We start from the raw sequence: 44,358 nt of genomic DNA, 5'->3' as shown, positions 1-44,358 counted from the left end.
ACGCTGTTGAGTTCTCAAGGAACGGTCGCTTCCTTTGTACTCACCCTCTCGGGCTTTCCTCCGGGCTTCCCTTCGGTGTTTCCGACTCTATCAGACCCTTTCGGTGTCCGATTCCCGGTCGGCGGGATTGCCTCGGGGCTTTCGGCTTTCGCCGTCCGCCCTTTCGACATTCACTACGTTAGCTCATTCTCTCGGCGACTCATAATCGAGTCTCGCGAGTTCGAATTCCGACGCGCGGGCGCGCCACAATCGACCCCGCTGAGGGGTTGTAGCTAGATAGTGGGTTGGCCGCTCCGGCTGCAGGTGATCACCGTACCCGGTTCAGCGGCTCGGGATACATTACGCATCTTCGCGAGTCGCGTCAACTTCGTCGTCGCCTCGGCACATGGGCCCGGTAGGGGCTCACGGTGGGGTCGCCGGCCACCCAGTAGCGCCAGGGGTGGACGTCCCCGTTGCCACCCTCGCCGGCCACCCCGGTGCGCGGGCCGTTCCGTACCTGGTCAGGCGTGATGGGAGTGCCGGTCAGCATCCGCAGCGGGGTTTCGCCCGAGGTGCAGGCGTCCGTGCCGTCGAGGGCGCGGTCGACCTCCAGCGCCGTGGCCAGACGGGCCGGACCCTTGGCCAGTTCCTTGTCATTGCGGGCCGAAACCCGTCGTTTGCGGGCCAGCTCGACGCCCTCCACCACCTCGCCGGCGCGGAGCAGGACGGCGCTCGCCCTGCCCTCGGGGCCGCAGACGAGATTCATGCAGTGCCACATGCCGTAGGTGAAGTAGACGTACACATGTCCGGGCTCGCCGAACATCACGGCGTTGCGGGCGGTGCGGCCTCGGTAGGCGTGGGAGCCGGGGTCGTTCGGGCCGTCGTACGCCTCGACCTCGGTGAGGCGGACGGCGATCGGGCCGTCGGGTGTCGTACGCACCAGGATGCGGCCGAGAAGGTCGGGGGCGACCTCCAGGACCGGGCGGTCGAAGAAGTCTCGGGGCAGTGGCGTACGGTCCGGGGGCGCGATCATGCCCTCCGAGGGTAGTCCAGACGGGTCGGCGTCACGGATCGGTGCCACGGCCCGGCGTCGGGGCGGAACCGGGCGGGGGCGGATGGCGTTTGTAGGGGCGAGGTCCGTTCGTAAAGGGAGAGTCAATGGCGTTCAAGAAGCTGCTCGCGAGCCTCGGGGCCGGCGGGGCGTCGGTCGAGACGGTGCTGACCGAGGTCAACGTCGTGCCGGGTGGGGTGGTCCAGGGCGAGGTGCGGATCCAGGGCGGGTCCGTGAACCAGGAGATCGAGGGGCTGTCCGTCGGTCTGCAGGCCAAGGTCGAGGTGGAGAGCGGCGACCAGGAGTACAAGCAGGACATCGAGTTCACCAAGGTGCGGCTCGGCGGTGCCTTCGAGCTGCAGGCGGGGGCCGTGCACGCGGTGCCGTTCGGGCTCGAGATCCCCTGGGAGACGCCGGTCACGATGATCGACGGGCAGTCGCTGCGCGGGATGCACATCGGGGTGACGACCGAGCTGGCGATCGCGCGGGCCGTGGACTCCGGCGATCTCGACCCGATCAACGTGCATCCGCTGCCGGCGCAGAAGGCGATCCTGGACGCCTTCATCCAGCTGGGCTTCCGCTTCAAGAACGCCGACATGGAGCGCGGTCACATCCGGGGCACGCGGCAGCGGCTGCCGTTCTACCAGGAGATCGAGTTCTACCCGCCGTCGCAGTACCGGGGTCTCAACCAGGTCGAGCTGAGCTTCGTGGCCGACGAGTACGCGATGGACGTCGTCCTGGAGATGGACAAGAAGCCGGGTCTGTTCAGCGAGGGTTCGGACACCTACCGGTCCTTCCAGGTGGGGCTGGACGACTGGCAGGGGACCGACTGGGCGGCTTATCTCAACCAGTGGCTGTCCGAGGTCGGCAGCAAGCGCAACTGGTTCTAGGCTCGGGAACTGCTGATTCCAGATCATCGATCAGGAGGTACCGAGGTGACCGAGCACAAGCGGCGGCCGCTCCCCCATGACTTCCACCCGCCCGTGCCGTCGTTCACGGTGACGAGCGACGATGTCGAGGAGGGCGCGACGCTGAAGAGCGCTCAGGTCCACGCGGAGGGCAACACCTCGCCGCAGTTGCGGTGGGAGGGCTTCCCGCCGGAGACCAAGAGCTTCGCCGTGACCTGCTACGACCCCGACGCGCCGACCGGCAGCGGGTTCTGGCACTGGGTCCTGTTCGACATCCCGGCCTCGGTGACGGAGTTGCCGGCGGGTGCGGGCGGCGGCAAGTTCGAGGGGCTTCCCGAGGGTGCCGTGCACGTGCGCAACGACTACGGGACGAAGGACTTCGGCGGTGCCGCGCCGCCGCCCGGGGACGGCCCGCACCGGTACGTCTTCACGGTGTACGCGGTGGACCAGGAGAAGCTGGGCCCGGACGCGGACGTCTCTCCGGCGGTCGTCGGGTTCAATCTGCGGTTCCACGCGATCGCGCGTGCTCAGCTCATCGGTGAGTACGAGAACAAGGGCTGACCGCGCCGCACGGATTCAGCCGAGCGTTCATTGAACGTTTGCCCGCCCCCGGTCTTGGAAGTGATCGGGGGCGGGCATTTTTTATTGCGTTGTCCATCTCGGCGCGCCCGTCCAGAGTTGATCCAAGCCCGCCGGGGGGTGGGCAGGTGCGCACGGGAGGTGGGCTGGATGCGGGACACGCTGGTGCTGAACGCGAGCTTCGAGCCGCTGTCGACGGTGACGCTCAATCGGGCGGTCGTTCTGGTGCTGCAGGACAAGGCCGTCGTCGAGCAGGCCCATCCCGAGCTGCGCATGCGCGGTGCGGATGTGGACATACCCGCGCCGCGGGTGATCAGGCTGTGCCGGTACGTACGGGTGCCGTTCCGAAGACAAGCTCCGTGGTCGAGGCGGGGTGTGCTGGTCCGCGACCGGCACCGGTGCGCGTACTGCGGGCGGCGGGCGACGACGGTGGACCATGTGGTGCCGCGGGCGCAGGGCGGGCAGGACACGTGGCTGAACACGGTGGCCGCGTGTGCGGAGGACAACCACCGCAAGGCGAACCGGACCCCTGACGAGGCGGGCATGGCGCTGCTGCGGGAGCCGTTCGAACCGACTCCGGCCGACGCGATGCTGCTGGCGCTGGGGCGGGACGAGTTCGACTCGCTGCCGGAGTGGCTGGCTCAGCCGGCGGCATAGGTCCGGCTCGTCGGGACCGTGGACGACTTCCGGTGTACCGCGGAAGTTGCAGGAACCGGTGGCGTACGGCCGCTGTCGTCCGGCAAGGTCAATCCGGTGCGGGACGACGGTGCGGGTGGGGCGGTCGTAGGTTCTTGGTCCAGCAGCCGTGGGTCGATCGGGGGACCCGGCCCGCGGTGTGCGGAAGGGACGACCACGTCATGAGCAAGCTCGGCCTGCGTACCCGTGCCGCTCTGTCGGTCACCGCCGTGGCGGCGGCCGCGCTCGGCTTCTCCGGGATGACCGCCGGGGTGGCCACGGCCAACACCCACGCGTCCGTTCTGAAGTACGGCGCCTCCGGGCACGGTGTGTGGTGCGGGCAGCGCATCATCAACCGGAACTACCCGCACGCGCTGAAGGAGGACGCCAAGTACGGCACGTACACCAAGGCGTGGGTGAAGTACGTCCAGGAGCACCACGGGCTGACCGGCCGCAACGCGGACGGCATCGTGGGGAAGAAGACCGGTACCAAGCTGCTGGCGTCCATCGGCGGTGACACGTACTGCCACAAGTACCTGCCGGCCCAGAAGTGACCGCGCGTCCCGGGGCGCGTCGGCCACGCGGCCCGGAGTGAGTGGAGAGCGGCCCGCCTTCCTCGATCTCGCAGGAGGGCGGGCCGTTGCGTGTGTGCGGGGCTGTCAGTCGATGTGCGGCTTCTCGCGCCGCTGGTCCGGGACGCTGCCGGAGCCGCCGTTGTTGCCGGAACCGCCGCCCAGGGGGCCGAAGTTGCCCATGGCGCCGGACAGGCCCTTGAGGGCGTCGCCGATCTCGCTGGGGACGATCCAGAGCTTGTTGGCGTCGCCCTCGGCGATCTTCGGGAGCATCTGGAGGTACTGGTAGGACAGCAGTTTCTGGTCGGGGTCACCGGCGTGGATGGCCTCGAAGACCGTGCGGACCGCCTGGGCCTCGCCCTCGGCGCGCAGGGCGGCGGCCTTGGCCTCACCCTCGGCGCGCAGGATCTGGGACTGCTTCTCGCCCTCGGCGGTGAGGATGGCGGCCTGGCGCGTTCCTTCGGCGGTGAGGATGGCGGCGCGCTTGTCACGGTCGGCGCGCATCTGCTTCTCCATCGAGTCCTGGATGGAGGTCGGGGGTTCGATGGCCTTGAGTTCCACGCGGTTGACGCGGATGCCCCATTTGCCGGTGGCCTCGTCGAGGACGCCGCGCAGGGCCGCGTTGATCTCCTCGCGGGAGGTCAGGGTGCGTTCGAGGTCCATGCCGCCGATGATGTTGCGCAGCGTGGTCACGGTGAGCTGTTCGATCGCCTGGATGTAGCTGGCGACTTCGTAGGTGGCCGCGCGGGCGTCCGTCACCTGGTAGTAGATGACCGTGTCGATGTTGACGACCAGGTTGTCCTGGGTGATCACCGGCTGGGGTGGGAACGGGACGACCTGTTCGCGCAGGTCGATGCGGTTGCGGATGGTGTCGATGAACGGGACCACGATGTTCAGGCCCGCGTTCAGGGTCCGGGTGTAGCGGCCGAAGCGCTCGACGATGGCCGCGCTGGCCTGTGGGATGACCTGGATGGTCTTGATCAGGGCGATGAAGACCAACACCACCAGAATGACCAGGACGATGATGACCGGTTCCATCGTGTTCCCCGTACCCCTCTCCGCCTCGGCGCGTTCGGCAGATCTCGTGGTTGTAGAAGATCTTGCTGGTCGAGTCTGACAGACCGTCGCCCAACTCGTGGCCCGGATGGCTCAGATGACGATCGCGGTGGCCCCTTCGATGTCCACGACGTCCACCTCCTGGCCCACGTCGTAGGCACGGCCGGTGTCGAGGGAGCGGGCCGACCAGATCTCTCCGGCGAGTTTGATGCGTCCGCCGGAGCCGTCGACGCGTTCCAGTACGACCGCCTGTCTGCCCTTCAAGGCGTCGATGCCGGTGGCGAGTTGGGGACGCTGTCTGTCGTGCCGGGTCGCGATGGGCCGGACGACGGCGATGAGGGCGACGGAGACGACGACGAACGCGAGGACCTGGATGACGGCGCTGAGGCCGAGGCCGGCGACGACGGCCGCGGCCACGGCTCCGACCGCGAGCATGCCGAACTCCGGCATGGCGGTGACCACGAGCGGGATTCCGAGCGCCGCCGCGCCGACGAGCCACCACACCCATGCGTCGATGTCGTTCACGTGGTCATGGTAGGGCCGTGGTCGGGCGGCGGACAGGGCGCGCGAGGGAGAGCAAGGGGTCAGGACAGGGGCAGGCCCTGGGCGGTCCAGCGGTCGCCGACCTGCTCGACGACGAGCGGCAGGCCGAAGCAGAGGGAGAGGTTGCGGGAGCTCAGCTCCAGCTCGATGGGGCCGGCGGCGAGCACCTTGCCCTGACGGATCATCAGGACGTGGGTGAAGCCGGGGGCGATCTCCTCGACGTGGTGGGTGACCATGATCATCGAGGGGGCGATGGGGTCGCGGGCGAGCCGGCCGAGGCGGCGGACCAGGTCCTCGCGGCCGCCGAGGTCGAGGCCGGCTGCGGGCTCGTCGAGCAGGAGCAGCTCGGGGTCGGTCATCAGGGCGCGGGCGATCAGGGTGCGCTTGCGCTCGCCCTCGGAGAGGGTGCCGAAGCGGCGGTCGAGGTACTCGCTCATGCCGAGGCGGTCGAGGAAGGCGCGGGCGCGCTGCTCGTCGACGTCCTCGTAGTCCTCGTGCCAGCCGGCGGTCATGCCGTAGGCGGCGGTGAGGACGGTCTGCAGGACGGTCTGGCGCTTGGGGAGCTTCTCGGCCAGTGCGATGCCGGCCACGCCGATGCGGGGGCGCAGCTCGAAGACGTCGGTGCCGGGCCTGCCGAGGGTCTCGCCGAGGATGCTGGCGGTGCCCTTGCTGGGGAAGAGGTAGCTGGAGGCGACGTTCAGGAGGGTGGTCTTGCCGGCGCCGTTCGGACCCAGGATGACCCAGCGCTCGCCCTCCTTCACCGACCAGGAGACCTGGTCCACCAGAGCCCGGCCCTCGCGGACCACGGATACGTCCTGAAGCTCCAGAACATCGCTCATGAGCGCGTTGTCTCCCCTTGCAGTGTGGCCGTTCTCGGCTGTCGCGTACGCCTGTGGCTCGGGTCCGCCGCGCCGGTGGGCGCAGCCCTTATGAAATCTACGCCACGAGCGCCCCGCTCCATTCCATCGGTCCGGTCCGTAGGGTGTGGGCATGCTCTCGGAACCGCGTTCAGGACGCCTTGCCGCATGGGGAAATGCCCTTTTGGCCGGACTTGTCTCTCCGGATGAGGCCGTGCTCGCCATCGTGGGCGAGGACGCCGTGCACCGGGTGGAGGGGCTTCCGGGTGAGTCCGCGCAGGTCGGGCTCACGCTCGCCCTCGGGCGGCTGCGGGCGCTGGGGGTGCGCGGGCTGCGGGTGGCGCTGCCGGCGTCCGGCCATCCGCTGGGACTGAGCGGTCCGCCGGAGTTCAATGCGCGGGCGCTGGAGGCCCAGGAGGCGGTGATCTGTCACGGCGCCGCGTTCGGGCTGGTGCCGGAGGTGTACGAGGCCGGGCCCGAGGGTGATGTGCACGCCGAGGTGATCTGGCACGTGCTGCCGGTGCGGGAGGCGCCGCCCGCGGACGTGCCGTCGCTGGGTGAGGCGGAGCGGGAGCTGGCGGAGGCGCTGCGCGACGCGACCGAGGTGCTGTCGAAGCTGGACGTCGCCGGGTCGGGGCCGGTGGCGGAGGCGGCGATCGACGCGTATCGGGCGCGGGCCGAGCGCGGCCGGGAGGTGCTGGCGCCGGGGTATCCGCCGCGTGCGGTGCGGGTGCTGGAGCTGGCTCAGCGGGTGGGGCTGCTGGTCTCGCTGGCGTACGGCGACGGGCGCGGGGGTGCGGTGAGCGCCTCGGAGATGGCGGCGCGGTCCCAGGCACTGCGGCCCGTCGAGCGCACGGCCCGGCGGGCACAGGTCGCGGCGTACAACGCGATCGTCGAGGAGCGGGAGCGCGGGGCTTCCTGAGCGTGCCCGGGGGCTACCGCCCCCAGGCTCAGCCGCGGTGACGTCAGTGGTTGACGGACGTGTTGCCGAACGCGGGGTTCAGCAGGCCGATCACGTTGACGGTGAGGCCGTTGGCATTGACCGGGACGTGAACCGGGACCTGGACGCTGTTGCCCGAGATGACGCCCGGCGAGTTCACGGCCATGTCGGCGGCGCCCGCGTCGGCGAAGGCGGCACCGGCTGAGGCACCGGCGGCGACACCGGCGACGGTCAGGGCGAGGGCGGCCTTCTTGGCGATGTTCATGAGATGGATTCCTCCTGCGTGTGCGGGTCCGACCCGGCCGGGGGTCATGCCTGGTCAACGCGGGAGTCGTGGCAAGGGGTACGGCGGCAGGTGCGGGGGCGCCCGTTCGGATCAGTCGGATGACAAGCCGACAGGCCTCCCGGGTGCGTCCGGGAGGCCTGGGATCGCCGGTGGCGGGACCTCAGTGGTTGAGGCCGAGGTTGCCGAAGGCGGGGTTCAGCGCGCCGATGACGCTGACGCTGTTGCCGACCGCGTTCACCGGGACGTGCACCGGGACCTGGACGACGTTGCCCGAGACGACGCCAGGGGAGCCGTGGGCCTCGCCGCCGGCCCAGGCGCCGTCCGTGGCGGAGGCCAGCCCGGCACCGGCGGCCACCAGGCCACCGGCCACCATCGTCACGGCCGCTGCCTTCTTCAGGTTCTTCACTTTCCAACCCCTCCTAGGCGTTCACCGCGGCGGATCGACGCGGCACGCACTGGAGAACGGCGGAGATCGCCGCAGGATGCGCCATCCGGGTGACATTCCCACGACGGTATGAATCTCAGTCCGGAACGGGACCCTCCGTGTTGCCTTCGGTGAGGCCCTGCGGAGGGCGTTTCAGCCGGTCACGCCGTGGCGTACGGCCCACAGCGCGGCCTGGGTGCGGTCGGCGAGGTCGAGTTTCATGAGGATGTTCGAGACGTGTGTCTTCACGGTCTTCTCCGACAGCACCAGGGCGCGGGCTATCTCCCGGTTGGACCGGCCGTCCGCGATCAGGCCCAGCACCTCGCGCTCCCGCTCGGTGAGCGAACCCCCCCGGCCCTGGCCGGAGCCGGGCTCGTCCTGGGAGAGCAGGGCGCCGGCGACCTCCGGCTGGAGCAGGATGTGCCCGGCGTGCACGGAGCGGATGGCGCCGGCGAGGGCGTCGGGGTCCACGTCCTTGTACACGTACCCGGCGGCGCCCGCGCGCAGGGCCGGGACGACCGTGCGCTGCTCGGTGAAGCTGGTGACGATCAGCACGCGCGCGGGGTTGTCGAGTTCGCGGAGCCTGCGCAGGGCTTCGATGCCGTCCGTGCCCGGCATCTTGACGTCCATGAGGACGACGTCGGGCCGCAGTTCCTCGGCGCGGGCGACGCCCTCGGCGCCGTCGGCGGCCTCGCCGACGACCTCTATGTCGTCCTGCACCTCCAGGAAGGTGCGCAGGCCCCGGCGGACGACCTGGTGGTCGTCGACGATCAGCACCTTGACGGGTTCAGCCACCGGGGACCTCCATCTCGATCGTGGTGCCCTTGCCGGGCGCCGATTCCACGGTCAGCGTGCCGCCGACCCCGCTCGCCCGGTCCCGCATGGAGACGAGGCCCAGGTGGCGTCCGGCGCGGCGGTCGGCCTGGGGGTCGAAGCCACTGCCGTCGTCGGTGACGCGCAGGACCGCTCCGCCGCCGTGCCGCTCCAGGCTCACGCCCACGTGTGCGGCCCCGGAGTGCCGCAGGGCGTTGTGCAGGCCCTCCTGCGCGACTCTGAGCAGGGCCTCCTCCTGGGCGGCGGGCACGGCCCGGAAGCCGTTGCTGGTGAAGGTCACGCGCGCGGTGTGGGCGCGGTCGAGGACCTGGATCTGGGTGCGCAGGGTGGCGATCAGGCCGTCCTCGTCCAGCGCGGCGGGCCGCAACTCCACGACGGCGGCGCGCAGTTCGTCGGCCGCCTCGGCGGCGAGCGCGGCGACCTGGTGCAGTTCGCCCTTGGCACGCGCCGGGTCGCGGTCGACGAGTGCTGCCGCGGCCTGGGCGGTCAGCCGTAGCGAGAAGAGCTTCTGGCTGACCGCGTCGTGCAGTTCGTGGGCGAGGCGGGAGCGCTCCTCGGCGATGGTCAGCTCGCGGCTGCGCTCGTACAGGCGGGCGTTGGTGAGGGCGATGGCGGCGTGCTGGGCGAGGATGGAGAGCAGTTCCTCGTCCTCTTCGGTGAAGCCGCAGCCGCCCTCCGGCTTCGGGCAGTTCTTGTTGGCCAGGAAGAGGGCGCCGATGACCTCGTCGCCGTCGCGGACGGGCAGGCCGAGGAAGTCGGCCAGTTCGGGGTGTGCGGACGGCCAGCCCTCGAAGCGGGGGTCCTTGCGCACGTCGGCGAGACGCTCGGGGCGGGCCTCGTGCAGCATCGAGGCGAGGATGCCGTGCTGGCGGGGCAGCGGGCCGATCGCCTTCCACTGGGCGTCGCTGACGCCGTCGACGACGAACTGGGCGAAGCCGCCGTGGTCGTCGGGGACGCCGAGGGCGGCGTACTGCGCGTCGAGCAGCTCGCGGGCGGAGGCGACGATCGTCTTGAGGACGTCGCGCACCTCCAGATGCCTGCTCATGGCCAGCAGCGCGGCGCTGACCGCGGAGAGGCCGGACCGGGGGCCTTGACTCATGTCCTCACGGTACCGGCGGGGTCCGACACCGCGGATCGGACCGGTGGCGGCGGGCGCCGGGCCGCTGGGCCTAGGACCGGCGGCGTACGTCCCGGGGCGGTGCGGCAGGGGCAGGTCCACGGTCGGGGGACGCGCGGCGTACGTCCCCCGGCCCCGGCGTGTGACGTACGCCCCCCGGGCCGGGGTGTGCGGTGTACGACCTTCGGACCCTGGCGTGCGGCGTACGCCTCCCGCTCCGGGCGTGCGCTGTACGTCCGCCGGCCCCGGGCGTGCGGTGTACGCCGAAGGGACCGTGCGGTCTGCGGCCCGCGGCCGAGGCGGTCCGGCCGGTGGCGTTCCTAGCGTGATCACACCGCCCGGCGGGGGCGGTGAGCGACGAGGGGACGGTGTCATGCCGGTAGCGATCATCACGGGGGCCTCGAAGGGGCTGGGGCGGGCGCTGGCCGAGGCGCTGGCCGCGCGCGGCTGGGATCTGGTGCTGGACGCCCGGGGCGCCGAGGTTCTCGAGGGGGCTGCCGAGGCCGTCGCCGGGTACGGGACGCGGGTGGTCGCGCTGCCCGGGGACGTCACGGACGCCGCGCACCGGGCGGATCTGGTGGCCGCCGCTCGTCGGCTGGGCGGGGGCGATCTGCTGGTGAGCAACGCGAGCGCGCTGGGCGCCGAGCCCCTCGTGACGCTCGCCGAGCTGCCCCTGGACGGGTTGCGACGGGCGCTGGAGGTGAATGTGACGGCCGCGCTGGGCCTGCTCCAGGAGGCGCTGCCGCTGCTGCGGGAGGCGGCGGCCGGGGCGGTGATCGCGGTCAGCTCGGACGCGGCGGCCGAGGCGTACGGCACCTGGGGCGGCTACGGCGCCTCCAAGGCGGCCCTGGACCAGCTCTCCGCCGTGCTGGGCGTGGAGGAGCCCGGTCTGCGGGTGTGGGCGGTGGACCCCGGGGACATGGCGACCGGCCTGTACGCGGCGGCCGTACCCGGCGACGACGATCCGCGTCCCGCGCCCGCCACGGTCGTGCCGGCGTTCCTGCGGCTGCTGGACGAGCGGCCGGCCAGTGGGCGGTATGCGGCGCCCGCCCTGCTGGAGCGGTGATGAGGACGGCCTCGAAGGTGCCGGAGGGGCTGTCCGCGCGCGTGCCGGCCGAGCAGCGGGGGCCGGGGCTGGACCGGGACGCCGTACGGCTGCTGGTGTCGCGCGGCACGGACGTGAAGCATCACGTGTTCCCCGAGCTGCCCGGGCTGCTGCGGGCCGGGGACCTGCTGGTGGTGAACACCTCGGCCACGCTGGCCGCCGCGGTGGACGGGAAGATCGGGCACGCGCGCGTGGTGGTGCACTTCTCCACGCGCGGGGACGACGGGCGGTGGGCGGTCGAGCTGCGGGCCCCGGACGGACGGGGCACCACGCGCGCGCGTGCGGGTGGGCCCGCGGGCGTGGAGGTGGAGGTGCCGGGCGGCGGCCGGCTGGTGCTGGAGGAGCCGGTGAGCGCGCGCGGGGAGCGGCTGTGGTGGGCGCGGGCGACCGGGGCGGGGGTGCTCGATGTCCTGCGGGAGCACGGGCGGCCCATCCGTTACTCCTACACGGACCGGGACCAGCCGCTGTCGGCGTACCAGACGGTGTTCGCGCTGCCCTCGCCGGACGGGTCCGGCAGCGCGGAGATGCCGAGTGCGGCCCGGCCCTTCACCGCGCCGCTCGTGACGGAGCTGGTGAGCCGGGGGGTGCAGTTCGCGCCGGTCACGCTGCACACGGGAGTGGCGTCGGCGGAGGCGCACGAGCCGCCGTACCCGGAGCGGTTCGCCGTGCCGGAGGCGTCGGCGCGGCTGATCGACGCCGCGCGGGCGGGAGACGGGCGGATCGTCGCCGTGGGGACGACGGCCGTGCGGGCCGTGGAGTCGGCGGCGGGTCCGGACGGGGTGGTGCGGGCGGCCGCGATGGACGGATCTGGTGGTCACACCCGGGCGCGGGGTGCGGGTGGTGGACGGACTGCTGACCGGGCTGCACGAGCCGGAGGCCTCGCATCTGCTGATGCTGGAGGCGGTCGCCGGGCGGGCCGCGGTGGCCCGTGCCTACGAGGAGGCGGTGCGCGGGCTCTACCTGTGGCACGAGTTCGGCGACGTACACCTCATCCTCCCGGAGGAGGGCCCGTACACAGAGCATTGCGGCGGCAACGCACGGTGAGACCGAGGGGCATCCGGTGTGAGCCCGCGCATAGGGCCCACATCACGTACGAAAGTGCATAGGAGATAAACCGCCCATCTTGAGCGGGACAGACAGCCCTGTCTGTCCCGTTTTGCCCATCCCTGATCCACTATGGCGGATCGTACGTCACACCTTTGCCTGGGCATTTTGCGCCAGCTAAGAATTGCTTCCGTCGCTCAGCGCCGTGGGTTTACGGCCCGCGGCGTTCGTGCGGGAGGAGCCGATTCCCCCGGCGGACGCAGGAGCGACCTCCGCGCTATCGAAGAGGTCCATCAGCCATGCCCAAGAACTTCCTCAACCGAGCTCATAGTCGTATGACCAAGCAGCACAAGGTCGCCCTCGCCGGTGTCGCCGCTCTCGGCACCTGCGCCGTCGCCCTCTCGGCGATCCCGGGCAACTCCGGCACCGTCACCACCGGCGCCCCCGCCGAGACCGCCCAGGTCGCCGCCGCCGCCAGCCTGCAGAACGTCAAGGGCACGGTCACCGACCAGCTCGCCGGCCAGAACGTCAAGCTCGACGCCCTCGCCGCCAAGAAGAAGGCCGCCGACCAGGCCGCCGCCAAGCAGCGCGCCGAGGCCGCGGCGAAGAACGCCGCCGCCAAGAAGGCCGCGCAGCAGCGCGCCGGCCAGCAGGCCGCGAACCGTTCCGCGCAGCGCCCGCAGATCGAGACGGTCGCCGCGAAGACGTACGCGAACAACCTCGACGGCTGGATCCGGCACGCGCTGGACATCATGCACTCCAAGGGCATCCCGGGCAGCTACAGCGGCCTGCACCGCAACATCATGCGGGAGTCCTCCGGCAACCCGACGGCCATCAACGACTGGGACATCAACGCGATCAACGGCATCCCGTCCAAGGGTCTGCTGCAGGTCATCCCGCCGACCTTCACCGCGTACCACGTCGGCGGCACCTCCTGGAACATCTACGACCCGGTCGCCAACATCACCGCCGCCGCCAACTACGCCGCCCATCGGTACGGCTCCATCGACAACGTCAACAGCGCGTACTGAGGCCTGGCGCGGACCTCGGCAACGTAAGGCCGAAGGGCGGCACCCCCGAGTGGGGTGCCGCCCTTCGGCGTCGTACGGGCGCGGTTACTTGCGCATGACCTCCGGCTCGTGGCGGCGCAGGAAGCGGGCCACGAAGAATCCGCAGACCACACCGAGCACGATCAGCGCGATCATGTCCAGCGTCCAGGCACCGGCCGTGTGGTTCCACAGCGGGTCCGTGCTGGCCGGGTCGTCGTTGTTCGGGGCGATGTTGTTGAAGTCCAGCGTCGCGCCGGCCGCGGCCACCGCCCAGCGCGACGGCATCAGGTACGAGAACTCGTTGACGCCGAGCGTGCCGTGCAGGGTGAACAGGCACCCGGTGAAGACGACCTGGATGATCGCGAACATCACCAGCAGCGGCATGGTCTTCTCGGCGGTCTTCACCAGCGAGGAGATCACGAGACCGACCATCATCGAGGTGAAGCCGAGCGCCATGATCGGCAGGCACAGCTCGATCAGGGAGGAACCGCCGAGCACGACGCCCTGGTCCGGGATCTCGCGGCTGGAGAAGCCGATCAGGCCGACCATCAGGCCCTGCAGCACCGTGACGGCGCCGAGCACGACCACCTTGGACATCAGGTACGCCGACCGGGACAGACCGGTCGCTCGCTCCCGCTCGTAGATCACCCGTTCCTTGATCAGCTCGCGCACGGAGTTCGCGGCGCCCGCGAAGCACGCGCCGACCGCGAGGATCAGCAGCACCGTGGTGGCCGTGCCGTTCGGGACGTGCAGCCCGGTCCTGGGGTTGACCGTCGGATTGACCAGCAGACCGTGGTTGTGGTCGATCAGCAGGCTGACCGCGCCGAGCACCGCCGGCAGGATCACCGTCAGTGCCAGGAAACCCTTGTCGGAGACGATGACCGACACATAGCGCCGGACCAGCGTCATCAGCTGCGAGCCCCATCCCTGCGGCTTGGGCGGCTTCATGGCCTGCGGCGGAGGCATGTGTACGGACTGAGGGGCGACCGAGTCCACGTCCGCGGCGTACATCTGGTAGTGCTGCGAGCCCTTCCAGCGGCCCGCCCAGTCGTAGTCACGGTAGTTCTCGAAGGCGGAGAAGACGTCGGCCCAGCTGTCGTAGCCGAAGAAGTTCAGCGCCTCCTCCGGCGGGCCGAAGTAGGCGACCGCACCGCCCGGCGCCATCACCAGCAGCTTGTCGCACAGCGCCAGCTCGGCCACCGAGTGGGTGACGACGAGGACCGTACGGCCGTCGTCGGCGAGACCGCGCAGCAGCTGCATCACGTCACGGTCCATGCCCGGGTCGAGGCCGGAGGTCGGCTCGTCCAGGAAGATCAGCGACGGCTTGGTGAGCAGCTCCAGCGCCACCGAGACACGCTTGCGCTGGCCACCCGAGAGGGACGTGACCTTCTTGTCCTTGTGGATGTCCAGCTTCAGCTCGCGCAGCACCTCGTCGATGCGCGCCTCGCGCTCCTGCGCGGTGGTGTCGGCCGGGAAGCGCAGCTTGGCCGCGTACTTCAGGGCCTTCTTGACGCTCAGTTCCTTGTGCAGGATGTCGTCCTGCGGGACCAGACCGATGCGCTGGCGCAGCTCCGCGAACTGCTTGTACAGGTTGCGGTTGTCGTACAGGACGTCGCCCTGGTTGGCGGGCCGGTAGCCGGTGAGCGCCTTCAGCAGGGTCGACTTGCCGGAGCCGGACGGGCCGATGACCGCGACCAGGGACTTCTCGGGGACCCCGAAGGAGACGTCCTTCAGGATCTGCTTGCCGCCGTCGACCGTGACGGTCAGATGGCGCGCGGAGAAGGAGACCTCACCGGTGTCGACGAACTCCTCGAGCCGGTCGCCGACGATCCGGAAGGTGGAGTGGCCGACGCCGACGATGTCGGCCGGGCCCAGCTGCACCGAGCCGCCCTTGGGGATCGGCTGGCCGTTGACGTAGGTGCCGTTGTGCGACCCGAGGTCGCGGATCTCCAGCCGGCCGTCCGCAGTGGCGTGGAACTCGGCGTGGTTCCGGGAGACCTGCAGGTCGGAGACGACCAGGTCGTTCTCCAGGGAACGGCCGATGCGCATCACGCGGTCGAGCGAGAACTGGTGGAACGTGGTCGGGCTGCGGTCGCCGTGGACCGGCGGCGCCCCCGCGCCACCACCGGGCGTCTTCTGCACGTACTGGTCGGCGGGACCCGCCTGCTGCTGCGGGAACGCGGGTGCCTGCTGCGCCTCCGGCTGCTGCCAGCCGGGCTGCGGGGCCTGCTGGTGCGCGGGCGCCTGGTGCGGAGCCGGAGCCTGCGGGGCGGCGGCCTGCTGAGGTGCCTGTTGGGCCCAGCCGGGCGCACCCGCGCCCTGGGCCGCGTACGGCGCCGGGTGCTGCTGCCCGGCCACGGCCGAGGAGAGGTTCAGGCGCGGTCCGTCGGTCGCGTTGCCCAGGTGCAGCGCCGAGCCGGGGCCGATCTCCACACGCTGGATCCGTTGCCCCTGCACGAAGGTGCCGTTGGTGCTGCCGTGGTCCTCGATGACCCAACTGCGGCCGTCGAAGCTGACCGTGGCGTGCCGCCAGGAGACCCTGGCGTCGTCGAAGACTATGTCACCCTGCGGATCGCGGCCGAGGGTGTAGGGCCTGGACGGGTCGAGCGTCCAGGTCCCTCCGTTTGATTCCAGTACGAGTTCCGGCACTCCATGCCCCACTGAGTTGTCCCCCGAGTTACCCCCGTCGCAGGGAGTCTAGGGATGTCGAACATCGTGGGGAACTATTTCAGGCTCGGCCCTCTGACCGAAACCCGGGCCTTGTCACGGGCGCCGGTGCGCGCTTCAACTCGCCCCGTTGACGGGGTTGAAACCGGGCCGGAGAGTGGTAATCCCGGCGAGGGGGACAAGCGCGGCCGTACGGTCGCGGTGCGGATCGGGGGGTCTGCCATGAACGCTGCCACGAGCGCCGAAAGCGCGCGGCACGGCACGAGGTTGCCCTGGACGGACCTCGTGGTGTCCGCGATCGCCGCGGTGAGCTGGGCATTGATCGGGATGGCGGGCACCGCCGCGCTCGGTCTGCACCTGCTGCAGGCGGACTCTGCGGGCTCGTTGGGCCCGATGACAGCGGCAGTTGTGGCGCTCGGGGCGGGTGGTTCGGTCACGCCGTCGGGCGATGTGTCCGCCTTCGGTCTGCAGGGAGCCGAGGCGCACACCTCCATCGAGATCACGCCACTCGGGGTGAGCCTCGTCGGGGCGCTGCTGCTGTCGTGGTTCTTCCTACGGTCCCTGCGCACGGCCGGAGTTGTGATCGCCTCCGCCGAACTCCTCGCCCGCGCGGGGGCGGTGGTCGTGCTCTTCGTGGCGATGCTGGGCGGCCTGGCCTGGGCCGGTCACGACGTCGTCACCATCGACGGCGGCTCGCTCGGCCTGGACCAGCTGCCGGGCGCGGGCGGGAGCGGCAAGGGCGGCGGGCTGAGCATCCCCGGCCTGGGGGACGTGAGCGGACTGCTGCCGGACCGGATCGGCGACCTGATCCACGCCAAGGCGGCGGTCGGCTTCACCGTGGACACCGCGGCCACGCTGCTCGGCGGCCTCGGCTGGTGCGCCGGAGTCCTGCTGATCGCCCTGCTGGCCTCCCGCCGCGCTCCGCTCCCGCCGGGCTGGGCCGTCGTGCACCGGGTGATCCGGCCGGCGGCCTCGGCGCTGGTCGGCGTGGCGCTGACGGCCGTGGTCGCGGGCCTTGCGGCGGCGGCGTACGCGGCGATCGGCGACGACCACCCGCGGCGCATCGCCGGGGCGGCGCTGCTCGGCGCGCCCAACGGGGTGTGGCTCGGCCTGGTCCTCGGCCTGTTCGTCCCCTGGGACGGCCATGTCACCGGCGCCCTGCGCACCCTGCTCCCCCACCCGCTGGACCACTTCCTGAGCGCGTCCGACCGGCCCGTGACGCTGGGCCGGCTGGCCGAGCTGGACGGGCGGGTGTGGCTGCTGGGCGTGGCGGCGTCGCTGACGATGCTGCTGGCCGGGGTGCTCACGGCGGTACGCACACCGGTGAACCGTCCCACCGACGGCGCCCTCCGTTTCGCCGCCCGGTGCGCGCTGTGCCTGGCGGTCCCGACCGCGCTCACGCTTCCCCTGCTCACCTGGCTGACCGGCGTCTCCGCGGACGCCTCCCTCTCCGTCCTCGGCTTCGACGCCTTCGGCGCGACGGCCGGCCTGCACGGCCATGTGGGCATGGCACTGCTGCTGGGCGCCGTGTGGGGAGCGGGGGCGGGCGCCGCCGGGGCTCTGCTGAGCCGGCTGACCGGGGCGGCGGGGGCACGGGCCGCTCGGGAAGCGCGTGGGGGTGCGGGCGCTGTGGGTGCGGGGGTGGCGGGGGCCGGGTTCGGTGGACGTTCCGGCGGGGGCGGGGGTGCCGGGTACGACGGTGGCGCCGGGTCCGGTGGACGTGCCGGGTACGACGGTGGTGCCGGTGGCGCCGGGTCCGGCGGAGGTGCCGGGCACGGCGAGCATGCAGGACCGTACGCGCCGGGGAGGCCGCACCGGCCGCCGAACCCCGACACGAATCCCTACCTTCGGATGCCGGCGGACCCGCGCGAGGAGCCGCAGGACGCCCGGCCGCCGTCCGCCCGGGACGACGTGTACGGCGCCCCGACCATCGCCGGTCCGCTCGGCACCGCTCCCCCGCCACCGCGCGGCCGTCGGGGCCCACGGCCGGGTGACCGCCCACCGCAGACACCGGGCGACGGACCGCCGCCCCCGCCCCCGCCTCCGCCGCTGCCCCCGGGGAAACCGAAGCGGCGAGGGTGACGGGCGGGTCCTCGGCGGAGGCCGCGCACCCGGCGGAGCACGCGCGGCGATCACTTCGGTGCGCCTTCGCACCGCTCGCACCCCGCCGGACCTGCCCCGTCCGGCAACCCGTGGCACAGTCGTGGTGGGAGCCGGAGCGGTGCCGCCGGTGGTGGAGGGGCGTGGTGTCGTCCCACGGCCAGATCCCCGACACCGGGCCGACACCCATTGTTCCGTGTCCGTCAGGCGGACCTCGGCGGCAGAAGGCACTGGGTGCCGGATACGGTGGAGGCACCATGAGCGCTTCGCAGACCTCCGAGGTCCCCACTCTCCTCGTCAAGATTTTCGGCAAGGACAGGCCGGGCATCACGGCCGGCCTCTTCGACACCCTTGCCGCCTACCTCGTCGACGTGGTCGACATCGAGCAGGTCGTCACCCGGGGCCGCCTGGTGCTGTGCGTGCTGGTGACCCAGCCGCCGGCCGGTCTGGAGGGCGACCTCAGGGCCACCGTCCACAGCTGGGCCGAGTCGATGAAGATGCAGGCGGAGATCATCTCGGGGCACGGCGACAACCAGCCGCGCGGTCTCGGTCGCTCCCTGGTGACCGTCCTCGGTCACCCCCTCACCGCCGAGTCCACGGCCGCCATCGCCGCCCGGATCGCGAAGGCCGGCGCCAACATCGACCGTATCTTCCGGCTGGCCAAGTACCCGGTGACCGCGGTGGAGTTCGCCGTCTCCGGTGTGGAGACCGAGCCGCTGCGCACGGCCCTGGCGTCGGACGCGGCGGCACTGGGTGTCGACGTCGCCGTCGTGTCGGCGGGTCTGCACCGGCGCGCTCAGCGGCTCGTGGTGATGGACGTGGACTCGACCCTGATCCAGGACGAGGTGATCGAGCTCTTCGCCGCGCACGCCGGCTGCGAGGACAAGGTCGCCGAGGTGACGGCGGCGGCGATGCGCGGGGAGCTGGACTTCGAGCAGTCGCTGCACGCGCGTGTGGCGCTGCTGAAGGGGTTGGACGCCTCGGTGGTGGAGAAGGTGCGCGACGAGGTCCGGCTCACCCCGGGGGCGCGCACCCTGATCCGCACCCTGAAGCGCCTCGGCTACCAGGTCGGCGTCGTCTCCGGCGGGTTCACCCAGGTCACGGACGATCTGAAGGAGCGGCTGGGGCTGGACTTCGCGCAGGCCAACACGCTGGAGATCGTCGACGGGAAGCTGACCGGCCGGGTCACCGGCGAGATCGTGGACCGTGCGGGCAAGGCGCGGCTGCTGCGCCGGTTCGCTGCGGAGGCCGGGGTGCCGCTGTCGCAGACGGTGGCGATCGGCGACGGCGCCAACGACCTGGACATGCTGAACGCGGCCGGCCTGGGCGTCGCCTTCAACGCCAAGCCGGTGGTCCGCGAGGCGGCGCACACGGCGGTGAACTTCCCCTTCCTCGACACGGTCCTGTACCTGCTCGGCATCACCCGGGAAGAGGTCGAGGCGGCCGACACGCACGACGAGGGCTGACCCGGACCGGACGGCCCGTACGGCAGGGCCCGGCACCTCTCCGGTGCCGGGCCCTGCCGTACGGGTGAGGTCACTCGGCGGGGGCCCAGTACTCCGTGAGCGTGGCCGTGCCCGGCTCCAGGCTCTTCCAGGGGCCGTCGAAGGACAGCAGTGCGAAACCGGCGGCGGGGAAGCCGCGGCGGTTCATCCGCTCGCGGGCGTCGCCGTCGGCCGCGCCGGCGAGGATCTCCGCCAGCCCGTGCACGCCCGGGTTGTGGCCGATCAGGATCACATGGCGGGCATCGTCCGGGAGCTCGTTGAGCACGGCGACGAGTTCGCCGGGCGAGGCCTCGTAGACCCGCTCCTCGTAGACGGTCTTCGGCCGGTGCGACAGTTCGTGGACGGCGAGCTTCCAGGTCTCGCGGGTCCGGATCGCGGTGGAGCACAGGGCCAGGTCGAAGGTGATGCCGGTGTCGGCCAGCTTGCGTCCGGCGACCGCGGCGTCCATCCGGCCCCGCTCGGCGAGCGGGCGCTCATGATCGGGCACTTGGGGCCAGTCGGCTTTCGCATGCCGGAAGAGGGCGATCCTGCGGGGTTCTGCGACGCTCATGGAACCCAGCTTCGCATGAAACAGGCCAGGCGGCGCAGTGGAGTTGACATGCGGATTCACCGCGCGAGGGGGCTTCGGGTCAGCGCGTGAGGAGCTGCTGCACGCGCTCGAAGAGGTGACCGATCGCCGGGTCGCCGCTCGCCGCGTGCGCGTCCGACGGGTTCAGTATCAGCAGGAGCAGGGCGATGAAGGCCAGAGCGGGGAGGGCGAGGGCCCACCAGGGGAGCCTGATGTCGACGCCGCCCGTGGTCGCCGGGTGGGGCCGGGAAGGGGTGCGGGCCGGCATGATCGCCTCCGTGAGCGTCGAGCGGGTGTGTGACCGCTCCGTGCGGTCACCCCTCGAAAGTACGGAATCCGGGGGCCGCCAACCCATCCGGAGATCCACCCACTTGACCCTGACCCTTACCCCCTAGGGGATGGTGGGGCCAGCCCCACCATCCGACCGCCGAGGCGGCCGGGCGGCGGCCGTCACGGGGACGCGATGGTCGCGATGACGGCGATGACGACGAAGATGGCGAAGAACGCGCCGAAGACGAGCAGCATCTTCTTCTGGCCGTTCTTCGGGTTCGGATCGAGCACAGGCTGCATGCCGCCAGTCTCGCACCCCCGCCGCGGTTCGCTCGCACGGGGTCGGCCCTGTGTGGCGTTCGCGCGGGGGCCGGCGGTCAGCTCCGGGCGGCCTCGTCCTCCACCGTGCGGTTCCGGCCCGCCAGCCAGCCGACCACCATCTGGGGCAGCATCAGGGCCGCCATGAGGGCGATGGGCAGCCCCCAGCCGCCGCTCTGCTGGTAGAGCACGCCGACCAGCAGCGGGCCGGGGATGGAGATGAGGTAGCCGGTGCTCTGGGCGAAGGCGGACAGCTGGGCCACGCCCGGACCGCTCCTGGCCCGCATGCCGACCATCGTCAGCGCCAGCGGGAAGGCACAGTTGGAGACGCCGAGCAGCACGGCCCAGACCCAGGAGCCGCCGGCGGGCGCGAAGTACAGGCCGGCGTATCCGGCGAGGCCGCAGATGCCCAGGAACAGCACGATCGGGCCCTGGTGGGGCAGTCGCGTGGCGACGCGCGGGATGACGAAGGCCAGCGGCACGCCCATCACCATGGTGACGGCGAGCAGCAGGCCCGCGGTGCCCGCGGGGACCCCGGCGTCCCGGAAGATCTGCGCCATCCAGCCCATGGTGATGTAGGCGGCGGTGGCCTGGAGGCCGAAGAAGACGGCGAGCGCCCAGGCGGTGCGGCTGCGGGTGATGCGCAGCGCGGCGGGCTGCTCCGCCGGCGCGGGCGCCGACGGCTGCCGGTCCTCCGGCTGCGGGGCGGGGGCGGTGCCGCGTTCCCGCACCAGCGGCAGCCACGGCAGGACCGCGGCGGCGGCGACGGCCGCCCACACGGCGAGGCCGGCCTGCCAGCCGCCCCCCATGGCGTCGGTCAGCGGGACGGTCACGGCGGCGGCGAGGGAGGTGCCGAGGGCGAGGGCCATCGAGTACAGGCCGGTCATGGAGCCGACCCGGTCGGGGAACCAGCGCTTGACGATGACCGGCATCAGGACGTTGCTGACGGCGATGCCCATCAGGGCGAGCGCGCTGGCGGCCAGGAAGCCGGCGGTGCCGCCCACGTAGGGCCGTATCAGCAGGCCCGTGGTGATGGCGGCCATGCCGGCGCACACCACGGCGGCGGGGCCGAAGCGGCGGGCCAGGCGGGGCGCGGTGACGCCGAAGACCGCGAAGCAGAGCGGGGGCACGGAGGTGAGCAGCCCGGCCACGCTGCCGCTCATGCCGAGTCCGTCGCGGACCTCCTCCAGGAGCGCGCCGAGGCTCGTGATGGCCGGGCGGAGGTTCAGCGCGGAGAGCACGATGCCGACGACGACCAGGCGCATCGTCCACGCGCGCGCGTGGACTGCGCCCTTGCTCGTCGCGGGGGTGCGCGCCCTTGCGGCCCCACCGCGTTCGGTCGGTGACATCGCCGTACGGGTCTCCACTGTCCGGGTTTCCTCACTAGCCATGAGACCCATCATAGAATCATGGGATGATTGGTTGTCCATGTCCGGTGCGGCTCCGCCCCGGTCCGACGTGCGAAGGTGTGCCATGCCCCTGAGCCACCCGCGCCGTTCGGCGCTGTCCGAGCAGGTCATCGCCGAGCTGCGGAACCAGATCGCCACGGGCGAGTGGCCCGTCGGCTCGCGCATCCCGACGGAGCCGGAACTGGTCGAGCAGCTCGGGGTCGCCCGCAACACCGTCCGCGAGGCCGTGCGCGCGCTCGCGCACAACGGCCTGCTGGACATCCGGCAGGGTTCCGGCACGTACGTCGTGGCGACGAGCGAGCTCGCCGGGGTGATGCACCGCCGGTTCGCCGGAGCCGACCCGCGGCACATCGCGGAGCTGCGCTCGACGCTGGAGTCGGCCGCGGCCAAGCTCGCCGCCGAGCGGCGCACCGAGAAGGACCTCAGGCAGCTGGACGCAGTGCTGGCACGGCGCGAGCAGGCCTGGGAGACGGGTGACACGGAGGCGTTCGTGACCGCGGACGCCACGTTCCACCTGGCCGTCGTCGCCGCCTCGCACAACGACGTCATGACGGCGATGTACGCCGACCTGGGCGAGGTGCTGCGGGACTGGCTGCGCGCGGACGTCGGGGCGGAGCTGACCCCGGAGACGCACATGGACCACACACGGCTCGTGGACGCGATCCGCGCCGGGGACGCGGAGGCGGCGGCGGTGGAGGCCGCGAGCTATCCGTTCCTGTGCCGGTTCAGCGCACCTTCTGGTGACTGATCCACACCGAGCGGACCTCCTTCCAGCACCGCCCCGTGAGCCGGACGGTCATGGCGGGCTCGGTGTCCGCCGGGGCGCTGTCGGTGTCGATGTCCCACCAGCGGGCGCACTCGATGTGCAGGCGCACCCGGTCGGTGTCGACATAGGGGTTGTGGCAGTACGCCGTCACATGGGAGCCGTGGACGGTCGTACGGCAGGCGGCGCCGAACGGGTTCGGCACGGCCGGGCTGCCGTCGCTCACGCGCGCGTGCGGCATCGCGTCGTACGGCAGGGACAGCACGAGGGCGACGGCCAGGGTCACCGGGGCCAGGCTGCGGGACAGGCGCACAAGGGGACCTCCTCGGCCGGGCTGCGGAGGGGCACGTGAGGGACGCGTAATCCAGGGTGCGCCGCCCGCCCGGTGACGGCCCGGCCGGTGGGCCGAACGGGTGACGCCCGCCGGCGGCCCGCGGCACGGCGGAGGCCCGCACCCCCGTCAGGGGCGCGGGCCTCGGCCGTGGGTCATGCCTCAGCGGCAGCGGTCACGCACCGATCGCGTGCAGGCCGCCGTCGACGTGGATGATCTCGCCGGTGGTCTTCGGGAACCAGTCGCTCAGCAGGGCGACGATGCCGCGGCCGGCCGGCTCCGGGTCCTTCAGGTCCCACTCCAGCGGGGAACGGCTGTCCCACACGGAGGCCAGCTCGCTGAAGCCCGGGATGGACTTGGCCGCCATGGAGCCGATCGGGCCCGCGGAGACGAGGTTGCAGCGGATGTTCTGCTTGCCCAGGTCGCGCGCCATGTAGCGGTTGGTGGCCTCCAGGGCGGCCTTGGCCGGGCCCATCCAGTCGTACTGCGGCCAGGCGAACTGGGCGTCGAAGGTGAGGCCGACGACGGAGCCGCCGTTCTGCATCAGCGGCAGGCAGGCCATGGTCAGCGACTTCAGGGAGTACGCCGAGACGTGCATGGCGGTGGCCACCGACTCGAACGGCGTGTTGAGGAAGTTGCCGCCGAGCGCGTCCTGCGGCGCGAAGCCGATGGAGTGCACGACGCCGTCGAGGCCGCCCAGCTCCTCGCCGACGATGTCGGCCAGCCGGTTGAGGTGCTCGTCGTTGGTGACGTCCAGCTCGATGACCTTGGTCGGCTTCGGCAGCTTCTTGGCGATGCGCTCGGTCAGCGTGGGCCGCGGGAACGCGGTCAGGATGATCTCCGCGCCCTGCTCCTGCGCCAGCTTGGCCGCGTGGAAGGCGATGGAGGACTCCATCAGCACACCGGTGATCAGGACGCGCTTGCCCTCGAGGATTCCGCTCATGGTGATCAGTGACCCATTCCCAGTCCGCCGTCAACGGGAATGACGGCTCCAGTGATGTACGAGGCGTCGTCCGAGGCGAGGAACCGCACCGTCGCGGCGATCTCCTCCGGCTGCGCGTAACGGGCGAGCGGCACCTGAGACACGATGTTCTCGCGCTGCTCGTCGGTGAGCGCCTTGGTCATGTCGGTGTCGACGAAGCCGGGCGCGACGACGTTGAAGGTGATGTTGCGCGAGCCCAGCTCACGGGCGAGGGAGCGCGCGAAGCCGACCAGCGCGGCCTTGGAGGCGGCGTAGTTCGCCTGGCCCGCCGAACCGAGCAGGCCGACCACGGACGAGATCAGGATGACGCGGCCCTTCTTGGCGCGCAGCATGCCGCGGTTCGCGCGCTTGACCACGCGGAAGGTGCCGGTGAGGTTGGTGTCGATGACCGAGGTGAAGTCCTCCTCGGACATGCGCATCAGGAGCTGGTCCTTGGTCACGCCGGCGTTGGCGATCAGTATCTCGACCGGACCGTGCTGGTCCTCGATCTCCTTGTAGGCCTGCTCCACCTGCTCCGGGTCGGTGATGTCGCACCTGACGGCGAGGCAGCCCAGTTCCGTGAGGGCGGCCGGCGGCTCGCCCGAGCGGTACGTGATCGCGACCTTGTCGCCGGCGTCGGCGAAAGCGCGGGCGATGGCGAGGCCGATGCCCCGGTTTCCTCCGGTGACGAGAACCGAGCGGCTCAACGGATCACCCTTTCGTTAGCGGTCTGCAGCGGTCCGACAGTCCGCCCGGCACCTGGACCCAGGCGGCGATGACAGGCGGCTTCATCGAAAACCTATCGGTACGGCCGCGCCCGCGGGCAATCGGGCACCGACAGTGGCGCGGGGGTGTCGCTGTCGGATCCCTACAGAATGCGCCGGTCCGGAACCGAAAGATGTGGTCCGCCGGACCGCTCCCGCGACATGATCGGACCCGACAGGCCACGACAGCAGGGAGACCTCCGTGCCTCATTCCATCGACGAAGCCTTCACGGCGCTTCCCCTACGGGCCCTCGCCGACGCCGCGCTCGCACGCGCGCGTGCGCTCGGTGCCGAGCACGCGGACTTCCGGCTCGAGCGGGTGCGCAGCGCGTCCTGGCGGCTGCGGGACGCCAAGCCGGCCGGTTCGTCCGACACCACCGACCTCGGGTACGCGGTCCGGGTCGTGCACGGCGGTACGTGGGGCTTCGCGTCCGGGGTGGACCTGACGCTCGACGCCGCGGCCAAGGTCGCCTCGCAGGCGGTGGCCATGGCCAAGCTGTCCGCGCAGGTGCTCAGGGCGGCGGGCAGCGACGAGCGGGTGGAGCTGGCCGACGAGCCGGTCCATGCGGACAGGACGTGGGTGTCGTCGTACGAGATCGACCCGTTCTCGGTGCCGGACGAGGAGAAGGCCGGGCTGCTGGCGGAGTGGAGCGCGCGGCTGCTGGCCGCGAACGGCGTCGACCACGTCGACGCCTCGCTGCTCACCGTCCACGAGAACAAGTTCTACGCGGACACGGCGGGCACCGTCACGACCCAGCAGCGCGTGCGCGTGCACCCGCAGCTGACCGCCGTGTCGGTGGACGACTCGAGCGGTGAGTTCGACTCGATGCGTACCATCGCGCCGCCCGTCGGGCGGGGGTGGGAGTACCTCACCGGGACCGGCTGGGACTGGGACGCGGAGCTGGGGCGGATCCCGGAGCTGCTCGCCGAGAAGATGCGCGCGCCGAGCGTGGAGCCGGGCCTGTACGACCTGGTCGTCGACCCGTCCAACCTGTGGCTGACCATCCACGAGTCCATCGGGCACGCCACCGAGCTGGACCGTGCCCTCGGCTACGAGGCCGCCTACGCAGGCACCTCGTTCGCCACCTTCGACCAGCTGGGCAAGCTGCGGTACGGCTCGGAGCTGATGAACGTCACCGGTGACCGCACCGCCGAGCACGGCCTCGCGACCGTCGGCTACGACGACGAGGGCGTCGAGGGGCAGTCCTGGGACCTGGTGAAGGACGGCACGCTGGTCGGCTACCAGCTGGACCGGCGGATCGCACGGCTGACCGGGTTCGAGAGGTCCAACGGCTGCGCGTTCGCCGACTCCCCCGCCCATGTGCCGGTGCAGCGCATGGCCAACGTGTCGCTGCGGCCGGACCCGGCAGGGCTGTCCACGGAGGACCTGATCGGCGGGGTCGACCGGGGCATCTACGTCGTCGGCGACCGCTCCTGGTCGATCGACATGCAGCGCTACAACTTCCAGTTCACCGGGCAGCGCTTCTTCAGGATCGAGAACGGGCGGATCACCGGGCAGCTGAAGGACGTCGCCTACCAGGCGACCACGACCGACTTCTGGGGGTCGATGGCCGCGGTCGGCGGTCCGCAGACCTATGTCCTCGGCGGTGCCTTCAACTGCGGCAAGGCCCAGCCCGGGCAGGTGGCGGCCGTGTCCCACGGGTGCCCCTCCGCCCTGTTCAGGGCAGTGAACATCCTCAACACCACGCAGGAGGCCGGTCGATGAGCGCCCGCAGCAACAAGCCGCACGAGATCGTCGAGCAGGCCCTCGCACTGTCCCGGGCCGACGGGTGCGTGGTCATCGCCGACGAGCACTCGACCGCCAACCTCCGCTGGGCCCGCAACGCGCTGACCACGAACGGTGTGACCCGCGGTCGTACGCTCACCGTGATCGCGACCGTGGACGGCGCGCAGGGCACCGCCTCCGGTGTCGTGTCCCGGTCGGCGGTCACCGCCCAGGAGCTGGAGCCGCTGGTGCGGGCCGCCGAGGCCGCCGCGCGCGGGGCCGGGCCCGCCGAGGACGCGCAGCCGCTGGTCAGCGGTGTGCCGGAGGCCCCCGACTTCGCGGACGCGCCTGCCGAGACCTCCTCGGCCGTGTTCGCCGACTTCGCCCCGGCGCTCGGCGAGGCGTTCGCACGCGCGCGTGCGGGCGGCCGGGAGCTGTACGGCTTCGCCAATCACGAGATGGTGTCCACCTATGCGGGCACGTCCACGGGCCTGCGCCTGAGGCACGACCAGCCCACCGGCACCCTCGAGGTGAACGCCAAGTCGCCGGACGGCACCCGCTCGGCGTGGGCCGGCCGGTCCACCCGGGACTTCAAGGACGTCGACCCGGGGGCGGTCGACGCCGAACTGGCCGTACGGCTCGGCTGGGCGGAGCGCCGCGTGGAGCTGCCCGCGGGACGCTACGAGACGCTGCTGCCGCCGACCGCGGTCGCGGACCTGCTGATCTACCAGCTGTGGTCGGCGTCGGGCCGGGACGCGACCGAGGGCCGGACGGTGTTCTCCAAGCCGGGCGGCGGCACCCGGGTCGGCGAGAAGCTGAGCGCGCTGCCGCTGTCCCTGCGCAGCGACCCCGGCGAGCCCGGTCTGGAGTGCCCGCCGTTCGTGGTCGCCCACTCCTCCGGCGGCGACCAGTCGGTGTTCGACAACGGGCTGCCGACGCACGCCACCGAGTGGATCGGCGAGGGCGTGCTGAAGCATCTGACGACCACCCGGCACACCGCGGCCCTGACCGGGCTGCCGGTCGCCCCGGCGCCCGGCAACCTGATCCTGGACGGCGGCGACGACCGTTCCCTGGAGGAGATGGTCGCTGGCACCCGGCGCGGGCTGCTGCTGACCTGCCTGTGGTACATCCGCGAGGTGGACCCGGCGACGCTGCTGCTCACGGGTCTGACCCGGGACGGCGTCTACCTCGTGGAGAACGGCGAGGTGACCGGGCAGGTGAACAACTTCCGGTTCAACGAGTCGCCGGTGGACCTGCTGGGGCGGGCCACGGAGGCCGGGCGCACCGAGAAGACGCTGCCGCGCGAGTGGAGCGACTGGTTCACCCGGGCCGCGATGCCCGCGCTGCGGATCCCCGATTTCAACATGAGCTCTGTCAGTCAGGGCGTATAACCTCGTAGTCGTTCGTGGTCGGGTGTCACCCGACTGCCCGAAGATCACCGAGGAGACACGAGAACCGTGACGGACATCGTCGACGAGCTGAAGTGGCGGGGGCTGTTCGCCCTGTCCACTGACGAGGACGCTTTGCGCAAGGCGCTCGCGGACGGTCCCGTCACGTTCTATTGCGGCTTCGACCCGACCGCGCCGTCCCTGCACGTGGGGCACCTGGTGCAGGTGCTGACCGTGCGCCGGCTCCAGCAGGCCGGGCACCGGCCGCTGGCGCTGGTCGGCGGCGCGACGGGCCTGATCGGCGACCCGCGCCCGACCGCGGAGCGCACGCTGAACGACCCGGAGACGGTGGCCGGCTGGGTCGGCAGGCTGCGTGCCCAGATCGAGCCGTTCCTGTCCTTCGAGGGCGAGAACGCGGCCGTCATGGTCAACAACCTCGACTGGACCGCGAACCTCTCCGCGATCGAGTTCCTGCGGGACATCGGCAAGCACTTCCGTGTCAACAAGATGCTGACGAAGGACTCCGTGGCCCGCCGCCTGGAGTCGGACCAGGGCATCAGCTACACCGAGTTCAGCTACCAGATCCTGCAGGGCATGGACTTCCTGCAGCTGTACCGGCGGTACGGCTGCACGCTCCAGCAGGGCGGCAGCGACCAGTGGGGCAACCTCACGGCCGGTCTCGACCTGATCCACCGGCTGGAGCCGGGTGCCGAGGCGCACGCCCTGGCCACCCCGCTGATGACCAAGGCGGACGGCACCAAGTTCGGCAAGACCGAGGGCGGCGCCGTCTGGCTCGACCCGGAGATGACGACGCCGTACGCGTTCTACCAGTTCTGGCTGAACGTGGACGACCGGGACATCTCGACGTACATGCGGATCCTGTCCTTCAAGTCCCGCGAGGAGCTGGAGGAGCTGGAGAAGCAGACCGAGGAGCGGCCGCAGGCCCGGGCCGCCCAGCGGGCGCTCGCCGAGGAGCTCACGACGCTGGTGCACGGCGCCGACCAGACGGCCGCGGTGATCGCCGCGAGCCGCGCCCTCTTCGGGCAGGGAGAGCTGACGGAGCTGGACGGCCGGACCCTGGCGGCGGCGCTGTCGGAGCTGCCGCACATCCAGGTCGCCGAGCTCGGACCGGTCGTCGACCTGTTCGCCGAGGTCGGACTCGTCGCCAGCAAGTCGGCCGCGCGGCGGACGGTGAAGGAGGGCGGCGCCTACGTGAACAACGTGAAGGTCGCCTCCGAGGACGCCGTGCCGGCCCAGGAGGAGCTGCTGGACGGGCGGTGGCTGGTGCTGCGCCGCGGCAAGAAGAACCTCGCCGCGGTGGAGGTCGTCGCCGGGTAGCGAAGTCGCCTGGCGACCAGTGCAGCGCCTCTGCCGGGGCGCTGCACTCAGGGCGTTCCTCAGGCCCCGACCTTCTGCTGTTTCCTCTTGCCCAGCGTCGCCATGTAGAGGGCGTCGACCGCGGCGACGATGATGATGGCGGCCACGAGCTGGAAGATGTGCCGGCTCCAGTCGATGCCGCGGGTCTCCCCGACGCCGACGGCGCGGGCGACCGCGTTGCCCACGATGGCGCCCAGGATGCCGCAGATCGTGGTCAGCCACAGCGGGCTGTGCTGCTTGCCCGGGATGACGGCCTTCGCGATGATTCCCAGCACGAATCCCACGATGATCGCCCACAACCAGCCCATGGCTGCCTCCTCGTCCGGCTCGACGTGAGCATTACGGCCAGTCTGGGCGGGTGGGCCGTACGGCGCACGTCGGGTGCGCCCGTGCGCGCCGGAGCCGAGGGCGACACCGCGGGCAAGGGGTGACCCGGTCTCGTGGGCGCCGCAGGTGCGGCGTAACGTGGGAGATGTCCCGGTCCGGTTCCCCGCTGGGTGTGGACCAGGGTGCGGGCCGGGGAGAGTCCGATGCGGGCGGATGGTGGAATGTGATGCGGAAACAGCACGGCGGCAGCGGCCAGGTGTTCCGGATCACCGGAGCCCGGACGGGACTCGCCGAGGACGTACGGGGCCGGCAGCGGCGGTACGTCATCTCGATGTCGATCCGAACCCTGTCGGTCATCCTCGCGGCCTCCCTGTGGAACGTCGAGCGGTACGTCGCCATCGTCGCGCTGGTGCTCGGCGCGGTCCTGCCCTACGTCGCGGTGGTCATCGCCAACGCGGGCCGGGAGAGGCCGCCGTCCCTGCCCTCGACGTTCGTCATCGCGCCCACCCGTCCGATGATCACGCCGCCGCGCCCGGAGGAGGCCCAGGCGGAATCGGTTCCGGAGGACGCGGCGACCCCTCCTGCGGGGGCGACGGGTGAGCGGGCCGGGCCGGCCTGATCACGGGCGGCGCACGGGACGCGGCACGCGTCCGCGTGGCAAGCTCAAGAAAAGCTCAGATGAATCTGCAGTTCCGGTGCCGGGCGGCGGGTGACCCATGACATACTGCGTACGCGCTCCGCATCCCCCGTCGGAGCGACGGACCGACGCCGGGCAGCTCCCCCCGTGGCTGCTCGGCGTCGCCTTGTTTGCGCACCTTTTTTGTGAAATGAACCTGTGCGAAATGAACCTGCGCGAAATGAACCTGTGTGAGACGAACCTGTGAGTGACGAGACCCCCATCTGTTCCGCCAAGGGCTGCCACGCCGACGCGGTGTGGGTGCTGGCCTGGAACAACCCGAAGATCCACACGCCGGAGCGGCGCAAGACGTGGCTCGCCTGCGAGGAGCACCGCGAGCATCTCTCGCAGTTCCTCGGGGTGCGGGGGTTCCTGAAGGACGTGGTGAAGTTCGGGGACTGGCGGGACCCCGAGGGGGCCTAGAGGGTTTCGTTCGGAGCAGGTCGGATCGGGCCGCGGCGTCCGGTGCGGTGCCTCGCACGGCGGAGGCCCACCCGCGTACCGGGCGTACTCGGGTGGGCCGACAAACGCGGCGAGGTGCCGTGCCGGGCGTCGCGGACCCGGACTGATCCAGACGAAGCCCTCTAACCGCCGATCGCCGACATCGGCCGGTCCGGCTGGACGAACGACGGGTCGTCCAGGCCCGCCCCTGCCTTCTTGCCCCACATCGCCAGGCGCCAGATGCGGGCGATCTCCTCGTCGGGCGCACCATTGCGCAGGGCCGCGCGCAGGTCCGTCTCCTCGGTCGCGAACAGACAGGTGCGTATCTGGCCGTCGGCCGTGAGGCGGGTGCGGTCGCAGGCCGCGCAGAACGGGCGGGTGACCGAGGCGATCACGCCGACGCGATGGGGGCCGCCGTTCACCAGCCAGCGTTCCGCCGGTGCGGAGCCGCGCTCGTCCGCGGCCTCGTGGGTCAGGTCGAAGCGGGTGCGCAGGGAGGCGAGGATGTCGCCGGCGGTGACCATGCCCTCGCGCTTCCAGCCGTGCTGGGCGTCCAGGGGCATCTGCTCGATGAACCGCAGTTCGTAGTCGTGCTCGACGGCCCAGGCCAGCAGGTCGGGGGCCTCGTCCTCGTTCAGCCCCGGCATCAGGACCGTGTTGACCTTGACGGGGGTGAGGCCGGCGTCGCGCGCGGCTTCCAGGCCCGCGATGACGTCCTTGTGGCGGTCGCGGCGGGTGAGGGCCTTGAAGACGTCCGGGCGGAGGGTGTCCAGGGAGACGTTGACCCGGTCCAGGCCCGCTGCCTTGAGGGCGGTCGCGGTGCGCTTCAGGCCGATGCCGTTGGTGGTGAGGGACATCTGCGGGCGCGGGGCGAGGGCCGCGACGCGCTCGACGATGCCGACGAGGCCCGGCCGCAGCAGCGGCTCGCCGCCGGTGAAGCGGACCTCCTCGATGCCGAGCAGGCGCACGGCGATGTCGATGAGGCGGACGATCTCGTCGTCCGTGAGCAGGTCGGGCTTGGCCAGCCACTGCAGGCCCTCCTCGGGCATGCAGTACGTGCAGCGCAGGTTGCACCGATCGGTCAGCGAGACCCTCAGGTCGGTGGCCACTCGGCCATAGGTGTCGATGAGCACGTGGGCCCCCTCCCTCGATCCGGAGCACTCATGTTCCGTTACCTGCGAGCCTACGTGAGACCACCGACAACTACAGCGGCCTGATCCCACGAGGTACGGCGCGGCCGCGTCGTAGGACCGTACAGTCCTGGACGACGCGGCCGTCCGTACGAAGGTCAGTGCGCTCTCAGTGCGCTCCGGTGCCGGTCAGGGACCGCACCTCCAGCTCGGCGTACTTGCCGCTGTCCGGGGTCTCCTTCGACAGCAGGGTGCCCAGGGCGCCGAGCAGGAATCCCACGGGGATGGAGATGATGCCGGGGTTCTCCAGCGGGAACCAGTGGAAGTCGGCCTCGGGGAACATCGAGGTCGGTTTGCCGGAGACGACCGGCGAGAACAGCACCAGGCCGACGGCGGTGACCAGGCCGCCGTAGATCGACCACAGGGCGCCGGAGGTGGTGAACCGCTTCCAGAACAGGCTGTAGAGGATCGTCGGCAGGTTCGCCGAGGCCGCGACCGCGAAGGCGAGGGCGACGAGACCGGCCACGTTCAGGTCGCGGGCGAGGGCGCCGAGGACGATCGAGACCGCGCCGATGCCGACGGTCGCCCAGCGGGCCGCGCCGACCTCCTGCTTCTCGGTGGCCTGTCCCTTTTTGATGACGTTCGCATAGATGTCGTGGGCGAAGGAGGACGACGAGGCCAGGGTGAGACCGGCGACGACCGCGAGGATCGTGGCGAAGGCGACCGCGGAGATGGTGGCGAGGAGGACCGCGCCCCAGTTGGAGTCCACTCCGCCGAGGTGGAGGGCGAGCAGGGGGGCCGCGGTGTTGCCCGCCTTGTTGGAGGCGATGATCTCGTCCGGTTTGATGAGCGCGGCGGCGCCGAAGCCCAGCGCGAGGGTCATCAGGTAGAAGGCGCCGATCAGGCCGATCGCCCAGATGACCGACTTGCGGGCCGCCTTGGCGGTCGGGACCGTGTAGAAGCGGATGAGGATGTGCGGCAGGCCCGCGGTGCCGAGGACCAGGGCGATGCCCAGGGAGATGAAGTCCAGCTTGGTGGTGCCGGTGGCGCCGTACTTCAGGCCCGGCTCCAGGAACGCCGATCCCTTGCCGCTGTTGTCGGCGGCCTTGCCGAGCAGGTCCGAGATGTTGAAGTGGAACTTCAGCAGGACCAGGAAGGTCAGCAGCACGGCGCCGGCGATCAGCAGGACCGCCTTGACCATCTGGACCCAGGTGGTGCCCTTCATGCCGCCGATGGTGACGTAGACGATCATCAGGAGGCCGACCAGGGCGACGATGCCGATCTTGCCGCCGTCGCTGGTGATGCCCAGCAGGAGCGAGACGAGGACGCCGGCGCCCGCCATCTGGGCCAGCAGGTAGAAGATCGAGACGACGATCGTGGAGGTGCCGGCGGCCGTGCGGACGGGCCGCTGGCGCATCCGGTACGCCAGTACGTCGCCCATGGTGTAGCGGCCGGAGTTGCGCAGCGGTTCGGCGACCAGGAGCAGGGCGACCAGCCAGGCGACCAGGAAGCCGATGGAGTACAGGAAGCCGTCGTAGCCGAAGAGGGCGATGGCTCCGGCGATCCCCAGGAAGGATGCCGCGGACATATAATCGCCGGAGACGGCGAGGCCGTTCTGGAAGCCGGTGAACTGGCGCCCGCCGGCGTAGAAGTCGGCGGCGTCCTTGGTCTGGCGGCCCGCCCAGATGGTGATGACGAGGGTCGCGGCGACGAACACCGCGAACAGGGTGATGATCAGCGTCCGGTGCTCGCTCGCCTCACCGGCGGCCAGCAGCGTGTACGACGCCCGGCCCGTGGTCGACAGGGTGTGCTGCGCGGGACTCATGCGCCGCCCTCCATCCGGGACTTGATGGCCTCGGCCTTGGGGTCGAGCTTGGCGGCTGCGTGCCGCGCATACCACCAGGCGATGAGGAAGGTGGTGAGGAACTGGGCGAGACCCAGGACGAGCGCCACGTTGATGTTGCCGGCCACCTTGGTGCCCATGAAGCCGCCCGCGTAGTTGGAGAGCAGGACGTACAGCAGGTACCAGGCGATGAAGGCGACGGTCAGCGGGAAGGCGAAGGAGCGGTGCGCGCGGCGCAGTTCACCGAACTCTGCGCTCTGCTGCACCTCGGTGAACTCCTCGGTGGACGGAAGTGGTGCCCCCGGTGTCGCGGGGGGCGGTGTCTCGGTGGCCACGAAGTCTCCTCGCGTGTGCGGCTGCCATGACGACGGGGGCTCGATGGTGCTAGCGCTCCCTGTCCAAGGTCCACGGCGCCACGCGAAGACCGGTTCAAGTCCTATGAGCACTTCCGCAAGCGGTCTTGGTGAGTCATTGCCAAGTCATTGCTGACCGGTGAGCCGGGAGGATAGCTTCGGCCTGCACCACCCGTCATGTACCTGCCCGAGCACCACCTGTGTCTCGGGCGGTTCCGTATCCGGATGATGTGGAGATCCCATGGCTCATCTGCGCTCCAGACGTCGGCTCGCGCTCGCGGTGCCGGTCGCGCTGTCGCTGACCGCCTCGCTCGGCTTCCTGCCCGGGGTGGCCTCGGCGGCGCCCACCGTGGCCCCGGCGGTGCGGGCGGCGGACAGCCCGAACCTCGCGTACGTGGTCAACACCCGAACGGACCGCCGCACGATCGAGTCGGTGCAGCGTGAGATCGCGCGCAACGGCGGCACGGTCGTGGCCACTTACGACCGGATCGGGGTGATCGTCGTCCACTCGGCGAACCCGGACTTCGGCGCCCGGATGCGTGCGGTGCGCGGGGTGGACTCGGCGGGTGCCACGCGGACCGCGCCGCTCAGTGCGGCGGGGACGACGGACGAGGGCGCGGTGCAGGTCCTGTCGAAGGCGGAGGCCTCGAAGCTGGCCGGGAGCGCGACGGCGGGCGAGGAACCGCTGGAGGCGGACCAGTGGGACCTGCGGGCGATCGGCGCCGACAAGGCCGCGCGGATCGACCCGGGCAGCAGGAGCGTGACCGTCGGTGTCATCGACACGGGCGTCGACGACACCCACCCCGACATCGCCCCGAACTTCTCCGCGTCCCAGTCGGCCAACTGCGTGAGCGGCAAGGCGGACACGACGTACGGCGCGTGGCGGCCGGCGGACGCCGACCACTACCACGGCACCCATGTGGCCGGCGAGATAGCCGCGGCCCGCAACGGCATAGGTGTGGCGGGTGTGGCGCCCGGCGTGAAGGTCGCAAGCATCACCGTGGCCCAGCCGGACTCGACTTCGCTGTTCTATCCCGAGAGCGTGGTCTGCGCCTTCGTGTTCGCCGCGGATCACGGCATAGAGATCACCAACAACAGCTACTACGTTGATCCGTGGCTGTACAACTGCATGGACGACCCGGATCAACGTGCCATTGTGGACGCGGTCAACAGGGCGCAGTCGTACGCCCAGCGCAAGGGCACGCTCAACGTGGCCTCGGCGGGCAACTCCAACGACGACCTGGACGCGGACGCACTCACGGACGCCTCCAGCCCCGACGACTCGACGGCGGGGACCCGGACGGTCGACCCGCACGAGTGCTTCGACGTGCCGACCCAGCTGCCCGGTGTGGTCACCGTGAGCGCAGTGGGCGTGAAGGGCGCCAAGTCGTACTACTCCAGCTACGGCCGGGGCGTGATCGACGTGGCGGGGCCGGGCGGCGACAAGTACCAGATCCCGGACACCCCGTCGAAGAACGGCCGCATCCTGTCGACGCTGCCGAACGACCAGTACGGCTTCCTGCAGGGCACCTCGATGGCGTCGCCGCACGTGGCGGCCGTGGCCGCGCTGCTGAAGTCGGCCCATCCGCAAGCCACTCCGGCCCAGCTGCAGGCCCTGCTGAAGGCGCAGGCGGACAACCCCGGCTGCCCGAGCGGCCCGTACGACGGTGACGGCGACGGGGTCGTGGACGCGACCTGCGTCGGCGGCAAGCGCGTCAACGGCTTCTACGGCTTCGGGGTCGTCGACGCCCTGCGCGCGGTCGAGTAGCGCACGCGTTGTACGGGCTGCCGGCCCGACCGGGTCGGCAGCCCGTACATATATTGATCGAATCAATAATGCATAGTGCAGTCATGACAGACATCGCGTTCGCATGGACTGCGCTGGGCGGCGATCCCGCCCTCGTCTCCCGGGTGACGACGGTCGAGCGTCCGGACGCTCTTCCCGGCCGCCTTCCGGTACGGCAGCTGGCACGCGCGTGCGTGGGCGCGTGCGCGCTGGCCGCCGCGGAGCTGGCGGCCCGCCGGGCCGACCTCGCCGAGGTGCCCGGCGTCCGGGTCGACGACGGCGCCGTCGCGGCCGCCTTCCACAGCGAACGCCTGCTGACGGTCGACGGGCGGGCACCGGTCTCCTTCGCACCGCTGTCCCGGTTCTGGCGGACCGCCGACGGCTGGGTGCGCACCCACGCCAACTACCCGCACCACCGGGCACGGCTGCTCGGTTCCCTGGGCCTGCCCGGGGACGCCTCGGTGGAGGCCGTGGCCGGCCTGCTCGCCGAGCGCTCCGCACTCGACGTCGAGGGGACGGTCCAGGGTGCCGGCGGTCTCGCCGTGGCCCTGCGCACGCCCGAGGAGTGGGCCGCGCACGAGCAGTCCGCCGCGCTGGCCGCCCGGCCGCTGGTGGAGCGCGAGCGTCTCGACACCGCTCCCGCGCGCGTGCTTCCCCCGCTGGACCCCGCCGCCCCCCTGCTGCCCGCCGCCGGGCTGCGTGTCCTGGACCTGACCCGGGTGCTGGCCGGCCCGGTCGCCACCCGCACGCTGGCCCTGCTCGGCGCGGACGTCCTGCGCGTGGACGCCCCGTGGCTGCCCGAGCTCCCGGACCAGCACGCCGACACCGGCGTCGGCAAGCGGTCCGCCACGCTCGACCTGGGCACCGGCCGGGACACCTTCGAGGAACTGCTGGCCTCGGCCGATGTCGTCGTCACCGGTTACCGGCCCGGCGCCCTGGACCGGTTCGGGCTCTCCCCGGAGGCACTGGCCGCGCGCCGGCCCGGCCTGGTCGTGGCGCAGGTCTCGGCGTGGGGCGCGTACGGCCCTTGGGGCGCGCGGCGGGGCTTCGACAGCCTGGTACAGGTGGCGACGGGTATCGCCGTGACCGAGGGGTCCGCGGAGCGGCCGGGCGCGCTGCCCGCGCAGGCCCTGGACCACGGCACCGGGTATCTGCTGGCGGCAGGCGTGCTGCGGGCGCTGACCGAGCAGTCGTACGACGGGGGCGGCCGGTGCGTACGGCTGGCCCTCGCCCGCACCGCGCGCCGGCTGACGGACGAGATCCGGCCGTCCCCGGCCGCGGGGGCGCCGTACGAGGGCCCCGAGCCCTGGCTGGGCGAGACGGACAGTCCGCTCGGCCGGCTGCGGCACGCCCTGCCGCCGGTGGCCTTCGAGGGCGGCCCGGCCGGCTGGACGCGGCCTCCCGTGCCGTGGGGCACGGACCCGGCACGCTGGCGGTGAGGGCGTGGGCGGCGCAGACGCACGTACGGCCGGAACCACCCCTATGGGCGGAATGATGTACTGCCAGTTGCTTTCGTGGACTTGCCCGGTTCTGTAACGGCTGGCGAAGATCATGGGATGACGTTGATACGACCGAGCGCCGACCCTGCCGACGCGTCCGGCCCCGGCAGGCGGCCCGGCATCGGTCGGGCCGTCGCCGTCCTGGTCCTGGCGCCGCTGGGCGCCATGATCCCGCTGCTGGGGCCGGCGGCGGCGCTGCACGGCACCGGGGAGGCCGCCGCTCCCGGAGCGGGCGGCATGGCCCTGCTGCGCGCGGTGCTGTTCGCCGCCCTGTGCGTGCCTCTCGGCGAGCTGTTCGTGCACCGGCTCGCCCGGCGGCTGCCCGGCGCCCCACCCGAACGGCCGCGCAGCTGGGCGACACCGGCGGCCGCCGCCGGACTCGTCGCCGCGTCGGCGCTCGCCTCGGTGGTGTCCGCCGGCAATCTGATCCCGCACCACCTCGGCCGGATCGACGTCGGCGGCCTGTACGGGTCCCGTGACGGCAAGTTGGCCCTGCTGGAGGTCAACGCCTTCCTGCTTGCGGTCCTGTGCGCCGTCACGCGGCGCACGGCGGCACAGGTGTGGCCGCCGGCGGCGGTCGTGGTCGCCGAGGCGCTGCGTGCCCATCCCCCGACCGAGCAGAGCCCCCTGGTCGGCTCGGGGCTGACGCTGGTGCACCTGACCTGTGCGGCACTGTGGACCGGCGGGCTGCTGCACACCGTGCGGACCCTCAGGCTGTGGCCGAGCGGCCCGGCCGGGACCGCGCTGCTCGGCCGCTACGCGCGCGTGGCGGCCGTTTCGCTCGCCGCCGTCACGGCGACCGGTGTGTGGAGTGCGCTGCGGCGCATGCCGCCGGCGACGATCCTGGACCAGCTGACGACGACGGCGTACGGACGCACCCTGCTGGCCAAGGTGGTCCTGGTGGCCGCCGTCGCCCTGCTCGCCCTGCGGGCGCGGATCCGGCTGGGCCGCGCGGCAGACCCGCTGACCGCGTACGCACCCGCGCGGGCCGAGGTGATCGCCCTGGGCGCGGTGGTCACGGTCTCGGGTCTGCTGACCGCGCTGCCGCTGCCGATCCGCTGGTCGTGACCGGCCGGGGACGGCTTACCGGTCGTTGGTGACGAGCACCTTGAGGGCGGTGCGCTCGTCCATGGCCCTGTAGCCCTCGGGGACACCCTCGATGCCGACGGTCATGTCGAACACCGGCGAGGGGTCGATCGTGCCGTCGAGGACGTCGGGCAGCAGCTCGGGGATGTAGGCGCGGACCGGTGCCACACCGCCGCGCAGGGCGATGTTCCGGTCGAACATGACGCCGAGGTCCAGGCCGGTGCCGCTGCCGTGCGGCACGCCCACGAAGCCGATCGCTCCGCCGTCGCGGGTGATGTCGACGGCCGTCCGCATGGACTGCTCGGTGCCGACCGCCTCGACGACCGCGTGCGCGCCCTGACCGCGGGTGAGTTCCCGGACGGCCTCGACGGCCGCGTCCCCGCGCTCGGCGACGACGTCGGTGGCGCCGAAGCGGCGTGCGATGTCGGTACGGACGGTGTGCCGGCCCAGCGCGATGATCCGCTCGGCGCCGAGCCGCTTGGCGGCCAGCACCGCGCACAGGCCCACCGCGCCGTCCCCGACGACGGCGACCGTGGCACCGGGGCGGGCGCCCGCGCCGAGCGCCGCGTGGTGGCCGGTGCCGAGGACGTCGGAGAGGGTCAGCAGGGCCGACAGCAGGTGGTCGTCGGAGGCCGCGTCCTTGGGCAGCTGGACGAGGGTGCCGTCGGCGAAGGGCACGCGCACCGCCTCGCCCTGGCCGCCGTCGTGGCCGACGGAGCCCCAGAAACCGCCGTGCTCGCAGGAGGTCGTCAGGCCCTCGCGGCAGTAGTCGCAGACGCCGTCGGACCACATGAAGGGGGCGACCACCAGGTCACCGCGACGCACCGTGCTCACCTCGGAGCCGGTCTCCTCGACGATGCCGAGGAACTCGTGCCCGATCCGCTGGCCCGGCTGCCGGGCCGCCTCGCCTCGGTACGCCCACAGATCGCTGCCGCAGATGCAGGCGCGCAGCACCCGGACGACGGCATCGGTGGGCAGTTGCACCACGGGCTCGGGGACGTCCTCCACGCGCATGTCGAACGGGGCGTGGATGGTGGTGGCGCGCATGACGGGGTCCTTCTCGTGCGGGGGTGGTGCGGAGATGTGGGATGCGCTCAGGGGGTGGTCGAGCGCACTTCACGGTACGCCGCCGCCGGCACGGGCCGCGCGCGCAGGGTGCCCTGACCCGCGAAGGGGCCCTGACCACCGCGCACCCGGCCGTCGGCCGACCCGGGGTGCCCGGGGCCGGCCCGTCAGACGCCCGCCGCCCCCAGCAGCGTGCCCGCCGCGTAGGTGACCCCCATGGCCAGGGCCCCGCCCAGCACGTTCCGCAGCACCGCTCGCTTCGGGGCCGCCGCGCCGAGGCGGGCGCTGGTCCAGCCGGTGAGGACGAGCGCGGCCAGCACGGAGACGACGGTGACGGCGAGCCGCCGGTCGAGCGGGGGCAGGACGATGGCCAGCAGCGGCAGCAGGGCGCCCACGGTGAACGACAGGAAGCTCGCCCAGGCCGCGTGCCAGGGGTTGGTCAGCTCGTCGGGGTCGATGCCCAGCTCCACGCGCGCGTGCGCCCGCAGCGCGTCCCGCGCGGTGAGCTGCTCGGCGGCCTCGCGGGCCACCTGGCGGGACAGTCCGCGCTCCTCCAGCAGTGCGGTCAGCTCCCGCAGTTCGGCCTCCGGCTGCTCGCGCAGTTCCCGTTTCTCCATCGCCAGCGCGGCCATCTCCGAGTCGCGCTGGGTGGAGACGGAGACGTACTCGCCGGCCGCCATGGACATCGAACCGGCGAGCAGTCCGGCCAGCCCCGCGGTGATCAGGGCCGCCCGGCTCTGGGTGGCACCGGCCACGCCGACGACGAGGCCCGCGGTGGAGACGATGCCGTCGTTCGCGCCGAGCACGGCGGCCCGCAACCAGTTCAGCCGCGAGCCGAGCGCGCCCCCGTGGTTCTCGTCGTGGGTGGGTTCCGTCACAGCAGGGAGGATCGCACTCCTCGGGCCACCCGCGCCGCACCGACGCTCCCCGGGCCCGGGGAGGGGACCGGCAGACGCCACCGGCGCTTCCCCGCCCCCTCTCTCCCCCCGAACCGCTCTCACCACACCCGCACCGACGCCCCCCGGGCGAACACCGGGCTGGTGGCGTCCTCCGGCGGCTGGGACAGCGGCTCGGAGACCTCCGCCACCGTCGGCCCCACCTTGGCGGCGACGGGCTCCAGGAGGTCGAGGTCGAAGCCGTAGACACGGGCCGCGTTGCCGCCGAGCATGGCCGCGACCTCCTCGCGCGGCACGCCCGCGTAGGCGACGCGCAGTGCCTCGCGGGTGTAGGGATGGGTGCCCTCGTCGTGCGGGTAGTCGCTGCCCCACATGATCTTGTCGACGCCGATGCGGTCGCGCAGCGGCACCTCGTGCGGGCGCATGAAGCTGGCGCCGACGAAGCAGTTGTCCCGCCACACCCGGGAGGGCGGCGCGCCCATGCCCTCGGCGAGTCCGGCGCCGAACTTGGCCTCGGCCGTCGCGGCCTTCGTGGCCGCCGCGACCAGGCGGCCGTGGTAGTAGTCCAGCATGCCGAGCACTCCGGGTATCCAGCCCGAGCCCTGCTCGGTCAGGACCAGCCTCAGCTCCGGGTGACGACGGAAGGCGCCGCCGAACACCAGGTGCCACAGGGCGCGGTGGGAGAACCAGGTCGTCTCCACCATGAACACCGCACGGGCGGCCGGTTCCTCGCCGAGCGCCGGGGAGGCCGAGCCGGCGTGGTGGTTGACGGGGACGCCGAGTTCCGCGCAGGCGGCCCAGATCGGGTCGTACGTCCGCGAGTACAGCTCGGGCAGGCCGGAGCCGGGCGGGGTGCCGGGCAGCATCAGGCCGCCCTTCAGGCCCGCCGAGGCGGCCCACCGGATCTCCTCCACGGCCTTGTCGACGTCGCCCAGCAGGATCTGGAAGACGCCCGCACGGCGGCCCGGCGCGGCGGCGCAGAAGTCCGCGAGCCAGCGGTTGTGGGCGCGCAGGCCCGCCCAGCGGCGTTCGAAGTCCTCGGCGCCCGGCGGCGGGGCCATGAGCGAGCCGGACGGGAAGAACGGCGGGATGGTGTTCGGGAAGACCACCTCCGCGACGATCCCGTCCGCCTCCAGCTCCGCGAGGCGCCGCCCGGAGTTCCAGTTCCGGTCGGCGGAGTCGGCGAGCAGGTCCTCGTAGGGGTTGACGTAGGTGGCGGCCCAGACATCGAAGTCGTCGTGGTACCGCTGCTCCAGATAGGGCCGGTAGTCCAGCAGGTCGGCGCCGGCGTGGCAGTCGGCGGAGATCACCGTGTAACGGTCGTCGCTCGCCGGACCGCTCCTCGCGTCGTCGTTCACCGCGTCACCCCCAGCGCCGGGAAGTCCTCGTCCGTCAGCCAGTGCCGCCCCACCTCGCGCGAGCGCGCCCAGGACGCCTCGACGGCCGGCTGGTCGGCCGGCTGGCCGAGGTCGGCGGGGGTCGGGCCGATGCGGCGGGCCAGCGGCGTGAGCTTGTGCACGTCGAAGCCGAAGACCTCGGCCGCGGCGAGCCCGAGCATGCGGCGGGTCTCGGTGACGGGGATGTCGTGGAAGGTACGGCGCAGCCACGCGCGCGTGTCGGGCCAGGTGCCCTCGGGATGCGGGAAGTCGCTGCCCCACAGGATGTTGTCGACGCCGATCTCGTACCGCTGGGCCAGTTCGCGCCGCTTGGTGTTGGTGGCGCAGACGAAGACCTGCCGGTCCAGGTACTCGTGCGGCGGGCGCTTCAGCTCCTGGAACGGGGAGAGCTTCTTGCCGCCGTGTGCGCCGAGGTAGAGGCGGTCCATGAACCACAGCAGGTTCGGCAGCCACCAGCAGCCGGACTCCGCGACGCCGAAGCGCAGCCCCGGGTGGCGTTCGAAGACGCCGGACCAGAGCAGGAACCACAGCGGCCGGGCCGGCCACCAGGTGACTTCGGAGACGTAGATGCCGAGGTGGTCGCCGTACTCCTCGCGCGGGGCGGCGCCGGAGTGGGTGAGCACGGGCATCGCGCACTCGGCCGCTGCCGCCCACACGGGGTCGTAACGGCGGTCGTGGTACGGCTCCTTGCCGGCCCACATGGACGGGATCATCAGGGCGCCGAGGCCGGACTCCCGGGCCCGGTGGATCTGGGCGACCACCTGGTCCACAGGGGCCGTGACCGGCAGCAGGGCGACACCGCAGTGCCGTTCGGGGTGGGCGGAGACGAATTCGGCGAGCCAGCGGTTGTGCGCCCGCGCGCCGGCCATGCCCAGCTCCGGGTCGTGGTCGCCGGAGAGGCCGAGGCCCACGCCGAAGGGGGCCGCCGTCCCGCTGTCGACGGCGTCGGCGTCCGGGAAGACGACCTCGGCGGCCACGCCGTCGCCGTCCAGCTCCTCGACACGCCGGCCCGCGTCCCAGCCGCCGCGCAGCCCCTCCTCGTTGTCCTCGAACCACCGGGCCGCGAAGGCCTCGTTGCGGATGCCGAGCCGGGTCATCTCCTCGCGGCGCCGGTCGCGGCCCGCGAGGAACTCGTCGAAGTCCCGGTGGAAGCGTGACTCCAGATAGGGCCGGTACCGCTCGGTGGGCAGCCCGGCGTGGCAGTCGGAGGAGATGATCAGGTACGGGTCCCGCGCGGAGACGGTGTCGCTCATCACGGCCCCCCTCTCAGTTCTCAGTCCAGGACGAAGCGCTCGAGGTACGACGGGTTCGCGCGGTCCAGCATCGACTGCGCCCGCGCGCGGATCTGGGCGTCGCTGTGCTCGCCGGCCGGGAGCAGCCAGAAGCGGTCCGCGCGGATGCCGGCCACGACGAGGTCGGCGACCTCCTCGACGGGCGTGAAGCGGACCTCCTCGCCGGCCGCGCGCATCGCCGCCTCCCACTGGTCGAGGCTGCGGTACGGGGTGCGGCGCGGGCGCTGTTTGGCGTAGCGGGCGGGGCGGTTGCGGTGCGACTCCCACAGGCCGGTGCGCAGCATGTGCGGGCCGGGGAAGAGCACCGAGGCGCCCACGCGCGCGTGCTCGGCCTTCAGATGGGCGTACAGCGACTCGGTCAGGGTGACGACGGCCGCCTTGGTGACCGCGTAGACGGAGGCGGTCGGCAGGGGGGCGATACCGCCGTCGCCGGAGGAGGTGTTGACCACATACCCGGGTCGACCGGACTCGATCATCCGGGGGACGAACGCCTGGACGCCGTGGAAGACACCCCACACGTTGACGGCGAAGGCCCATCGCCAGTCGTTGGGGTCGTGCTCCCACATGCGGCCCTCGGCCCCCGAGCCGACGCCCGCGTTGTTGCACAGGACGTGCACGGCGCCGTAGGTGTCGTAGGCCTCCTCGGCCAGTGCCACGACCTGGTCGCGCTCGCCGACGTCGACCACGCGCGCGTGCACGTCGGCGCCCTCGGCGCGCAGCTCGGCCGCCGCCTTGTCCAGGGCCGCCGTCTCGACGTCGGCGAGGACCACCTTCAGGCCTTCGGCCGCGAAGCGCCGGGCCATCGCGAGTCCGATCCCGCTCGCCGCCCCGGTGACGACGGCTACCTGTCCCGCTTCGAGGCGCATCAGCGGCTCCCCTCGGGAGGCGCGTCGAGGACCTGCAGCGGGTCGTCGTAGCGCTGGTGGACGTACGGCAACAGGGCCTGGGCGTCGACGCGTTCGGCGACCCGGCCGCTCTGGTCGCTGGTCTTCTCGCCGAGGGTGATCTCGCGCAGGCGCAGCACCGGCAGATCGGCCACCGGGTCGTAGGGCGACTCGCGCAGGAGGACGTCCCCGGTGACCCGCTCCAGCCGGCGCACCCGCTCGTGGCGTACGCAGTGCACGAGCAGGGGGTCGGTGTCGAAGCCGGATCCGTCCACGGCGGGAAGGAATTTGAAGTAGAAGTCGGTCTTGCGCGACGGCTCCGGGGGTGTCAGCTCGCCGGCGACCGTGCCGCGCACCTCCACGAACGTGATGCCGTGACGTGTCATCGCGGCGCGGACCGCCGCCCCGTCGCGCTCGACGGTCACCTCGCCGAGTTTCTTGGGCTCGCCGAAGACCTCGCGCCCGCCGGTCAGTGCGCGCTCGTGGGTCATCGGCATGACCAGCGGGTACCAGCCGT

Annotated in this window: 44 protein-coding genes and 1 pseudogene (1 of these 45 running past the window's edge); 19 read left to right on the top strand and 26 right to left on the bottom strand. The window is 71.9% G+C overall.

The annotated features are described in order from the left end of the window. Nucleotides 1-361 precede the first annotated feature (361 nt). A complete protein-coding gene (locus ACIHEJ_RS14480) occupies nt 362-1,012 on the bottom strand; it encodes a DNA-3-methyladenine glycosylase (protein ID WP_400135123.1) in 651 nt (216 codons plus the stop codon). 125 nt (nt 1,013-1,137) lie between these two features. On the opposite strand from ACIHEJ_RS14480, the gene ACIHEJ_RS14475 reads away from it, so the two are divergent. From ACIHEJ_RS14475 to ACIHEJ_RS14460, 4 genes are all read left to right on the top strand, one after another. Continuing rightward, nucleotides 1,138-1,920, top strand: a complete 783-nt coding sequence (locus tag ACIHEJ_RS14475) for a sporulation protein (protein ID WP_366017150.1) — start codon at nt 1,138-1,140, stop codon at nt 1,918-1,920. Between the two features lie 45 nt (nt 1,921-1,965). Further along, the gene (locus ACIHEJ_RS14470) at nt 1,966-2,499 is read left to right on the top strand and encodes a YbhB/YbcL family Raf kinase inhibitor-like protein (RefSeq protein ID WP_400135122.1); all 534 of its coding nucleotides are present in this window, start codon (nt 1,966-1,968) and stop codon (nt 2,497-2,499) included. Nucleotides 2,500-2,667: 168 nt separating this feature from the next. After that, nucleotides 2,668-3,174 carry an HNH endonuclease gene (locus ACIHEJ_RS14465; protein WP_400135121.1) on the top strand — a complete coding sequence of 169 codons (507 nt, stop codon included), beginning with the start codon at nt 2,668-2,670 and terminating at the stop codon, nt 3,172-3,174. Between the two features lie 200 nt (nt 3,175-3,374). Further along, nucleotides 3,375-3,746, top strand: a complete 372-nt coding sequence (locus ACIHEJ_RS14460) for a peptidoglycan-binding protein (RefSeq protein WP_400135120.1) — start codon at nt 3,375-3,377, stop codon at nt 3,744-3,746. A gap of 105 nt (nt 3,747-3,851) precedes the next feature. Here ACIHEJ_RS14460 and ACIHEJ_RS14455 read toward each other — a convergent pair whose 3' ends face one another. From ACIHEJ_RS14455 to ACIHEJ_RS14445, 3 genes are all read right to left on the bottom strand, one after another. Then, a complete protein-coding gene (locus ACIHEJ_RS14455; RefSeq protein ID WP_366017153.1) occupies nt 3,852-4,802 on the bottom strand; it encodes an SPFH domain-containing protein in 951 nt (316 codons plus the stop codon). A gap of 111 nt (nt 4,803-4,913) precedes the next feature. Further along, the gene (locus ACIHEJ_RS14450) at nt 4,914-5,345 is read right to left on the bottom strand and encodes an NfeD family protein (protein ID WP_400135119.1); all 432 of its coding nucleotides are present in this window, start codon (nt 5,343-5,345) and stop codon (nt 4,914-4,916) included. A gap of 59 nt (nt 5,346-5,404) precedes the next feature. Then, complete coding sequence (locus ACIHEJ_RS14445; RefSeq protein ID WP_400135118.1) at nt 5,405-6,202, bottom strand: ABC transporter ATP-binding protein; 798 nt, start codon at nt 6,200-6,202, stop codon at nt 5,405-5,407. Nucleotides 6,203-6,353: 151 nt separating this feature from the next. On the opposite strand from ACIHEJ_RS14445, the gene ACIHEJ_RS14440 reads away from it, so the two are divergent. Then, a complete protein-coding gene (locus ACIHEJ_RS14440) occupies nt 6,354-7,142 on the top strand; it encodes a hypothetical protein (protein ID WP_400135117.1) in 789 nt (262 codons plus the stop codon). A gap of 43 nt (nt 7,143-7,185) precedes the next feature. Here ACIHEJ_RS14440 and ACIHEJ_RS14435 read toward each other — a convergent pair whose 3' ends face one another. From ACIHEJ_RS14435 to ACIHEJ_RS14420, 4 genes are all read right to left on the bottom strand, one after another. Then, nucleotides 7,186-7,425 carry a chaplin gene (locus ACIHEJ_RS14435; RefSeq protein WP_400135116.1) on the bottom strand — a complete coding sequence of 80 codons (240 nt, stop codon included), beginning with the start codon at nt 7,423-7,425 and terminating at the stop codon, nt 7,186-7,188. Nucleotides 7,426-7,606: 181 nt separating this feature from the next. Then, nucleotides 7,607-7,852: a chaplin gene (locus ACIHEJ_RS14430; protein ID WP_400135115.1), complete on the bottom strand. Its 246-nt coding sequence runs from the start codon at nt 7,850-7,852 to the stop codon at nt 7,607-7,609. Between the two features lie 171 nt (nt 7,853-8,023). Next, complete coding sequence (locus ACIHEJ_RS14425) at nt 8,024-8,665, bottom strand: response regulator (protein ID WP_400135114.1); 642 nt, start codon at nt 8,663-8,665, stop codon at nt 8,024-8,026. Then, nucleotides 8,658-9,803 carry a GAF domain-containing sensor histidine kinase gene (locus ACIHEJ_RS14420; RefSeq protein WP_400135113.1) on the bottom strand — a complete coding sequence of 382 codons (1,146 nt, stop codon included), beginning with the start codon at nt 9,801-9,803 and terminating at the stop codon, nt 8,658-8,660. Before ACIHEJ_RS14420 ends, ACIHEJ_RS14425 begins: the two co-directional genes overlap by 8 nt. Nucleotides 9,804-10,194: 391 nt before the next feature. Between ACIHEJ_RS14420 and ACIHEJ_RS14415 the strand changes: the two genes are divergently transcribed. From ACIHEJ_RS14415 to ACIHEJ_RS14405, 3 genes and pseudogenes are all read left to right on the top strand, one after another. Next, entirely contained in the window at nt 10,195-10,887 is a 693-nt protein-coding gene (locus tag ACIHEJ_RS14415) for an SDR family NAD(P)-dependent oxidoreductase (protein ID WP_400135112.1), read from the top strand. Further along, nucleotides 10,887-11,970 (top strand): annotated as a pseudogene (locus ACIHEJ_RS14410) (S-adenosylmethionine:tRNA ribosyltransferase-isomerase). Before ACIHEJ_RS14415 ends, ACIHEJ_RS14410 begins: the two are co-directional and overlap by 1 nt. A gap of 299 nt (nt 11,971-12,269) precedes the next feature. Further along, entirely contained in the window at nt 12,270-13,001 is a 732-nt protein-coding gene (locus tag ACIHEJ_RS14405; RefSeq protein WP_400135111.1) for a transglycosylase SLT domain-containing protein, read from the top strand. 84 nt (nt 13,002-13,085) lie between these two features. Here ACIHEJ_RS14405 and ACIHEJ_RS14400 read toward each other — a convergent pair whose 3' ends face one another. Continuing rightward, complete coding sequence (locus tag ACIHEJ_RS14400; RefSeq protein ID WP_400135110.1) at nt 13,086-15,668, bottom strand: FHA domain-containing protein; 2,583 nt, start codon at nt 15,666-15,668, stop codon at nt 13,086-13,088. A gap of 240 nt (nt 15,669-15,908) precedes the next feature. Between ACIHEJ_RS14400 and ACIHEJ_RS14395 the strand changes: the two genes are divergently transcribed. Both ACIHEJ_RS14395 and serB read left to right on the top strand, forming a co-directional pair. Continuing rightward, nucleotides 15,909-17,768 carry a streptophobe family protein gene (locus ACIHEJ_RS14395; protein ID WP_400135109.1) on the top strand — a complete coding sequence of 620 codons (1,860 nt, stop codon included), beginning with the start codon at nt 15,909-15,911 and terminating at the stop codon, nt 17,766-17,768. Nucleotides 17,769-18,043: 275 nt separating this feature from the next. After that, nucleotides 18,044-19,252: a phosphoserine phosphatase SerB gene (gene serB, locus ACIHEJ_RS14390; protein WP_400135108.1), complete on the top strand. Its 1,209-nt coding sequence runs from the start codon at nt 18,044-18,046 to the stop codon at nt 19,250-19,252. A 70-nt stretch (nt 19,253-19,322) separates the two neighbouring features. Here the strand turns inward: serB and ACIHEJ_RS14385 are convergent, their stop codons facing one another. The 4 genes from ACIHEJ_RS14385 to ACIHEJ_RS14370 all read right to left on the bottom strand — a co-directional run bounded on the left by ACIHEJ_RS14385 (nt 19,323) and on the right by ACIHEJ_RS14370 (nt 21,850). Continuing rightward, on the bottom strand, nt 19,323-19,841 hold the full coding sequence (locus ACIHEJ_RS14385) for a SixA phosphatase family protein (protein WP_400135107.1): 519 nt from the start codon (nt 19,839-19,841) through the stop codon (nt 19,323-19,325). A gap of 79 nt (nt 19,842-19,920) precedes the next feature. After that, nucleotides 19,921-20,127 carry a hypothetical protein gene (locus tag ACIHEJ_RS14380; protein WP_400135106.1) on the bottom strand — a complete coding sequence of 69 codons (207 nt, stop codon included), beginning with the start codon at nt 20,125-20,127 and terminating at the stop codon, nt 19,921-19,923. A 182-nt stretch (nt 20,128-20,309) separates the two neighbouring features. Beyond that, nucleotides 20,310-20,429, bottom strand: coding sequence for an SGM_5486 family transporter-associated protein (locus ACIHEJ_RS14375; RefSeq protein ID WP_366013523.1), 120 nt, complete (start codon nt 20,427-20,429; stop codon nt 20,310-20,312). Nucleotides 20,430-20,506: 77 nt separating this feature from the next. Beyond that, on the bottom strand, nt 20,507-21,850 hold the full coding sequence (locus tag ACIHEJ_RS14370) for a CynX/NimT family MFS transporter (RefSeq protein WP_400135105.1): 1,344 nt from the start codon (nt 21,848-21,850) through the stop codon (nt 20,507-20,509). A 70-nt stretch (nt 21,851-21,920) separates the two neighbouring features. On the opposite strand from ACIHEJ_RS14370, the gene ACIHEJ_RS14365 reads away from it, so the two are divergent. Then, on the top strand, nt 21,921-22,604 hold the full coding sequence (locus tag ACIHEJ_RS14365; RefSeq protein ID WP_400135104.1) for a FadR/GntR family transcriptional regulator: 684 nt from the start codon (nt 21,921-21,923) through the stop codon (nt 22,602-22,604). On the opposite strand, the gene ACIHEJ_RS14360 is transcribed toward ACIHEJ_RS14365, so the two are convergent. The 3 genes from ACIHEJ_RS14360 to fabG form a co-directional block, all read right to left on the bottom strand. Then, nucleotides 22,582-22,932, bottom strand: coding sequence for a hypothetical protein (locus ACIHEJ_RS14360; RefSeq protein WP_400135103.1), 351 nt, complete (start codon nt 22,930-22,932; stop codon nt 22,582-22,584). The genes ACIHEJ_RS14365 and ACIHEJ_RS14360 overlap by 23 nt on opposite strands. Nucleotides 22,933-23,125: 193 nt before the next feature. Beyond that, on the bottom strand, nt 23,126-23,893 hold the full coding sequence (fabI, locus tag ACIHEJ_RS14355; protein WP_400135102.1) for an enoyl-ACP reductase FabI: 768 nt from the start codon (nt 23,891-23,893) through the stop codon (nt 23,126-23,128). A gap of 5 nt (nt 23,894-23,898) precedes the next feature. Continuing rightward, nucleotides 23,899-24,618: a 3-oxoacyl-[acyl-carrier-protein] reductase gene (gene fabG, locus ACIHEJ_RS14350; RefSeq protein WP_400135101.1), complete on the bottom strand. Its 720-nt coding sequence runs from the start codon at nt 24,616-24,618 to the stop codon at nt 23,899-23,901. A gap of 259 nt (nt 24,619-24,877) precedes the next feature. On the opposite strand from fabG, the gene ACIHEJ_RS14345 reads away from it, so the two are divergent. From ACIHEJ_RS14345 to tyrS, 3 genes are all read left to right on the top strand, one after another. After that, nucleotides 24,878-26,401 (top strand): TldD/PmbA family protein, encoded by a 1,524-nt coding sequence (locus ACIHEJ_RS14345; RefSeq protein WP_400135100.1) that lies wholly within the window; start codon nt 24,878-24,880, stop codon nt 26,399-26,401. After that, nucleotides 26,398-27,792, top strand: a complete 1,395-nt coding sequence (locus ACIHEJ_RS14340) for a metallopeptidase TldD-related protein (RefSeq protein WP_400135099.1) — start codon at nt 26,398-26,400, stop codon at nt 27,790-27,792. Before ACIHEJ_RS14345 ends, ACIHEJ_RS14340 begins: the two co-directional genes overlap by 4 nt. Before the next feature lie 66 nt (nt 27,793-27,858). After that, nucleotides 27,859-29,127: a tyrosine--tRNA ligase gene (gene tyrS, locus ACIHEJ_RS14335; protein ID WP_400135098.1), complete on the top strand. Its 1,269-nt coding sequence runs from the start codon at nt 27,859-27,861 to the stop codon at nt 29,125-29,127. Between the two features lie 59 nt (nt 29,128-29,186). On the opposite strand, the gene ACIHEJ_RS14330 is transcribed toward tyrS, so the two are convergent. Further along, nucleotides 29,187-29,474, bottom strand: a complete 288-nt coding sequence (locus tag ACIHEJ_RS14330) for a GlsB/YeaQ/YmgE family stress response membrane protein (RefSeq protein ID WP_400135097.1) — start codon at nt 29,472-29,474, stop codon at nt 29,187-29,189. Between the two features lie 245 nt (nt 29,475-29,719). On the opposite strand from ACIHEJ_RS14330, the gene ACIHEJ_RS14325 reads away from it, so the two are divergent. Both ACIHEJ_RS14325 and ACIHEJ_RS14320 read left to right on the top strand, forming a co-directional pair. Continuing rightward, complete coding sequence (locus ACIHEJ_RS14325) at nt 29,720-30,112, top strand: DUF3099 domain-containing protein (protein ID WP_400135096.1); 393 nt, start codon at nt 29,720-29,722, stop codon at nt 30,110-30,112. Between the two features lie 261 nt (nt 30,113-30,373). Continuing rightward, nucleotides 30,374-30,592 carry a hypothetical protein gene (locus ACIHEJ_RS14320; protein WP_400135095.1) on the top strand — a complete coding sequence of 73 codons (219 nt, stop codon included), beginning with the start codon at nt 30,374-30,376 and terminating at the stop codon, nt 30,590-30,592. 161 nt (nt 30,593-30,753) lie between these two features. Here the strand turns inward: ACIHEJ_RS14320 and moaA are convergent, their stop codons facing one another. From moaA to ACIHEJ_RS14305, 3 genes are all read right to left on the bottom strand, one after another. Then, entirely contained in the window at nt 30,754-31,743 is a 990-nt protein-coding gene (gene moaA / locus ACIHEJ_RS14315) for a GTP 3',8-cyclase MoaA (RefSeq protein WP_400135094.1), read from the bottom strand. A 166-nt stretch (nt 31,744-31,909) separates the two neighbouring features. Then, nucleotides 31,910-33,565 (bottom strand): cation acetate symporter, encoded by a 1,656-nt coding sequence (locus ACIHEJ_RS14310; protein WP_400135093.1) that lies wholly within the window; start codon nt 33,563-33,565, stop codon nt 31,910-31,912. After that, complete coding sequence (locus tag ACIHEJ_RS14305) at nt 33,562-33,918, bottom strand: DUF485 domain-containing protein (RefSeq protein ID WP_400135092.1); 357 nt, start codon at nt 33,916-33,918, stop codon at nt 33,562-33,564. Before ACIHEJ_RS14305 ends, ACIHEJ_RS14310 begins: the two co-directional genes overlap by 4 nt. A gap of 259 nt (nt 33,919-34,177) precedes the next feature. Between ACIHEJ_RS14305 and ACIHEJ_RS14300 the strand changes: the two genes are divergently transcribed. The 3 genes from ACIHEJ_RS14300 (at nt 34,178) to ACIHEJ_RS14290 (ending at nt 38,289) form a co-directional block, all read left to right on the top strand. Beyond that, nucleotides 34,178-35,704, top strand: a complete 1,527-nt coding sequence (locus tag ACIHEJ_RS14300) for a S8 family peptidase (protein ID WP_400135091.1) — start codon at nt 34,178-34,180, stop codon at nt 35,702-35,704. A gap of 83 nt (nt 35,705-35,787) precedes the next feature. Next, nucleotides 35,788-37,161 carry a CoA transferase gene (locus tag ACIHEJ_RS14295; RefSeq protein ID WP_400135090.1) on the top strand — a complete coding sequence of 458 codons (1,374 nt, stop codon included), beginning with the start codon at nt 35,788-35,790 and terminating at the stop codon, nt 37,159-37,161. A 117-nt stretch (nt 37,162-37,278) separates the two neighbouring features. Beyond that, nucleotides 37,279-38,289 (top strand): CopD family protein, encoded by a 1,011-nt coding sequence (locus ACIHEJ_RS14290; RefSeq protein ID WP_400135089.1) that lies wholly within the window; start codon nt 37,279-37,281, stop codon nt 38,287-38,289. A 15-nt stretch (nt 38,290-38,304) separates the two neighbouring features. Here the strand turns inward: ACIHEJ_RS14290 and ACIHEJ_RS14285 are convergent, their stop codons facing one another. From ACIHEJ_RS14285 to ACIHEJ_RS14260, 6 genes are all read right to left on the bottom strand, one after another. Next, nucleotides 38,305-39,354, bottom strand: a complete 1,050-nt coding sequence (locus ACIHEJ_RS14285; RefSeq protein ID WP_400135088.1) for a zinc-dependent alcohol dehydrogenase family protein — start codon at nt 39,352-39,354, stop codon at nt 38,305-38,307. Between the two features lie 185 nt (nt 39,355-39,539). Beyond that, nucleotides 39,540-40,250 (bottom strand): VIT family protein, encoded by a 711-nt coding sequence (locus ACIHEJ_RS14280; RefSeq protein WP_400135087.1) that lies wholly within the window; start codon nt 40,248-40,250, stop codon nt 39,540-39,542. A 119-nt stretch (nt 40,251-40,369) separates the two neighbouring features. Further along, entirely contained in the window at nt 40,370-41,626 is a 1,257-nt protein-coding gene (locus ACIHEJ_RS14275; RefSeq protein WP_400135086.1) for an amidohydrolase family protein, read from the bottom strand. After that, nucleotides 41,623-42,918: an amidohydrolase family protein gene (locus ACIHEJ_RS14270; protein ID WP_400135085.1), complete on the bottom strand. Its 1,296-nt coding sequence runs from the start codon at nt 42,916-42,918 to the stop codon at nt 41,623-41,625. Before ACIHEJ_RS14270 ends, ACIHEJ_RS14275 begins: the two co-directional genes overlap by 4 nt. A 20-nt stretch (nt 42,919-42,938) precedes the next feature. Then, the gene (locus tag ACIHEJ_RS14265) at nt 42,939-43,823 is read right to left on the bottom strand and encodes an SDR family NAD(P)-dependent oxidoreductase (RefSeq protein ID WP_400135084.1); all 885 of its coding nucleotides are present in this window, start codon (nt 43,821-43,823) and stop codon (nt 42,939-42,941) included. Next, a protein-coding gene (locus ACIHEJ_RS14260; protein WP_400135083.1) for an acetoacetate decarboxylase family protein crosses the window boundary here: on the bottom strand, nt 43,823-44,358 show its 3' portion. It continues 268 nt past the right edge of the window; only the last 536 of its 804 coding nucleotides appear in the window; the start codon falls outside the window, past its right edge; its stop codon occupies nt 43,823-43,825. The genes ACIHEJ_RS14265 and ACIHEJ_RS14260 overlap by 1 nt, the downstream gene beginning before the upstream one ends.

The sequence above is a fragment of the Streptomyces sp. NPDC052301 genome (assembly GCF_044593395.1).
In the GTDB taxonomy this organism is placed as follows: Bacteria; Actinomycetota; Actinomycetes; order Streptomycetales; family Streptomycetaceae; genus Streptomyces.
This window is presented reverse-complemented; position numbering and strand designations above follow the sequence as displayed.

Excerpts from the sequence above, each read along its gene's own strand:
- ACIHEJ_RS14480 (WP_400135123.1), bottom strand. The coding sequence starts at position 1,012 with ATGATCGCGCCCCCGGACCGTACGCCACTGCCCCGAGACTTCTTCGAC.
- ACIHEJ_RS14475 (WP_366017150.1), top strand. The coding sequence starts at position 1,138 with ATGGCGTTCAAGAAGCTGCTCGCGAGCCTCGGGGCCGGCGGGGCGTCG.
- ACIHEJ_RS14465 (WP_400135121.1), top strand. The coding sequence starts at position 2,668 with ATGCGGGACACGCTGGTGCTGAACGCGAGCTTCGAGCCGCTGTCGACG.
- ACIHEJ_RS14460 (WP_400135120.1), top strand. The coding sequence starts at position 3,375 with ATGAGCAAGCTCGGCCTGCGTACCCGTGCCGCTCTGTCGGTCACCGCC.
- ACIHEJ_RS14455 (WP_366017153.1), bottom strand. The coding sequence starts at position 4,802 with ATGGAACCGGTCATCATCGTCCTGGTCATTCTGGTGGTGTTGGTCTTC.
- ACIHEJ_RS14445 (WP_400135118.1), bottom strand. The coding sequence starts at position 6,202 with ATGAGCGATGTTCTGGAGCTTCAGGACGTATCCGTGGTCCGCGAGGGC.
- ACIHEJ_RS14440 (WP_400135117.1), top strand. The coding sequence starts at position 6,354 with ATGCTCTCGGAACCGCGTTCAGGACGCCTTGCCGCATGGGGAAATGCC.
- ACIHEJ_RS14435 (WP_400135116.1), bottom strand. The coding sequence starts at position 7,425 with ATGAACATCGCCAAGAAGGCCGCCCTCGCCCTGACCGTCGCCGGTGTC.
- ACIHEJ_RS14420 (WP_400135113.1), bottom strand. The coding sequence starts at position 9,803 with ATGAGTCAAGGCCCCCGGTCCGGCCTCTCCGCGGTCAGCGCCGCGCTG.
- ACIHEJ_RS14415 (WP_400135112.1), top strand. The coding sequence starts at position 10,195 with ATGCCGGTAGCGATCATCACGGGGGCCTCGAAGGGGCTGGGGCGGGCG.
- ACIHEJ_RS14405 (WP_400135111.1), top strand. The coding sequence starts at position 12,270 with ATGCCCAAGAACTTCCTCAACCGAGCTCATAGTCGTATGACCAAGCAG.
- ACIHEJ_RS14395 (WP_400135109.1), top strand. The coding sequence starts at position 15,909 with ATGAACGCTGCCACGAGCGCCGAAAGCGCGCGGCACGGCACGAGGTTG.
- serB (WP_400135108.1), top strand. The coding sequence starts at position 18,044 with ATGAGCGCTTCGCAGACCTCCGAGGTCCCCACTCTCCTCGTCAAGATT.
- ACIHEJ_RS14385 (WP_400135107.1), bottom strand. The coding sequence starts at position 19,841 with ATGAGCGTCGCAGAACCCCGCAGGATCGCCCTCTTCCGGCATGCGAAA.
- ACIHEJ_RS14380 (WP_400135106.1), bottom strand. The coding sequence starts at position 20,127 with ATGCCGGCCCGCACCCCTTCCCGGCCCCACCCGGCGACCACGGGCGGC.
- ACIHEJ_RS14375 (WP_366013523.1), bottom strand. The coding sequence starts at position 20,429 with ATGCAGCCTGTGCTCGATCCGAACCCGAAGAACGGCCAGAAGAAGATG.
- ACIHEJ_RS14370 (WP_400135105.1), bottom strand. The coding sequence starts at position 21,850 with ATGATGGGTCTCATGGCTAGTGAGGAAACCCGGACAGTGGAGACCCGT.
- ACIHEJ_RS14365 (WP_400135104.1), top strand. The coding sequence starts at position 21,921 with ATGCCCCTGAGCCACCCGCGCCGTTCGGCGCTGTCCGAGCAGGTCATC.
- fabI (WP_400135102.1), bottom strand. The coding sequence starts at position 23,893 with ATGAGCGGAATCCTCGAGGGCAAGCGCGTCCTGATCACCGGTGTGCTG.
- ACIHEJ_RS14340 (WP_400135099.1), top strand. The coding sequence starts at position 26,398 with ATGAGCGCCCGCAGCAACAAGCCGCACGAGATCGTCGAGCAGGCCCTC.
- ACIHEJ_RS14330 (WP_400135097.1), bottom strand. The coding sequence starts at position 29,474 with ATGGGCTGGTTGTGGGCGATCATCGTGGGATTCGTGCTGGGAATCATC.
- ACIHEJ_RS14325 (WP_400135096.1), top strand. The coding sequence starts at position 29,720 with ATGCGGAAACAGCACGGCGGCAGCGGCCAGGTGTTCCGGATCACCGGA.
- ACIHEJ_RS14310 (WP_400135093.1), bottom strand. The coding sequence starts at position 33,565 with ATGAGTCCCGCGCAGCACACCCTGTCGACCACGGGCCGGGCGTCGTAC.
- ACIHEJ_RS14300 (WP_400135091.1), top strand. The coding sequence starts at position 34,178 with ATGGCTCATCTGCGCTCCAGACGTCGGCTCGCGCTCGCGGTGCCGGTC.
- ACIHEJ_RS14295 (WP_400135090.1), top strand. The coding sequence starts at position 35,788 with ATGACAGACATCGCGTTCGCATGGACTGCGCTGGGCGGCGATCCCGCC.
- ACIHEJ_RS14290 (WP_400135089.1), top strand. The coding sequence starts at position 37,279 with ATGACGTTGATACGACCGAGCGCCGACCCTGCCGACGCGTCCGGCCCC.
- ACIHEJ_RS14285 (WP_400135088.1), bottom strand. The coding sequence starts at position 39,354 with ATGCGCGCCACCACCATCCACGCCCCGTTCGACATGCGCGTGGAGGAC.
- ACIHEJ_RS14270 (WP_400135085.1), bottom strand. The coding sequence starts at position 42,918 with ATGAGCGACACCGTCTCCGCGCGGGACCCGTACCTGATCATCTCCTCC.
- ACIHEJ_RS14265 (WP_400135084.1), bottom strand. The coding sequence starts at position 43,823 with ATGCGCCTCGAAGCGGGACAGGTAGCCGTCGTCACCGGGGCGGCGAGC.